The organism is Achromobacter sp., assembly GCF_050285585.1.
GTDB lineage: Bacteria > Pseudomonadota > Gammaproteobacteria > Burkholderiales > Burkholderiaceae_B > Achromobacter.
The window spans coordinates 163,224-217,147 of the sequence record NZ_JBLZXF010000010.1 but is presented as its reverse complement, the minus strand read 5'-3'; the positions used below and the strand labels follow the sequence as shown (position 1 = coordinate 217,147).

General features: G+C 69.2%; 56 protein-coding genes (2 of these 56 cut by a window edge). 31 read left to right on the top strand and 25 right to left on the bottom strand.

The genetic code is table 11. The features are described from left to right. A protein-coding gene (locus ACN6PJ_RS16545) for an acyl-CoA synthetase (protein WP_427996929.1) crosses the window boundary here: on the bottom strand, window positions 1-215 show its 5' portion. Its footprint begins 1,408 nt before the window's first position; the window shows 215 of its 1,623 coding nt (coding positions 1-215); the start codon lies at window positions 213-215; its stop codon lies off the left edge, out of view. Between the two features lie 151 nt (window positions 216-366). Here ACN6PJ_RS16545 and ACN6PJ_RS16540 point away from each other — a divergent pair, with 151 nt between their 5' ends. Next, on the top strand, window positions 367-1,092 hold the full coding sequence (locus ACN6PJ_RS16540; protein WP_427996928.1) for a TetR/AcrR family transcriptional regulator: 726 nt from the start codon (window positions 367-369) through the stop codon (window positions 1,090-1,092). On the opposite strand, the gene ACN6PJ_RS16535 is transcribed toward ACN6PJ_RS16540, so the two are convergent. Continuing rightward, a complete protein-coding gene (locus ACN6PJ_RS16535; protein WP_427996927.1) occupies window positions 1,056-1,967 on the bottom strand; it encodes an SDR family oxidoreductase in 912 nt (303 codons plus the stop codon). The two genes, ACN6PJ_RS16540 and ACN6PJ_RS16535, sit on opposite strands and share 37 nt — an antisense overlap. A 137-nt stretch (window positions 1,968-2,104) precedes the next feature. Here ACN6PJ_RS16535 and ACN6PJ_RS16530 point away from each other — a divergent pair, with 137 nt between their 5' ends. The 4 genes from ACN6PJ_RS16530 (at window position 2,105) to ACN6PJ_RS16515 (ending at window position 5,545) form a co-directional block, all read left to right on the top strand. Continuing rightward, window positions 2,105-2,899, top strand: a complete 795-nt coding sequence (locus tag ACN6PJ_RS16530) for an enoyl-CoA hydratase/isomerase family protein (protein ID WP_427996926.1) — start codon at window positions 2,105-2,107, stop codon at window positions 2,897-2,899. Window positions 2,900-2,977: 78 nt separating this feature from the next. Next, window positions 2,978-4,255 (top strand): Zn-dependent hydrolase, encoded by a 1,278-nt coding sequence (locus ACN6PJ_RS16525; RefSeq protein WP_427996925.1) that lies wholly within the window; start codon window positions 2,978-2,980, stop codon window positions 4,253-4,255. Between the two features lie 13 nt (window positions 4,256-4,268). Then, window positions 4,269-4,604, top strand: coding sequence for a thioredoxin family protein (locus ACN6PJ_RS16520; protein ID WP_043545343.1), 336 nt, complete (start codon window positions 4,269-4,271; stop codon window positions 4,602-4,604). Between the two features lie 56 nt (window positions 4,605-4,660). Further along, on the top strand, window positions 4,661-5,545 hold the full coding sequence (locus tag ACN6PJ_RS16515) for a DMT family transporter (RefSeq protein WP_427996941.1): 885 nt from the start codon (window positions 4,661-4,663) through the stop codon (window positions 5,543-5,545). Here the strand turns inward: ACN6PJ_RS16515 and ACN6PJ_RS16510 are convergent, their stop codons facing one another. Further along, window positions 5,546-6,442: a DMT family transporter gene (locus ACN6PJ_RS16510; protein WP_427996924.1), complete on the bottom strand. Its 897-nt coding sequence runs from the start codon at window positions 6,440-6,442 to the stop codon at window positions 5,546-5,548. Further along, window positions 6,433-7,161 carry a GNAT family N-acetyltransferase gene (locus tag ACN6PJ_RS16505; RefSeq protein WP_427996923.1) on the bottom strand — a complete coding sequence of 243 codons (729 nt, stop codon included), beginning with the start codon at window positions 7,159-7,161 and terminating at the stop codon, window positions 6,433-6,435. The genes ACN6PJ_RS16510 and ACN6PJ_RS16505 overlap by 10 nt, the downstream gene beginning before the upstream one ends. A gap of 123 nt (window positions 7,162-7,284) precedes the next feature. Between ACN6PJ_RS16505 and ACN6PJ_RS16500 the strand changes: the two genes are divergently transcribed. After that, window positions 7,285-8,751 carry a PLP-dependent aminotransferase family protein gene (locus ACN6PJ_RS16500; protein ID WP_427996940.1) on the top strand — a complete coding sequence of 489 codons (1,467 nt, stop codon included), beginning with the start codon at window positions 7,285-7,287 and terminating at the stop codon, window positions 8,749-8,751. Window positions 8,752-8,764: 13 nt separating this feature from the next. Here ACN6PJ_RS16500 and ACN6PJ_RS16495 read toward each other — a convergent pair whose 3' ends face one another. Together ACN6PJ_RS16495 and ACN6PJ_RS16490 are read right to left on the bottom strand one after the other, a co-directional pair. Further along, window positions 8,765-9,061: a hypothetical protein gene (locus ACN6PJ_RS16495; protein WP_427996922.1), complete on the bottom strand. Its 297-nt coding sequence runs from the start codon at window positions 9,059-9,061 to the stop codon at window positions 8,765-8,767. Continuing rightward, window positions 9,061-9,693, bottom strand: a complete 633-nt coding sequence (locus tag ACN6PJ_RS16490) for a LysE family translocator (RefSeq protein WP_427996921.1) — start codon at window positions 9,691-9,693, stop codon at window positions 9,061-9,063. Before ACN6PJ_RS16490 ends, ACN6PJ_RS16495 begins: the two co-directional genes overlap by 1 nt. Window positions 9,694-9,844: 151 nt before the next feature. Here ACN6PJ_RS16490 and ACN6PJ_RS16485 point away from each other — a divergent pair, with 151 nt between their 5' ends. Further along, a complete protein-coding gene (locus tag ACN6PJ_RS16485) occupies window positions 9,845-10,669 on the top strand; it encodes a DUF72 domain-containing protein (RefSeq protein ID WP_427996920.1) in 825 nt (274 codons plus the stop codon). Between the two features lies 1 nt (window position 10,670). Here the strand turns inward: ACN6PJ_RS16485 and gorA are convergent, their stop codons facing one another. Further along, window positions 10,671-12,029: a glutathione-disulfide reductase gene (gene gorA / locus ACN6PJ_RS16480; RefSeq protein WP_427996919.1), complete on the bottom strand. Its 1,359-nt coding sequence runs from the start codon at window positions 12,027-12,029 to the stop codon at window positions 10,671-10,673. A 168-nt stretch (window positions 12,030-12,197) separates the two neighbouring features. Here gorA and ACN6PJ_RS16475 point away from each other — a divergent pair, with 168 nt between their 5' ends. Then, on the top strand, window positions 12,198-12,821 hold the full coding sequence (locus tag ACN6PJ_RS16475) for a LysE family translocator (protein WP_427996918.1): 624 nt from the start codon (window positions 12,198-12,200) through the stop codon (window positions 12,819-12,821). 41 nt (window positions 12,822-12,862) lie between these two features. Here ACN6PJ_RS16475 and aceE read toward each other — a convergent pair whose 3' ends face one another. The 3 genes from aceE to nirK form a co-directional block, all read right to left on the bottom strand. Then, window positions 12,863-15,526 (bottom strand): pyruvate dehydrogenase (acetyl-transferring), homodimeric type, encoded by a 2,664-nt coding sequence (gene aceE / locus ACN6PJ_RS16470; RefSeq protein ID WP_427996917.1) that lies wholly within the window; start codon window positions 15,524-15,526, stop codon window positions 12,863-12,865. Window positions 15,527-15,707: 181 nt separating this feature from the next. After that, window positions 15,708-16,034 (bottom strand): c-type cytochrome, encoded by a 327-nt coding sequence (locus ACN6PJ_RS16465; RefSeq protein WP_427996916.1) that lies wholly within the window; start codon window positions 16,032-16,034, stop codon window positions 15,708-15,710. 75 nt (window positions 16,035-16,109) lie between these two features. Then, a complete protein-coding gene (gene nirK / locus ACN6PJ_RS16460) occupies window positions 16,110-17,192 on the bottom strand; it encodes a copper-containing nitrite reductase (RefSeq protein ID WP_427996915.1) in 1,083 nt (360 codons plus the stop codon). Between the two features lie 187 nt (window positions 17,193-17,379). On the opposite strand from nirK, the gene ACN6PJ_RS16455 reads away from it, so the two are divergent. Then, window positions 17,380-18,201: a Crp/Fnr family transcriptional regulator gene (locus ACN6PJ_RS16455; protein ID WP_427996914.1), complete on the top strand. Its 822-nt coding sequence runs from the start codon at window positions 17,380-17,382 to the stop codon at window positions 18,199-18,201. 7 nt (window positions 18,202-18,208) lie between these two features. Here ACN6PJ_RS16455 and ACN6PJ_RS16450 read toward each other — a convergent pair whose 3' ends face one another. Together ACN6PJ_RS16450 and ACN6PJ_RS16445 are read right to left on the bottom strand one after the other, a co-directional pair. Then, window positions 18,209-18,928, bottom strand: a complete 720-nt coding sequence (locus tag ACN6PJ_RS16450; protein ID WP_427996913.1) for a formylglycine-generating enzyme family protein — start codon at window positions 18,926-18,928, stop codon at window positions 18,209-18,211. A 185-nt stretch (window positions 18,929-19,113) separates the two neighbouring features. Beyond that, entirely contained in the window at window positions 19,114-21,399 is a 2,286-nt protein-coding gene (locus tag ACN6PJ_RS16445; RefSeq protein ID WP_427996912.1) for a nitric-oxide reductase large subunit, read from the bottom strand. Window positions 21,400-21,629: 230 nt separating this feature from the next. On the opposite strand from ACN6PJ_RS16445, the gene ACN6PJ_RS16440 reads away from it, so the two are divergent. Continuing rightward, the gene (locus ACN6PJ_RS16440; protein WP_427996911.1) at window positions 21,630-22,088 is read left to right on the top strand and encodes a MarR family winged helix-turn-helix transcriptional regulator; all 459 of its coding nucleotides are present in this window, start codon (window positions 21,630-21,632) and stop codon (window positions 22,086-22,088) included. Then, window positions 22,085-22,789: an aspartate/glutamate racemase family protein gene (locus tag ACN6PJ_RS16435; protein WP_427996910.1), complete on the top strand. Its 705-nt coding sequence runs from the start codon at window positions 22,085-22,087 to the stop codon at window positions 22,787-22,789. Before ACN6PJ_RS16440 ends, ACN6PJ_RS16435 begins: the two co-directional genes overlap by 4 nt. 10 nt (window positions 22,790-22,799) lie before the next feature. Here ACN6PJ_RS16435 and ACN6PJ_RS16430 read toward each other — a convergent pair whose 3' ends face one another. Further along, complete coding sequence (locus ACN6PJ_RS16430; RefSeq protein ID WP_427996909.1) at window positions 22,800-23,510, bottom strand: Crp/Fnr family transcriptional regulator; 711 nt, start codon at window positions 23,508-23,510, stop codon at window positions 22,800-22,802. Window positions 23,511-23,685: 175 nt separating this feature from the next. Here ACN6PJ_RS16430 and ACN6PJ_RS16425 point away from each other — a divergent pair, with 175 nt between their 5' ends. Together ACN6PJ_RS16425 and ACN6PJ_RS16420 are read left to right on the top strand one after the other, a co-directional pair. After that, window positions 23,686-25,341: an acyl-CoA synthetase gene (locus tag ACN6PJ_RS16425; RefSeq protein WP_427996908.1), complete on the top strand. Its 1,656-nt coding sequence runs from the start codon at window positions 23,686-23,688 to the stop codon at window positions 25,339-25,341. 42 nt (window positions 25,342-25,383) lie between these two features. Next, entirely contained in the window at window positions 25,384-27,153 is a 1,770-nt protein-coding gene (locus tag ACN6PJ_RS16420; protein ID WP_427996907.1) for an acyl-CoA dehydrogenase, read from the top strand. A 24-nt stretch (window positions 27,154-27,177) separates the two neighbouring features. Here the strand turns inward: ACN6PJ_RS16420 and ACN6PJ_RS16415 are convergent, their stop codons facing one another. Next, window positions 27,178-28,410: an MFS transporter gene (locus ACN6PJ_RS16415; RefSeq protein WP_427996906.1), complete on the bottom strand. Its 1,233-nt coding sequence runs from the start codon at window positions 28,408-28,410 to the stop codon at window positions 27,178-27,180. Between the two features lie 123 nt (window positions 28,411-28,533). Here ACN6PJ_RS16415 and ACN6PJ_RS16410 point away from each other — a divergent pair, with 123 nt between their 5' ends. Beyond that, the gene (locus tag ACN6PJ_RS16410; RefSeq protein WP_427996905.1) at window positions 28,534-28,989 is read left to right on the top strand and encodes a winged helix-turn-helix transcriptional regulator; all 456 of its coding nucleotides are present in this window, start codon (window positions 28,534-28,536) and stop codon (window positions 28,987-28,989) included. On the opposite strand, the gene ACN6PJ_RS16405 is transcribed toward ACN6PJ_RS16410, so the two are convergent. From ACN6PJ_RS16405 to ACN6PJ_RS16390, 4 genes are all read right to left on the bottom strand, one after another. Beyond that, window positions 28,986-29,984: a pyridoxamine 5'-phosphate oxidase family protein gene (locus ACN6PJ_RS16405; protein ID WP_427996904.1), complete on the bottom strand. Its 999-nt coding sequence runs from the start codon at window positions 29,982-29,984 to the stop codon at window positions 28,986-28,988. The genes ACN6PJ_RS16410 and ACN6PJ_RS16405 overlap by 4 nt on opposite strands. A 32-nt stretch (window positions 29,985-30,016) precedes the next feature. Beyond that, window positions 30,017-30,655, bottom strand: a complete 639-nt coding sequence (locus ACN6PJ_RS16400) for a glutathione S-transferase family protein (RefSeq protein ID WP_427996903.1) — start codon at window positions 30,653-30,655, stop codon at window positions 30,017-30,019. Between the two features lie 123 nt (window positions 30,656-30,778). After that, window positions 30,779-31,684: a LysR family transcriptional regulator gene (locus ACN6PJ_RS16395; protein ID WP_427996902.1), complete on the bottom strand. Its 906-nt coding sequence runs from the start codon at window positions 31,682-31,684 to the stop codon at window positions 30,779-30,781. Between the two features lie 161 nt (window positions 31,685-31,845). Next, window positions 31,846-32,730 (bottom strand): LysR substrate-binding domain-containing protein, encoded by an 885-nt coding sequence (locus tag ACN6PJ_RS16390; RefSeq protein WP_427996901.1) that lies wholly within the window; start codon window positions 32,728-32,730, stop codon window positions 31,846-31,848. 126 nt (window positions 32,731-32,856) lie between these two features. Here ACN6PJ_RS16390 and ACN6PJ_RS16385 point away from each other — a divergent pair, with 126 nt between their 5' ends. Further along, window positions 32,857-33,531: a flavodoxin family protein gene (locus ACN6PJ_RS16385; protein WP_427996900.1), complete on the top strand. Its 675-nt coding sequence runs from the start codon at window positions 32,857-32,859 to the stop codon at window positions 33,529-33,531. On the opposite strand, the gene ACN6PJ_RS16380 is transcribed toward ACN6PJ_RS16385, so the two are convergent. The 7 genes from ACN6PJ_RS16380 to ACN6PJ_RS16350 form a co-directional block, all read right to left on the bottom strand. After that, complete coding sequence (locus ACN6PJ_RS16380) at window positions 33,447-34,283, bottom strand: AraC family transcriptional regulator (RefSeq protein ID WP_427996899.1); 837 nt, start codon at window positions 34,281-34,283, stop codon at window positions 33,447-33,449. The two genes, ACN6PJ_RS16385 and ACN6PJ_RS16380, sit on opposite strands and share 85 nt — an antisense overlap. Before the next feature lie 21 nt (window positions 34,284-34,304). Further along, window positions 34,305-35,264, bottom strand: coding sequence for a proline dehydrogenase family protein (locus ACN6PJ_RS16375; RefSeq protein ID WP_427996898.1), 960 nt, complete (start codon window positions 35,262-35,264; stop codon window positions 34,305-34,307). Window positions 35,265-35,334: 70 nt separating this feature from the next. After that, window positions 35,335-36,237: a DMT family transporter gene (locus ACN6PJ_RS16370; protein WP_427996897.1), complete on the bottom strand. Its 903-nt coding sequence runs from the start codon at window positions 36,235-36,237 to the stop codon at window positions 35,335-35,337. A gap of 156 nt (window positions 36,238-36,393) precedes the next feature. Next, a complete protein-coding gene (locus ACN6PJ_RS16365; RefSeq protein ID WP_427996896.1) occupies window positions 36,394-37,644 on the bottom strand; it encodes a D-amino acid dehydrogenase in 1,251 nt (416 codons plus the stop codon). Between the two features lie 106 nt (window positions 37,645-37,750). Beyond that, entirely contained in the window at window positions 37,751-38,188 is a 438-nt protein-coding gene (locus ACN6PJ_RS16360) for an Rrf2 family transcriptional regulator (protein WP_427996895.1), read from the bottom strand. A gap of 56 nt (window positions 38,189-38,244) precedes the next feature. Continuing rightward, window positions 38,245-39,462 carry an NO-inducible flavohemoprotein gene (gene hmpA, locus ACN6PJ_RS16355; protein ID WP_427996894.1) on the bottom strand — a complete coding sequence of 406 codons (1,218 nt, stop codon included), beginning with the start codon at window positions 39,460-39,462 and terminating at the stop codon, window positions 38,245-38,247. A 92-nt stretch (window positions 39,463-39,554) separates the two neighbouring features. Next, the gene (locus ACN6PJ_RS16350) at window positions 39,555-40,214 is read right to left on the bottom strand and encodes a 4'-phosphopantetheinyl transferase family protein (RefSeq protein ID WP_427996893.1); all 660 of its coding nucleotides are present in this window, start codon (window positions 40,212-40,214) and stop codon (window positions 39,555-39,557) included. A gap of 221 nt (window positions 40,215-40,435) precedes the next feature. Between ACN6PJ_RS16350 and ACN6PJ_RS16345 the strand changes: the two genes are divergently transcribed. The 16 genes in view from ACN6PJ_RS16345 to fabG are tightly spaced (at most 34 nt apart) and all read left to right on the top strand, a layout consistent with a single transcriptional unit that may run on beyond the window. Continuing rightward, complete coding sequence (locus ACN6PJ_RS16345; protein WP_427996892.1) at window positions 40,436-41,053, top strand: beta-ketoacyl synthase chain length factor; 618 nt, start codon at window positions 40,436-40,438, stop codon at window positions 41,051-41,053. Further along, window positions 41,050-41,859: a lysophospholipid acyltransferase family protein gene (locus tag ACN6PJ_RS16340; protein ID WP_427996891.1), complete on the top strand. Its 810-nt coding sequence runs from the start codon at window positions 41,050-41,052 to the stop codon at window positions 41,857-41,859. The genes ACN6PJ_RS16345 and ACN6PJ_RS16340 overlap by 4 nt, the downstream gene beginning before the upstream one ends. A 34-nt stretch (window positions 41,860-41,893) precedes the next feature. Next, window positions 41,894-42,154 carry a phosphopantetheine-binding protein gene (locus ACN6PJ_RS16335; protein ID WP_043545300.1) on the top strand — a complete coding sequence of 87 codons (261 nt, stop codon included), beginning with the start codon at window positions 41,894-41,896 and terminating at the stop codon, window positions 42,152-42,154. Between the two features lie 17 nt (window positions 42,155-42,171). Next, window positions 42,172-42,426 (top strand): acyl carrier protein, encoded by a 255-nt coding sequence (locus ACN6PJ_RS16330; RefSeq protein WP_043545299.1) that lies wholly within the window; start codon window positions 42,172-42,174, stop codon window positions 42,424-42,426. Next, window positions 42,423-42,971, top strand: a complete 549-nt coding sequence (locus ACN6PJ_RS16325) for a hypothetical protein (protein ID WP_427996890.1) — start codon at window positions 42,423-42,425, stop codon at window positions 42,969-42,971. The genes ACN6PJ_RS16330 and ACN6PJ_RS16325 overlap by 4 nt, the downstream gene beginning before the upstream one ends. 3 nt (window positions 42,972-42,974) lie before the next feature. After that, a complete protein-coding gene (locus ACN6PJ_RS16320) occupies window positions 42,975-44,666 on the top strand; it encodes an AMP-binding protein (RefSeq protein ID WP_427996889.1) in 1,692 nt (563 codons plus the stop codon). Then, window positions 44,663-45,415, top strand: a complete 753-nt coding sequence (locus ACN6PJ_RS16315; RefSeq protein WP_427996888.1) for a glycosyltransferase family 2 protein — start codon at window positions 44,663-44,665, stop codon at window positions 45,413-45,415. Before ACN6PJ_RS16320 ends, ACN6PJ_RS16315 begins: the two co-directional genes overlap by 4 nt. Continuing rightward, window positions 45,412-46,335, top strand: coding sequence for a glycosyl transferase (locus tag ACN6PJ_RS16310; RefSeq protein WP_427996887.1), 924 nt, complete (start codon window positions 45,412-45,414; stop codon window positions 46,333-46,335). Before ACN6PJ_RS16315 ends, ACN6PJ_RS16310 begins: the two co-directional genes overlap by 4 nt. Further along, on the top strand, window positions 46,328-46,771 hold the full coding sequence (locus ACN6PJ_RS16305; protein WP_427996886.1) for an acyl-CoA thioesterase: 444 nt from the start codon (window positions 46,328-46,330) through the stop codon (window positions 46,769-46,771). The genes ACN6PJ_RS16310 and ACN6PJ_RS16305 overlap by 8 nt, the downstream gene beginning before the upstream one ends. Further along, on the top strand, window positions 46,768-47,391 hold the full coding sequence (locus tag ACN6PJ_RS16300; RefSeq protein ID WP_427996885.1) for an outer membrane lipoprotein carrier protein LolA: 624 nt from the start codon (window positions 46,768-46,770) through the stop codon (window positions 47,389-47,391). The genes ACN6PJ_RS16305 and ACN6PJ_RS16300 overlap by 4 nt, the downstream gene beginning before the upstream one ends. Continuing rightward, window positions 47,375-49,726: an MMPL family transporter gene (locus ACN6PJ_RS16295; protein ID WP_427996884.1), complete on the top strand. Its 2,352-nt coding sequence runs from the start codon at window positions 47,375-47,377 to the stop codon at window positions 49,724-49,726. The genes ACN6PJ_RS16300 and ACN6PJ_RS16295 overlap by 17 nt, the downstream gene beginning before the upstream one ends. Window positions 49,727-49,743: 17 nt before the next feature. After that, a complete protein-coding gene (locus ACN6PJ_RS16290; RefSeq protein WP_427996883.1) occupies window positions 49,744-50,991 on the top strand; it encodes an NAD(P)/FAD-dependent oxidoreductase in 1,248 nt (415 codons plus the stop codon). 8 nt (window positions 50,992-50,999) lie between these two features. Beyond that, window positions 51,000-51,557: a DUF3261 domain-containing protein gene (locus ACN6PJ_RS16285; RefSeq protein WP_427996882.1), complete on the top strand. Its 558-nt coding sequence runs from the start codon at window positions 51,000-51,002 to the stop codon at window positions 51,555-51,557. After that, window positions 51,554-52,753 (top strand): beta-ketoacyl-[acyl-carrier-protein] synthase family protein, encoded by a 1,200-nt coding sequence (locus ACN6PJ_RS16280; RefSeq protein WP_427996881.1) that lies wholly within the window; start codon window positions 51,554-51,556, stop codon window positions 52,751-52,753. The genes ACN6PJ_RS16285 and ACN6PJ_RS16280 overlap by 4 nt, the downstream gene beginning before the upstream one ends. Further along, entirely contained in the window at window positions 52,750-53,205 is a 456-nt protein-coding gene (locus tag ACN6PJ_RS16275) for a 3-hydroxylacyl-ACP dehydratase (RefSeq protein WP_427996880.1), read from the top strand. The genes ACN6PJ_RS16280 and ACN6PJ_RS16275 overlap by 4 nt, the downstream gene beginning before the upstream one ends. Then, window positions 53,202-53,924 carry the 5' portion of a 3-oxoacyl-ACP reductase FabG gene (gene fabG / locus ACN6PJ_RS16270; protein WP_427996879.1) on the top strand. The gene runs 9 nt beyond the window's last position, so 723 of the gene's 732 nt are visible here — the first part of the coding sequence; its start codon is at window positions 53,202-53,204; its stop codon lies off the right edge, out of view. The genes ACN6PJ_RS16275 and fabG overlap by 4 nt, the downstream gene beginning before the upstream one ends.

The window sequence follows — 53,924 nt, the reverse complement described above, 5'->3', positions numbered from 1 at the left end:
CGCTCCAGGCTGTGCGCCAGGCGGTTGGACTGCGCGCGGATCTGGTCGAAGGTGTAGCGTGACTGGGCGCCATCGCTTTTCTCGTAGATCAGCGCAAGGCGGCCGCTGCCGTCGGCCCATTTATCGCAGGCGTCGACGCCGATGTTGTAGGCCGCCGGCACCTGCCATTGGAACTGGGACGCAAGCTGCGTGTAGGAATCGGCTCTGGACAGCATGGTTTGTCTCTGATGTTGTTCGAATTCACCGGCGCCCGGCGCCGGCCTTTGGGGGAACGCTACCCCTGGCCTCCTCGGGGAGGCGTGTCTTGCCACAAACTTGACCCTGGCTCAATAATAAACCTCCTCCCCCTTGCCGCCCCTGCCCCGCATGGAAAAAACCGCCACCGTCCCGATGCGCCGCCCGCCGGCCAGCGCCAAATCCGAGCAGCGCATCCGGGACATCCTGCGCGTCGCGCGGCAGGTTTTTTCCGAGGCCGGCTTCCAGGCCGCCACGACCACGGAGATCGCGCAGCGGCTGGGCGTGTCCGAAGCCACGGTGTTCACCTATTTCGGCGGCAAGCGCGAACTCTGCGTGCGGGTCATCAGCGACTGGTACGACGAAATCATCGCCAAAGTGGAGGACGACCTCCCCCGCGTGCAAGGCACGCGGGCCCAGCTGCATTACCTGGTGCACGCGCACCTGCGGCACCTGTTGGCCGAAGGATCCGGCCTGTGCGCGTTCATCCTGTCCGAAGGACGGGCGCGCAACGACGACTTCGGCGAGGTCTACGCGGCGCTGCAGCGCCGCTACACCGCGCCGCTCATGCGCATCCTGGCCCAGGGCCAGGAAGACGGCGACATCCGGCGCGACATGCCGCTGCGGCTGCTGCGCTCGGCGGTCTACGGCCCGATGGAACACGTGCTGTGGGACGCCATCCTGCGGGGCGCGCGGGTGGACGTGGGCGCCACGGCCGACCAGTTGGTCGGCTTTCTGTGGCAGGCGCTGCAGCCGCCGGCGCGGGACGCGCTGGCGCTGGCCCAGTTCCGCGGCGAAGTGCGGGACGCCCTGCATCGCCTTCAGTCGTCGGAGAACAGGGACGGCGGCACGTATTGAGGAAAACCGTTGTAGGCCTCCTCCCGTTCGGCCGGCTGCAAGGTCCATGAATGCCGCGCGTTGGGCACGCCGCCGTCCACGCGGATGACGCTGCCGTTGATGAAGGCCGCCGCGGGCGACAGCAGAAAGACCACCGCCGCGGCCAATTCGGCCTCGGTCCCGAAGCGCTGCAGCGGCACCTTGGTCTTCAGTTCGCGCAATACCGCGCGGTACTCGTCGTCATAGCTGTCCATGCCGCTGGAGGCGATCCAGCCCGGCGCCACGGCGTTGACCCGCACGCCCGCGTGCGCCCATTCGCAGGCGGCCGTCTCGGTCAGGTTCCAGACCCCGGCGCGGGCCGCGCCCGAATGGCCCATGCCGGGCATGCCGCCCCAGATGTCGGCCAGCATGTTCACGATGGCGCCGCCGTGCTGGCGCATGTGCTGGGTGTAGACCTCCCGCGCCATCAGAAAGGTGCCGTGCAGATTGTTCTGGACCACCGCATTCCAGCCATTGAAGCTGATGCGGTCCAGGGGCGCGGGGAACTGCCCGCCGGCGCAGTTGAACAGGCCGTCGATGGCGCCGTGCCGGGCCAGCGCGTCGGCGACCGCGCCGCGCACGCCGGCCTCGTCGCGGATGTCGCAGGAGTGGACGCTGATGCGGCCGGCGGCTCCGGGATAGATACGCGCGATCTCCTGCTCCGCCGCTTGCAGCTTGTCCAGTTTGCGCCCCACCAGCGCCAGGCCGGCGCCCAGCGCCGCCAATTCGTGCGCCGTGCAGCGGCCCAGGCCGCTGCCTCCGCCCGTCACGAGTATCGTCCTGCCCTCGAAAAGGCCCGGCCGGAATACCGACGCGTAGCGCGCATCGGCGGCGCGTCCGCCTGTTTGTGCTTGCATGTCTCGCTCCGTCATTTTTTTTGAGGATAACTCAATATTTGGACATGATGCAGCGCCGGACCCGCGATTTCCTTCTAGAATCGATCCAGCCGTTCGCCGCCCTTATTGAGCGGCGATCAAGAACACAGGAGCCCCCGATGACGATGCAAGCCCCGCTGGATGTCGCCCGTGACGGCGCCATCGCCCGCTTGACGCTGAACCGCCCCGACATGCGCAACGCCTTCGACGACGCGCTGATCGCCGCCCTGACCGCCGCTGTCCGGCAAGCCGCCGAAGACCCGGACGTCCGCGTGCTGCTGCTGACCGGCGCGGGCAAGGCGTTCTGCGCGGGCGGCGACCTGAACTGGATGGGCAAGATGGCCACGCTGACCGACGCCGAAAACCGCGCCGACGCCGCGAAGCTGGCCGGCATGCTGCACGCGATCTGGTCCTGCCCCAAGCCCATCGTGGCCGCCGTCAACGGCGACGCCTATGCCGGCGGCATGGGGTTGCTGTCGGCCTGCGACATCGCCATCGCCGCCGACCACGCGCATTTCTGCCTGTCGGAAACGCGGCTGGGCCTGCTGCCCGCCACCATCAGCCCCTACGTGATCCGGGCCATGGGCGAACGCGCCGCCAACCGCTACTTCCTGACCGCCGAACGCTTCGACGCCAGCACGGCGCTGCGGCTGGGGCTGGTGCATCAAGTCGTCCCGGGGGACGATCTTGCAGCGCAAGCCGGGGCCCTCTGCCGCGGGCTGTGCGCCAACGGCCCCGGCGCCGTGCAGGCCAGCAAGCGGCTGGTCCGGGATTTCGCCGGCCAGCCGATCGACGCGGCACTGATCGCGGACACGGTCGAGCGCATCGCCGAGATACGCAGTTCCGGCGAAGCCCGGGAAGGCGTGGCGGCCTTCCTGGAAAAGCGCGAGCCGGCCTGGAGGCAAGGCGCATAGAGGCGCCGCGGCCGGCGCGCGCGGCGCGGCGCCGGCAAGGCCGCGTGCCATAATTCCAGCCGAATATCAGGAAGCCCCATGCCGCAAGCCACTTCACCCGCATTTCCCCCGCTGAACGCCGAGCGCCTCTGGGCCCGCGTCGAAACCCTGTCCCGATACACCCTGCCCGACGTCCCCTGGACGCGCCGGGCGTTTTCGCCCCTGTTCGACGAGGCCCGCGCCTGGCTGCGCGGCGAATTCGAGGCCGCCGGCCTGGCCACGCGCCTGGACGCGGGCGGCAACCTGATCGGCACGCTGCCCGGACGCGATCCCGCGCGCAAGCCCATCGCCACGGGCTCGCACTGCGACACCGTCATGAGCGGCGGCCGCTTCGACGGGATCATCGGCGTGCTGGCGGGCATCGAAGTGGCCCACAGCATGCGCGAGCACGGCGTCCAGCTGGACCACCCCTTCGAAGTCATCGATTTCCTCTCCGAGGAACCCAGCGATTACGGCATCTCGTGCGTGGGCAGCCGCGCGCTGTCCGGCCAGTTGAGCGCCGAGATGCTGGCCGCCCGGAATCCCGATGGCGAAACGCTGGCCCAGGGCATCGCCCGCATCGGCGGCGATCCGTCCGCGCTGGGCGCGCCGCTGCGCGGCGCCGGCGAAACCGCCGCCTTCGTCGAACTGCACATCGAACAGGGGCCGGTGCTGGAAAGCCGCGGCCTGCCCATCGGCGTGGTCACCAACATCGTCGGCATCCGCCGCGTGCTGATCACGGTGGAAGGCCAGCCCGACCATGCCGGGACCACGCCGATGGACATCCGCCGCGACGCGCTGGTGGGCGCCGCCCGCATCATCGACGCCGCCAGCCGCCAGGCCAGCGCCGCCAGCGGCAATCCGCACTACGTGGTGGCCACGGTGGGCCGCCTGTCCATGACGCCCAACGCGGCCAACGCCGTGCCCGGCCGCGTGGAGCTGACCCTGGAGATGCGCAGCGACAGCGACGCCGTGCTGGACGCCTTCCCCGAAACCCTGATGGCGGGCGTGGCCGAGGACCTGAAGGCGCTGCGCCTGAGCGCTGGCTTCACGCCATTGAGCCGCGCCCGGCCCACCGATTGCTCGCCGCTGGTCATGGACGCCGTGCAGGCCGCCTCCGACCAGCTGGGCTACGCCTCGATGCGCCTGCCCAGCGGCGCGGGACACGACGCCGTCTACATGGCGCCGACCGGGCCCATCGGCATGATCTTCATCCCCTGCCTGAACGGCCGCAGCCACTGTCCCGAAGAATGGATCGAGCCCGCGCAACTGCTGGACGGCACCCGCGTGCTGTACCAGTCGGTGCTCCAACTGGACCGCGTATTGCGCGGCGCCTGACCTCTCTATGCCCATGGAACAGATAGAACTCAACGACAGCACCGCCGACCGCTACCTGCTGGACGCGCCCGGCCTATCGCTGGTGGTTTTCCACAGCCGCACCTGCGGCAACTGCCGCGTCGCGCGCGAGCAGCTGCCGCAGCTGGAACTGCCCGTGGAGCGCCTGTGCTGGGTGGACGCGGGCGACAACCGCGGCCTGGTTGAACGCTACGAGGTCTTCCATCTGCCCGCCATGTTCGTCACCCGCGACGGCGCGTTCTTCGGCCCGGTGCAGGCAACCCTGGCCGAATGGGATCTGCGCCAGCAGATCGGGCTGGCCCTGGACAGCTATCCGGCCGAACTGCCGTGAGCGCCGCCGCCCCCCGGCCCCTGCGCCAGCCGCTGGATACGCTGGCCACGGGAGCCATGCTGCTCCTGTGCGTCTGCTGGGGCTTCCAGCAGATCGCGATCAAGCTGGTCGCCGGCGACGTCGCGCCCATCATGCAGATCGGCCTGCGTTCGGCCTTCGCGGCGCTGGTGCTGGCGGCGGTCGTGTGGCGCCGCGAGGGCGCGCGCGTCTTCAGCGACGGGACCGCCGTTCCCGGCCTGATCGTGGGCCTGCTGTTCGCCGCCGAGTTCCTGTTCGTGGCGCAGGGACTGGTCTACACCACCGCCTCGCACATGTCCGTGTTCCTGTACACGGCGCCCATCTTCGCGGCGCTCGGGCTGCACTGGCTGCTGCCGGAAGAACGCATGAAGCCGCTGCAGTGGATCGGCGTGGCGATTGCGTTCTGCGGCATCGCCGTCGCGTTCCTGGGCAAGGGCCAGCCCGAGGGTCACGCCGGCGCGCCCAACATGCTGCTGGGCGATGCGATGGGCCTGGTCGCGGGCCTGCTGTGGGGCGCCACCACGGTGGCGATCCGCAAGACCTCGCTGTCGGAAGCCGCGCCCGCGAAAACCCTGTTCTACCAGATGGCGCTGGCGGCCGCGATGCTGCTGGGGTTCGCCGCGGCCACCGGCAGCGACGGCTTCCGCTACACGCAGGCGGCGCTGCTCAGCGTCGGGTTCCAGTCCGTGGTGGTGGCGCTGTCGAGCTACCTGGCCTGGTTCTGGCTGCTGCGCCGCTACCTGGCCTCGCGCCTGTCGATCCTGTCGTTCATGACCCCGCTGTTCGGCGTGAGCTTCGGCGTGCTCATCCTGGACGAGCCGCTGGACGCCGCCTTCGTGCTGGGCGCCGCGCTGGTGCTGGCCGGCATCACGCTGGTGAGCGGGGCGGAACTGCTGCGCGAGAAACTGCGGCCCTCCCGCTGATCAGGCCTGGCGCCGCTCCGTCGGCGCGTCCAGGTTCAGCACGATCAGGGCCGCGCCCGCCAGCACCAGGCCGAAACCCCACCAATCCAGCGGCGCGGGCCGGTCTCCCACCAGGGCCATCGCGCCCAGGACCCCGACCACGGGCACCATCAGCGTGGTCAGCGTGGCGACCGTGGCGCTGACCCGTTCGCTCAGGACGAACCAGAGCCAGTACGCGACGGCGGTGCCCAGGACGATGTGGAACGACAACGCCGCCACCACGCGCGCGCTCCAGCCTTCCACCGGAAACGGCTCGCCCGAGACCAGCACGCCCATCAGCGCGCAAGCCGCGCCCACGACCAGCTGCCACGCCGTGACCACGATGCGGTGTCCCGCCACCGGCCAGCCTTTCAGGTAGACCGTGCCCGCGGCCCAGCCGAACGCGGCGACCAGGGGAAAAACCAGGCCCTTGGCCGCCGCCAGGTCATGTTCGCCGAAGACCGCGCGCAGCACCGGCCAGGCCAGGATCGACACGCCGCCCGCGCCCAGCAGCAGCGCCAGCGCCCGGCGCCGGTCCAGGCGTTCGCCGAGGACGATCCACGCCAGCACCGCCGACATCATGGGCATGGTGAAGGTCAGCACGGCGGCGCGCGAGGTGCTGGTGCTGAGCTGCGCCCAGGCCACGGCCAGGTTGAAGACCGCGACCGCCAGAAAGCCGCCCACCACGATGCCCGGCCACGACGCGCGCGGCGGCAGCAGGTCCAGCCGCTTGGCGCGGGCCAGCAGGAACAGCAGCAAGGCGCCGCTGCCCAGGCCCAGCAGGCGCAGGGTGAACGGCGGGACGATGGCCAGGATGATCTTCACCGCCGGCCAGTTCAGCCCCCAGAACAGGGCCAGCGCGACGGGAATCAGGCGCACGCGGCCTTTTCCCTGGCGATCAGCTCGGCGAGGCCCCGGCGCTGCCGGCCCTCCGCGTCGAAGTTCTCCGGGCTCAGCCACTGCTCGTAGGCTGCGCGCAGGGCGGGCCATTCGCCGTCGACGATCGCGAACCACGCCGTATCGCGGCTACGGCCCTTGTAGACGGTGGCCTGCCGGAAAATGCCCTCGAATTCGAACCCCAGGCGCGCGGCGGCCTTGCGCGACGGCGCGTTCAGGCTGTCGCACTTCCATTCATAGCGGCGGTAGCCCAGCTCGTCGAAGACCCGGCGCATCAGCAGGAATTGCGCCTCGGTGGCGATGCGCGTGCGCTTGAGCTGGCGCGAGAACGACACGAAGCCGACCTCGATCGCCCCGTTGGGCGGATCGATGCGCATCAGCGCGAGGGTGCCGAGGGCGCGGCCCGATTGCAGATCGATGATGGCGTGGTGCATGGGGTCGGGGCCCGCCTGGACCTTTTCCGCGAACGCGCGATACGCCGCTTCGTCGGCGAACGGCCCGACCGACATATAGGTCCAGTCGCTATCGTCCGGCGCCTGGCTGAACGCCCGGTACAGGTCCGCCGCATGGCGCTCGGCCGACAGCGGCTCCAGCCGGCAATAGCGGCCCGACATCGGCGTCAGGGGCGGGCGCGGACGCGCGGTCCAGCCCGGCATGTCCGGGCCGATGGGTTGCTGGAAAGCGTTGACGCGGGCTTGCATGCTTCTGGGCCTCTTCCGGGTTGGCGCGCCGCCGGCATGGCGGGCGCGATCTGCATGGCTTCACGATATCGGAATCGTGGCATCATAAAAAGCACCACGATCCAGGAATTTAATAGGGCCATGATGAACACTTCCGCCCTGCTCGCCAGTCCCCTCGCGCGCGGCCCGGGCTCCCTGCCGCGCCAGCGCCAGCTGATCCTGCGCCTCAAGAAGGCCATCCTGGCCGGGCAGTTGCCGGCCGGCGGCAAGCTGCCGTCCTCGCGCGCGCTGGCCGAAGAACTGGATATCTCCCGCAATACGGTGCTGATCGCCTACGAGCAGCTCACGGCCGAAGGCTTCGTCATCGCCGATCGCCAGGGCACGCGGGTCGCGCCCTTGTCGGCCGCGGCCAGCGGCGCCATGCGCGCCGAGCCGCCCCCGGCCAAGGCCCCGGCCACCGCCAGGCGGCTCGCCAGCATCGTCTCCACGCGCAACGCGAACGACGCCTCGCTGCCCATGACGCCCGGCACGCCGGCGCTGACGCAATTCCCCATCAACGCCTGGCGCCGCGCGCAAGACCGCGCGCTCCAGGCCGCGCCCGCCGCCACCCTGGGCTATGGCAACCCCGTCGGCGAACCTGCGCTGCGCGAAGCCATCGCGCAGTACCTGCGCGTGTCGCGGGGCGTGCGTTGCGATGCGTCCCGCATCGTCATCACCGAAGGCGCGCAAGGCGCGCTGGCGCTCTGCGTCCAGCTGCTGACCGACCCCGGCGATACCGCGTGGCTGGAAGAGCCCGGCTACCGCGGCGCGAAATCCGCCTTCCATGGCGGCGACCTGGACGTGCTCGCCCTGCGCGTGGACGCGGACGGCATCGCCATCCCCGAAAGCGCCTGGCGGGAACGCCCGCCCCGGCTCATCCAGACCACGCCCTCGCACCAGTACCCCACGGGCGCCGTCCTGTCGCTGGCGCGACGGCTGAATCTGATAGAACGGGCCCGGCAGGCGGGCGCCTGGATCATCGAAGACGATTACGACAGTGAATTCCGCCACCAGGGCGAACCCATCGCGGCCATGCAGGGCCTGGTGGCCGACGCGCCCGTGCTGTATGTCGGCACCTTCAGCAAGACCATGTTCCCCGCCCTGCGCCTGGGCTTCCTGGTGCTGCCCGAGGCCATCGCGGCGCAGGCCATGCCGTCCATCGTCGAAATGCTGCGCGGCGGCCACAGGCTGGAACAGCTGACCATGGCCGCCTTCATCGAAAACGGCCAATTCTCGCGCCATCTCGGGCGCATGCGCCGCCTTTACCGGGAACGGCAGGCCGCGTTGCGCGACGCCCTCGCCAGCCATCTGGGAATCGAACACGAAGTGCTGGGCGGGCACAGCGGCCTGCACCTCACGGTCCGCCTGCCGCCCCAGTTCCCCGACCAGGACATCGTGCGCCAGGCGCGCCGGATGGGCATGAACCCGGGCGCCCTGTCCGCGTTCGCGGTATCGCCCCTGTCCGAGGACAATGGTCTGGTCATCGGCTACGGCAACACGGCGGCCGACCGCTACCCCGCGCTGCTGCGGCGCCTGAAGGAAGCGGCCCTGGAATGCAGGAAGCGGCGCTAGCCGCCGCGGCGGCTCAATTGATCAGCCCCCCCAGCACCAGCACGGCCAGGAACAGCCAGAAGATGAACGCCAGGATGGCGCGGCGCAACAAGGCCTTGACTGCCGCCCAGAGCAGCATGAGCCCCAGGCCCAGCAGGACCAGGTTGAACACCGAGGGGCTCATGCCCATCGCGCCGGCCAGGCCCGAATAGAAATCGCCCAACGCGCCGCCGATGCCGCCCAGCAGCCACTTCAGGCCCGAGACGATGCTGCGCAGCGCTTCGCCGAGCATGCCGCCCAGCGACGCGAAGAAACCCTCTCCGGCGGGCATCAGCGGCGCGAATCCGTCAGCATGCGCAGCGCAAGCCCAGCCAGCACGGTGCCCATCAGCCAGCGCTGCGCGACCATCCACAAGGGCCGGCCCGCCAGGAAGCCGGCGATGGAGCCGGCCATGATGGCGATCAGGGCATTGATGGAAAGGCTGATCGCGACCTGCGTCATGCCCAGCGCCAGCGACTGCGCGAACACGCTGCCGCGCTCGGGCTGGATGAACTGCGGCAGCAGCGACACGTACATGATGGCGATCTTGGGATTGAGCAGATTGGTCACCAGCCCCATCGTGAACAGCGTGCGCGGACTGCTCTTGGGCAGGTCACGCACCTGGAACGGCGACCGGCCGCCGGGACGCAGCGCCTGCCACGCCATGTAAAGCAGGTACAGGGCGCCGCCTATGCGCAGCGCGTCGTACGCGTATGGCACCGCCATCAGCAGGGCCGTGATGCCGAACGCCGCGCAACATACGTAGAAGACGAAGCCCACCGCCACGCCCGCCAGGGAGATCAGGCCGGCCTGGGCTCCCTGCGAGATGGAACGGGAGACCAGATAGATCATGTTGGGCCCGGGAGTGAGCACCATGCCCAGGGCGACCAGGGCGAACGCGAGAAAATGTGTGAGGTCGGGCATGATGGGCCGGCGCGGCTGCGGGCAAGTGGAATCGTGTATTCACACCTTAGCCGAAAACTGTATCGGAACAGGGAATTTTTCCGGCGGGAGTTTACGGGCCAGTGGCGCCGGCGATACAGTTATTCCGTTCGTTTGCATGGAGAGTCCTGACATGCAGCATCCCCAACCGTCCCCGGAAAACGGCGCCCCCGCCATCCGGGTGGGCATCGGCGGGTGGACCTACGCGCCCTGGCGCGGCGCCTTCTACCCCAAAACCCTGCCCCACGCGCGCGAACTGGAATACGCCAGCCGCCAGCTCACCGCGATCGAAATCAACGGCACCTACTACAGTACCCAGAAGCCGGCCACGTTCGCCAAATGGCGCGACGAGACGCCCGAAGGGTTCGTTTTTTCACTGAAGGCGTCGCGCTACGCGACCAACCGCCGCGAACTGGCGGGCGCCAAGGATTCGGTGGACCGTTTCGTGCATGGCGGCATCGCCGAACTGGGCCCCAAGCTGGGCCCCATCGTCTGGCAATTCGCCCCCACCAAGGTCTTCCACCCGGAGGATTTCGGGGCATTCCTGGAACTTCTGCCGGACGAGGTCGACGGGCTGGCGCTGCGCCACGTGCTGGACGTGCGCCATGCCAGCTTCGCTTGCGAGGAATACCTGCAACTGGCCCGCCGCCACCGCGCCGCCACCGTGTTCACGGACAGCGAGGATTACCCGTCGATGGCCGACCGCACGGCCGGCTTCGTGTACGCGCGGCTGATGCGCGCCAGCGCGGCCTTCAAGGCGGGGTACGCGCCCAAGGCGTTGGACGCCTGGGCGGACCGCCTGCGCACCTGGGCGCGCGGCGCCGATCCGGCGGACCTGCCGCTGGCCGGCGCGCCCGCCCCCGCCGCGGCGAAGCCGCAGGATGTCTATGCCTTCTTCATCAATGGCGCGAAGGAACGCGCGCCGGCGGCGGCGCGCGCCCTGATCCAGCGGCTGTAGCCTACTGCGCCACCGGCGTGCGCAGGGTCACGAACTCCTCGGCCGCCGTGGGATGGATGCCGATGGTCTCGTCGAACACCTGCTTGGTGGCGCCCGCCTTCAGGGCGATCGCGATGCCCTGCACGATCTCGCCGGCGTCCGGGCCCACCATGTGCACGCCCAGCACGCGATCGGTCCGGGCGTCGACGATCAGCTTCATCAACGTCTTTTCCTGCGACGCGGTCAGGGTCAGCTTCATGGGGCGGAAGCGGCTTTCGAAGAGCTTGACCTCGTGGCCGGCCTCGCGCGCCTCTTCCGTCGTCATGCCGACCGTGCCGATATTCGGCAGGCTGAACACGGCGGTGGGAATCAGCTGGTAGTCCACCTTCCGGTATTCCTCGGGGCGGAACAGGCGCCGCGCAACCGCCATGCCTTCGGCCAACGCCACCGGCGTCAGCGGCACCCTGCCGATCACGTCGCCGATGGCCAGGATGGAAGGCTCGGCCGTGCGGTATTCGTCGTCCACCTCGATGAAGCCATCCTGCTTCAGCTTGACCGCGGTGTTCTCCAGCCCCAGGTTGTCCAGCATCGGGCGGCGGCCCGTCGCATAGAAGACGCAATCGGTCTCGATGACCGAACCATCCTTCAGGGTGGCGGCCAGCGTGCCGTCCGCCTGCTTGTCGATGCGGGCCACGTCCGTGTTGAAGCGCAGGTCGATGCCCTTTTTCACCAGTTCGTCGCGCAGGTGTTCCCGCACCCCCTGATCGAAGCCGCGCAGGAACAGCGGGCCGCGGTAGGCCTGGGTGGTCTGCGCGCCCATGCCGTTGAAGATCGAGGCGAATTCCACGGCGATGTAGCCGCCGCCCACGACCAGCACGCGGCGCGGAAGCTCCCTGAGGAAGAAGGCCTCGTTCGAGGTGATGGCATGTTCCTTGCCGGGGATATCGGGCACCTGCGGCCAACCGCCAGTGGCCACCAGGATATTGGCGGCGCGATAGGTCTTGCCGTTGATTTCGACCGTATGCGGATCCTGGATGCGGGCGTGCCCTTCCAGCAGCGTCACTCCGCTATTGACGAGCAGGTTGCGGTAGATGCCGTTGAGACGCTCGATTTCGCGGTTCTTGTTGGCGATCAGCGTGGGCCAGTCGAAGGTGGGCTGCCCGGCGGTCCAGCCGAAACCGTGCGCCTGTTCGAAATCCTCGCTGTAATGGGCGCCGTAGACCAGCAGCTTCTTCGGCACGCACCCCACGTTGACGCAGGTGCCGCCCAGGTAGCGGCTTTCCGCCACGGCCACGCGCGCGCCGAAGCCCGCCGCGAAGCGCGCCGCGCGCACGCCGCCGGAGCCTGCGCCGATCACAAACAAATCGAAATCAAATGCCATGATGTTTCCTTCGCGCGGCCGCCGGGGCCCGCGTTCACTGTCCGGGAAAGCTGTATTTAACACTACCTGGCGCGCGAGTCCGGCCCGGCGCCGTATCCCGGCGCCCGCGATTGCGCTACAGTGGCCCCCAGGCTGGCGCCGCGCCGCCACCTTCCTGGAGCCGAACCCATGTCGCTTGAAACCTGGCTGGCCTTCCTGGGCGCGTCCGCCCTGCTCGTGATGCTGCCCGGCCCCACGATACTCACGGTCATCAGCTATTCCCTCACCCACGGCAAGCGCGCCCGGCTGCCGCTGGTCCTTGCCGTGGCCCTGGGCGATTCCACCGCGCTGCTGCTTTCGCTGCTGGGACTGGGCGCCCTGCTGGCGGCGTCGGCGTTCTGGTTCACCGTCGTCAAGACCGTGGGCGGCCTGTACCTGCTGTACCTGGGCTTCAAGCTGCTGCGCGCCGGCGTCTCCCCGGCGCCGCTGCCCATGGCCGGCGCCTCCGGGTCGCGCTGGAAGCTGTTCGCCAACACCTATCTGGTGACCGCGCTCAATCCCAAGGGCATTATCTTTTTCGTGGCCTTCCTGCCGCAATTCATCGACCCGGCGGGCGACGTGACGCGCCAGCTCTGGATGCTGTCCGCCACCTTCGTCGCCTGCGCCGGCGTGAACGCCACCGTCTACGCGGTCTTCGCCGGATCCGCCCGCCGCCTGCTGGCCTCGCCGCGGGCGCAGCGCGGCTTCAACCTGGGCGGCGGCGCCCTGCTGTCCGCGGCCGGGGTATGGGCGCTGCTGGCGCGCCGCGCCTAGCCGGGCATGCGATTGCCGGCCCGAGCAAGGGGCAACAGGCCTTAGGGCAAGGCGGCCGACGCCGCCTCCGGGTCGATGCCATAGCGGGCAATGGCCTCGGCCGCCCGCTCGCGCGGCACCAGCCCATCGTCGGCCAGCGCCTTCAAGGCCGCCAGCGCGATGTGGTGGCGGTCCACCTCGAAAAAGGCGCGCAGGGCCCGCCGCGTGTCCGAACGGCCGAAGCCGTCGGTGCCCAGCGTCACGTAGCGGCGCCCTCCCACGAACGGGCGGATCTGCTCGGCCACCGTCTTCATGTAGTCGCTGGCCGCCACCACCGGCCCCGCGCTGCCGGCCAGCACCGTTTCCGCATAGCCGGGCCGGCGCTCCTCCAGCGGGTGCAGCCGGCTCCAGCGCTCCGCCTCCTGGCCGTAGCGGCGCAACTCTGAATAGCTGGTCACGCTCCAGACATCGGCCGGCACGCCGAAATCCTGTTGCAGCAGCTCGGCCGCCGCCAGCGTTTCGCCCAGGATGGCGCCGCTGCCCAGCAGTTGCACCCGCGCCGCGCCCGCCGCTCCCTCGCGCAGGCGATACATGCCCCGCACGATTCCGCTTTCCGCGCCTTCTGGCATGGGCGGATGCGCCGTTTTTTCGTTGATCAGCGTCAGGTAGTAAAAAACATCCTCTTCCTCCTGGTACATGCGGCGCATGCCATCCTGCAGGATCACCGCGATCTCGTAGGCATAGGCCGGGTCGTAGGCCACGCAGGACGGGATGACCGAGGCCAACACGTGGCTGTGGCCGTCGTCGTGCTGCAGGCCCTCGCCCTCCAGCGTGGTGCGCCCCGAAGTCGCGCCCAGCAGGAAGCCGCGGGCCCGGATGTCGCCGGCCGCCCACGCCAGGTCGCCCACGCGCTGGAAGCCGAACATGGAATAGAAGATGTAGAACGGAATCGTGGCCACGCCATGCGTGCTGTGCGCGGTCGCGGCGGCGATCCAGGAGGACATCGCGCCCGACTCGTTGATCCCTTCCTGCAGGATCTGCCCCTGGCGGTCTTCGCGGTATACGCTGAGCTGATCGGCGTCCTGCGGCGTGTAAAGCTGCCCCACGTGCGAATAAATGCCCACCTGGCGGAACATGCCGTCCATGCCGAACGTGCGCGACTCGTCCGGCACGATGGGCACGACGCGCGAGCCGATGGCCGGATCCTTGAGCAGTTGGGCCAGCACGCGCACGAACGCCATGGTGGTGGAGAACTCACGGCCGCCGCTGCCCTTCAAATGCGCGGCAAACGCTTCCAGCGGCGGCGTGGCCAGCGGGCCCGGGCCGGGCAGCCGCCGGGGCAGGTGCCCGCCGGCGCGCCCGATCGCGGCATCGAAATACGCCTGCTCGGCGCTGCTAGGCGCCGGCTTGATATAGGGAATGCGCTCCAGGTCCTCGTCGGCCACCGGGATGGCGAAGCGGTCGCGGAACGCGCGCACCGCAGGGTCCGCCATTTTCTTCTGCTGGTGGTTGGTATTGGCCGCCTCGCCCGCCGCGCCCATGCCATAGCCCTTGACCGTCTTGGCCAGGACCACCGTGGGACGGCCCTGGTGCGCCACGGCCTGGGCATAGGCCGCGTAGACCTTGGCATGGTCGTGCCCGCCGCGGTTCAGCGCGCCGATCTGCTCGTCGCTCAGGTGCGCCACGCGCGCCAGCAACTCGGGATCCGCCCCGAAGAAATGCTCGCGCACGTAGGCGCCGCCGCGGGCCTTGAAGACCTGGTATTCGCCGTCCACGCATTGCATCATGCGGCGGCGCAGGCGGCCGTCGTGGTCCCGGGCCAGCAGTTCGTCCCATCCGCCGCCCCAGATCACCTTGATGACATTCCAGCCGGCGCCCCGGTACACGCTCTCCAGTTCCTGGATGATCTTGGCGTTGCCGCGCACCGGACCGTCGAGGCGCTGCAGATTGCAGTTCACGACGAAGATCAGGTTGTCCAGTCTTTCCCGGCCGGCCATCGCCACGGCCGCCAGCGTTTCGGGCTGGTCCTGTTCGCCATCGCCAAGAAAGCCCCATACCTTGCGGCCCTGCGCAGGGATCAGCTGGCGGTCCTCCAGGTAGCGCATGTAGCGCGCCTGGTAGGCCGCCATCAGCGGTCCCAGCCCCATCGACACCGTGGGGAACTGCCAGAACGAGGGCATCGTGCGCGGATGCGGGTAGGACGCGAGCCCGCCCCCGCCGGTCTCGCGCCGGAAGCGGTCCAGTTCCTCTTCCGAGACGCGCCCTTCCAGATAGGCGCGGGCATAAATGCCCGGCGCGGAATGGCCCTGGATGTACAGCATGTCTCCCAGGAAGCCGGGGGTCGCGGCCCGGAAGAAATGCCGGTACCCGGTTTCGTACAGCGTCGTGGCCGAGGCATAGGTGGCGATGTGGCCGCCCACGCCGGAGGTCTTGCCCGCCCGCAGCACCATGGCCATGGCGTTCCAGCGCAAATAGGCGTCCAGCCGCAGCTCGATGCCCGCATCGCCCGGAAAGCCGGCCTGCTCCGGCAAGCCGATGGTGTTGACGTAGGGAGTGGCCAGCGGCGCCGCATAGCCACCGTGGCCGGCGCGGTCCTGATCGATCAGCCGGTCGAGCAGGTAGTGCGAACGCGGCCGGCCTTCATGGACCAGCACGGCCTGCATGGCTTCCAGCCATTCCTGGGTTTCCTGCGGGTCGGCGTCGGTGGGATCGATCGGGGTTTGCATGGCGTCCTCCTGGTGGGCGCGATGGCGGCGCCCGTCGCAACGGCCGCCGTCATTTCGCATTGTGAATTGCAATTGCACTATGTGTAATTGCAATCGTATGGAGGATTCTTGATAATTGCAAGTGCAACTATCTAATAGCCCGCCCGACGCCCGGACCGAGGCGGAGAGAAAGCGGACGCGCCTATCTCGCCGCGCTCATCATGAATTCCACCGCGGCGCGCAGCGTGGCCTCGTCGGCCGAGGAGCCGCCGCGCGGCGGCATGGCGCCCTTGCCCTTGAGCACGGTGACGAGCAGCGCGTCCGCGCCCTGCGCGATGAACGGCGACCAGGCCTGTTTGTCGCCCAGCTTGGGCGCGTTGGCCACGCCGCTGGCGTGGCACACGACGCAGGCGGACTTGTAGAGCTTTTCGCCGGCGGGATTGGCGGCGGCCAGCGTGTCCGCTTGCGCCCAGGAGACGGGCAGGCCGGCCAGGGCCGCGGCAAGCGCGATTCGATGAAAGTAGTGCATGGCGGTACTCCGTCGGAAAGTGTCGCGGCAAGAACGCCGGGCGGATGCGGCAACGCATCCGCCCGGTCTCGCCGGTCAGCGCGGGATCGGGGCGGGCGCCTTGATCTGCTTCATCAGGTCGTCGTTCCACTTGCCCTCGACCTTGATGTGTCCCGCCGCGCCCAGTTCGAACGCTTCGATCAGGTTGTGGTTCAGGTACGCGTACACGCCGGGCTGCTTGAAGGTGTAGAGCGCCGCGCCCGCCGAGCCGCCGCGGATGAACCAGGTCTCCAGGTTTTTCTGCGGGGGATTGGCGAACTTTCCGGTTTCCCATACCCAGTCGCCGTGGCCGCCGATCAGGTGCGGCCGCGTGTCGCGGTTGGCCTGCGAATGGATCAGCAGCACGGTCTCGCCGACCTTGGCCGTCAGGGCGTTGGCGCCCGTGAGCGCGCCGACCTTGCCGTTGAACACGATGTGCGTGGGCGTGAGCGTGCGCATTACCTCCACCGTATCGCCATAGCTTTCCGCAAGCGTCGCGTAGTCCTTGTATTTGCCGTTCTCGTCCTTGGGGATGTAGAGATCGAATTCGCCGATCGTGTAGGCGCGGTCATAGTGCAAGGGCTTGCCCTGCGGATCCTTGAGGCCGTCGCGCGGCAGCACCATCAGCGTGCCGCTCATGCCCGACACCACGTGCCAGGGCACCATGCCCTCCGGCGCGCAGTGGTAGACGAAGGTGCCGCTGCGGTCCGCCTTGAAGCGCAGCGTGGCCTGCTCGCCCGGATTCACGTTGGTCAGCTTGGCGCCGCCCAGCGCGCCGGTGGCCGCGTGGAAATCGACGTTGTGCGGCATGGCGTTGGTGGCGGGATTGACCAGGGTCAGCTCGACGTAATCGCCTTCATGCACCACCAGCGTGGGGCCGGGCATGGAGCCGTTGAACGTCATGGCCTGCAGCGTCGTGCCCTTGTCGTCGATGACCATCTTCTTTTCCTCGATGCTCATCGTGAACTCGACCACCTTCGGGCCCGATTTCGCGACCTGCTCGTGCGGATGGACCATGGGCGGGGCGACCAGCGTGACCTTGGCGCGCGGCAGCTTGTCCGCGTCCTGCGCGAACGCGGCCGTCGCGGCCATCGTGAAAGCCAGCGCCGCGGCAAGCAAGGTAGGCCGTAATGCGTTCATATCCAGCTCCTTATCGGGGTTCTTCAATCGCCGTGAAAGTCGGCAGCCCTATTGAAGAACCGCCCGCGTCCCCGCTCTTTGCTGTAGCGCAAACTCCGGCGCAAGCCCGCGCCTCGCGCGCATTGTCATCGCATCGCGGCGGTGTCACCATGGGCGCGTGGAGATCCCTCCGTCTCATAGGACCGCCATGCCGTCGCCTCTCTGCCACGCGCTGCTGCGCAACCTGGAACTCTTCAGTCCCTTGTCCGACGCGCAACTGAAGTCCGCGCTGCGTGGCGCGCAGCCCTGCCGGCTGCTCGCCGGCGCCATCGCCTACCGCCAGGGCGCGGCGGCCTCCCACTTCTTCGTGCTGCTCAGCGGGCGCCTGAAAGTCGCGCAACTGACCGCCGACGGCGAGCAGGTCGTCGTGCGCTACGTCAATCCCGGCGACATGTTCGGCCTGGCCCGCGCCATGCGCCAGTCGCGCTATCCCGCCACGGTGCAGGCCGTGCTGGAAAGCGTGTGCCTGGCCTGGCCGGACGCGCTCTGGGAGCGCTTCGTCGGCAATCATCCCCAGCTCAGTTCGATGGCGCTTCAGACCATGGGCCAGCGCCTGCAGGACGCGCATCTGCGCATCCAGGAGCTGTCGACGGACGAGGTGGAACAGCGCGTGGCGCGCACGATCCTGCGCCTGGTCGAAAGCTCGGGGCAACCCACGGCCGGCGGCATCGGCATCGGCTTTCCGATCACGCGCCAGGACATCGCCGAAATGACGGGAACCACGCTGCACACCGTCAGCCGCCTGCTCAGCGACTGGCGGCAGCGCGGCATCGTCGACAGCAGCCGCAAGCGCATCGTGCTGCGGTCGCCCGCCGCCCTGGCCCGCTTGTCGCGCCAGGACCAGCCGGCCATGGATTGCTCCGGTTGCGCGTCCTGTATCGATGGCGCTCCGGCGAAGACGGCCCAGCCGGTCCATGCGCAGGGCCGTCTGCGCGCGCCCGACGGCGGGCCCGCGCAAGGCGCGCTCTAGCAGCGCCCTACCCCTCCTCGAGCACCAGCCGCAGTCCCAGGTTGGCGGGCGGCACGCCGACCGAGCAAGCGCCGCCCTTGGGATCGCGGATGAAGTCCGGCAGGTAGGCCACGTGCCTGCCCGCGGCGACCCGGATGCCGCAATTCCGGCCGTCGTCCGCGTCCGTGGCGGGCGCGTCGAGAACCCGCCGCGCATGGCAGTCGCTGGTCCAGTCCCAGACGCTGCCCGCCATGTCCATCAGGCCCCGCGCGTTGACGCCGAACGCGCCGAACGGACGCACTTCCACGTCTTCCTGCTGGCGCCGGCTCTGCGCGTCGTACTCGGCCAACCAGCGCTGGGCGGGATCGTCGCCATCGGGCAGCCGGAGTTCTTCGCGATAGGCCTCGGCGGCGGCGTATATCCATTCGGGATAGCTGGGCAGGCGCCAGCGCTGCCCGGTGCGCGCGGAGAGCCAGGCCGCGTACGCGGAGGCATCGGTCCAGCTGATGCCCACCGCGGGCAGGTCGCGCGCCGCCGCCTGGCGTTGCGCCGCATCCAGCGGCCGGCAGCCGCCCGCCTGCACGCAGGCCGCGTACTCCGCCTGGCTGACCTGTCGCTTCATGATGGACAGCCCGCGGGGATAGCGGGCCGTGAGCGGCGCGGGCGTTACGGGCAGGCCGCCGCGCAGCGCCTCGCCAGGCGGCTGGTAAGCGACCTCGCCAGGCGGCAGCCGCGACAGTTCGGGCAAAGACGAAGGGGCCCGTTCAGCGGGCCCGCATGCGGTCAACAGTGAGAGAAACGCGGCGATCGGGAGGCGGCGCACGGATCGGACTCCGGTTGCGCCCGGGGCGGAACGCCCCGGGACCTGCCTCCATTGGACCGGCCGCCGGCCCTGCCCTCTTTGCGCTGGCGCAATGAGGGAGGAACCGGGGCTCAGCCTCGGGCGGGCCGCGCCTGCAGGCGCGGCCCGCTGGCGGCCGGCTTGCCGCTGAGCAGGCCCAGGATGACCTGCAGCACCATGGCCAGCGCGCCCAGCAGGAAGACCACGTCGCCGAAGGTGCGCCCCCAGCGCAGGGTCTTCAGGATGTCCTGCTGCATGAAGGCTTCGCTGCGGGCGTACCACATGCCCTCGCTCACGCTGGCGTGGAACTGGATCAGGCCGATGGGCAGCAGGCTGGTGAAGATCATCAGCGCCAGGCCCAGGTTCAGCCCCCAGAACGCCAGCTTCATCAGGCCGGGGCTCAGCGCGTACTGCGGACGGATGTAGCGCAGCACCAGCAGGGTGAAGCCCAGCGCCAGGAAACCGTACACGCCGAACAGGGCCGCGTGCGCGTGGACCGGCGTCGTGTTCAGGCCCTGGATGTAGTACAGCGAAATGGGCGGATTGATCATGAAGCCGAAAACGCCCGCGCCCAGCATGTTCCAGAACGCCACGGCCACGAAGCACATCAGCGGCCACTTGAGATCGTTCATCCACGCGGCGCGCGACTTCAGGCGCCAGTTTTCCCAGGCCTCGTAGCCCAGCACGATCAGCGGCACCACTTCCAGCGCCGAGAAGCTTGCGCCCACCGCCATCACCGGCGTGGTCGTGCCCGCGAAGTACAGGTGGTGGAACGTGCCCGGGATACCGCCCAGCATGAATAGCGAGGCCGAGGCCAGGCTGGCAGTCGTGGCCATGCGGCGCGACACCAGGCCCAGCGTCGAGAAGATGAACGCCAGCGCCGTGGTCGCAAAGACTTCGAAGAAGCCCTCCACCCACAGGTGCACGATCCACCAGCGCCAGTATTCCATCACCGTGAGGTGCGTGCGCTCGCCGTAGAAGAAGCCGGCGCCGTAGAACAGCCCGATCGCGCCGACCGATGCCGTGAGGAGCGCCAGCAGGTTCTTGTCGCCGCCCGGCTTGCGCAGCGCGGGCACGATGCCGCGCAGCATCAGGACGAGCCAGAAGCAGATGCCCGCGAACTTGCCGATCTGCCACAGGCGGCCCAGGTCCACGTACTCATAACCCTGGTGGCCCAGCCAGAAGTTCAGGTCCGGCGGCATGATCTGCGCGATCGCCAGGTAGTTGCCGGCGAACGAGCCGACCACCACCAGCACCAGCGCCCAGAACAGGATGTCCACGCCTGCCTTCTGGAACTTCGGGTCGCGCCCGCCGTTGATCAGCGGCGCCAGGAACAGGCCCGCCGCCAGGAAGCCGGTGGCGATCCAGAACAGCGCGCTCTGGATGTGCCAGGTGCGCACCAGCGAATACGGGAACCATTGCGACAGGTCGATGCCGTAGAACTTCTGGCCTTCGACCGTGTAGTGCGCGGTAAAGCCGCCCAGCAGCACCTGGAATCCGAACAGCGCGACGACCAGGAACAGGTACTTGCCCAGCGCCCGCTGCGACGGCGTCAGCGCGAACGCGGTCAGCGGGTCCTTGGCGGGCGCCTCGGGTTCCTCTTCCTCCTTGCCGCGCATGAAGGCCCAGGCCCACACGAGCAGGCCGATGCCGGCCAGCAGCACCACTACGCTGATGATGGACCACATGACGTTTTCGGCGCTGGGGACATTGCCGATCAGCGGTTCATGCGGCCAGTTGTTGGTATAGGTGGCCGTCATGCCCTCGCGCTCGGTCGCCGCGGCCCAGGCCGTCCAGAAGAAGAAGTGCGTGAGCTGCGCGCGGCGCGCGGCGTCCGGCAGGGTGTTCTCTTTCATGGCGAAGCTCTCGCGGCTGCCATGCAGCGCGGGCGCGTCGGAGAACAGCTGGTCGTAATAGGCCGCGGTCTGCGCCATCGCGCGGGCGCGGCGCGCGCTGACCGTCAGCGTGTCGGTCGCGGCGTCGCTGCGGTTGGCGCGGTACTCGGCTTTCAAGGCCTCGCGCAGCGCGGCCTGCTCGGGCGCGGCCAATTGCGCGTAGTCCTTGCCGTGCGCGTCGCGCGCGGCAAGGTCCAGCCAGGCCGTCAGCTCACGATGCAGCCAGTCGGCCGTCCAGTCGGGCGCCTGGTAGGCGCCGTGGCCCCAGATCGATCCCAACTGCATGCCGCCGACCGATTGCCAGGCGGTCTGGCCGTCCAGGATGTCGTCGCGGCCGAACAGGCGGGTGCCGTCGGCCGTCACGACCTGGCCGGGAATCGGCGGGGCCTGCCGGTAGACTTCGCCGCCGTAAAAGCCCAGCAATGCGAATGTGATCGCCACCACGGCGATCAGCGTGAACCATAACTTCCGATACGGACCCATGATGGGAACGCCCTCCAGTGTTGCTTGCGGTTAGTGGGGTACGTTCCCTAATGCGAATTTCGTGCCAGAAAAAAAACCTTTTAAATCAATGCATTGCTTAATTAAGGGTCTTTTTGACCACTGCACGCCAGGGTATAAATCACTCTCAAAGGGTTTTTTTGACCGTAACCATCAGGCACCGTCCACTTACAATCCCGCAACGTTTTCCCCTCTTTCAAGGAGCCGACCGCATGGCAACGGGCAAGCCGGATGCGTGGAGCCTCTTCCTCACCGCGCACGCGCTGGTGGCGGAGGAAATCGAAAGGCGGCTGTCCGCCGCCGACCTGCCCCCGCTGGCGTGGTATGACGCGCTATGGGCGCTGGAACGGGCACCCCAGGGCGCCGCGCGCATGTTCGAGATCGCCGAGCGCATGGTGATCGCGCGCTACAACCTGACGCGGCTGATGGACCGCCTAGAGGCCGACGGCCTGGTCGAACGCTACCGTTCGGACGAGGACCGGCGCGCCACCTACGCCCGGCTCACGCCCAAGGGACGGGCGTTGCGGCGCGAGATGTGGAAGGTATACGAACCCGCGATCGACGAGCTTTTCCTCTCGCAGCTGCCGCCAGCGCAACAGGCCTCGATGGCGGAGAGCTTTCGCCTCATCGCCCGCCACGTGCGCGCGGCGAACAAGGAATCCGCGCAATGACGGCGGCCGCTTTGCACATCGGCATCGTGGCCTGCTCGGCCGAAGGCGCCGCGCTCTGCTATCGCACGCTGTGCGCGGAAGGCGCCGAGCGCCTGGGGCCGCACGCCCATCCGGAAATTTCGCTGCACACGCATTCGCTGGCGGATTACGTGGCCTGCCTGGACCGAGGCGATCTGCCCGGCGTCGGCGGGCTGATGCTGTCTTCCGCGGGCAAGCTGGCCCGCGCGGGCGCGGACTTCCTGATCTGCCCGGACAACACCATCCACCAGGCGCTCGGCCACGTGCTGCCGCGCTCGCCCCTGCCCTGGCTGCACATCGCCGAGGAAGTCGCCGCGGAGGCGGCGGCGCGCGGCTACCGCCGCATCGGCATCCTGGGCACGCGCTGGCTGGTGGATAGCGCCGTCTATCCCGACAAGCTGGGCCAACGGGGCCTGCAATGGCTCCGGCCGCCGGAAGACGACCGGGCCGCGCTGGCCCGCATCATCATGGACGAACTGGTGTACGGCGTGTTCAAGCCGGACTCGGTGGCGCGGCTGCAGGCGGTCATCGAGCGCCTGCGGGACGCGGGCTGTGACGCCGTGGTGCTGGGCTGCACCGAGCTGCCGCTGGTGCTGGACGACGGCAATTCCGCGCTGCCCACCCTGGATTCCACCCGCATCCTGGCGCGGGCGGCCCTGGCGCGCGCGCTGCGCGCCGGCTGATCCGGCGCCTTCAGATCTGGTCGAGCCCGTACTGCCGCAGCCGGTCCAGGTCCAGCACCTTGATCTGGTTGTACGCCAGGGCCAGGACGCCCAGGTCGGCCAGGGCCTGCAGCGCCTGGTTGACCCGCTGCCGCGACAGGCCCGTCAGGTAGCCCAGCTCTTCCTGCGAAATCGCCAGCGTCAGGTCGGTGGACGGGTACAGCCGCGGATTGAAGAGCTGCGCCAGCGATTGCGCCACGCGCGCATCCGCGTCCAGCAGGCGGTGGTTCTGGATGGAGGCGATGAACTCGCCCATGCGGTCGTTCAGTTGCCCGATGACGAAATGCGAAAACGGCAGGCTCGCCGACAGCAGCGCATGGAACGTGGCCGCGGGGACCAGCATCACCACGGACGGCTGGATGGCCACCACGTCATACTTGCGCAATTCGCGCTTGATCACGCTGCCTTCGCCGAACCAGCCGCCCGGCGGCACGCCCGAGAACGTGCAACTGCGGCCCGACTCGTTGTAGATGGCCAGTTTCAGCAGCCCCGTGTGCACGCCCAGCCAGTAGTCCGACGGCGCATTGCGCCGCGCGATCCATGCCCCGTTTTCCACGCGCTCGGCGCGCGACGTGGCCAGTACCAGATCCTGGTGCGAGGCCTCCAGGGCGCCGAACCAGGCGCGCGCGCGGAACAGGTCCGCCAGTTCGTCGGCGGAAACGATGTTTGAAACGTCGGACATGGAAAGAACCGTGTAAAACAGGGGATATGCTGGCTTGCCGGCAGTCTGTCATGCAGGCGACAGACTGCATTTTCCGGCCGGCGATACGCTAGGGCAAGCACCGGGGCCGGCTATGCGAAGGCCGTCCCCGCACAAAGCAACGAGGGACGCGCATGCGCCCCGCCAGGAGACAGCAATGAGCGGCATGTTCGACCAAGGCCTTGCGCGCCGCGAGGCCAATTACACTCCCCTGACGCCCGTGGACTTCATCGCCCGCGCCGCCGAAGTCTACGGCCAGCGGCTGGCCATCGTCCACGGCAAGGTGCGCCGCAACTGGGCCCAGACCTACGAACGCGCACAACGGCTGGCCGGCGCCCTGGCGCAGGCGGGCATCCGGCGCGGCGATACCGTCGCCGTCATGCTGCCCAATATCCCCGCCATGGTCGAAGCCCACTTCGGCGTGCCGATGCTGGGCGCGGTGCTCAACACCCTGAACACGCGGCTGGATACGTCCGGCGTGCTGTTCATGCTGGGCCACGGCGAGGCGCGCGCGCTGATCGTGGACACGGAATACGCCGAGGTCGCCCAGCGCGCCCGCGCCGAGTTCCCGCATCTGAAAGTCATTTCGGTGCACGACCTGGAAACGGCGCCCGCCACGCTGCCCGGCGCCGTCGACTACGAAGCCTTCCTGGCCGCGGCCCCCGCCCGCTACGACTGGCAGCCCCCCGCCGACGAATGGGACGCCATCGCGCTGAACTACACCTCCGGCACCACCGGCGATCCCAAGGGCGTGGTCTATCACTATCGCGGCGCCTATCTGAATGCGATCAGCAACATCCTCGAATGGGACATGCCCAAGCATCCGGTCTATCTCTGGACCCTGCCGCTGTTCCACTGCAACGGCTGGTGCTTCGCCTGGACCGTCGCCGCCCGCGCGGGCGTGAACGTGTGCCTGCGCAAGTTCGATCCCAAGACGGTCTTCGACCTGATCCGGGAGGAAGGCGTCACCCACTACTGCGGCGCGCCCATCGTGCAGAGCGCCCTGGCCAATGCGCCGGCCGAGATGCGCGAAGGCATCCGGCACACCGTGCGCACCATGGTCGCGGGCGCCGCGCCCGCGCCGGCCGTGATCGCCAAGATGCGCGACATCGGCTTCGAACTGACCCATGTCTACGGCCTGACGGAAGTCTACGGGCCCGCCGCGGTCTGCGCGCGCCAGGACGCCTGGGACGCGCTCGAAGACGAACAACGCGCGCTGCTCACCGCGCGACAGGGCGTGCGCTACCACCTGCAGGCCGGCGTGTCGGTGCGCGACCCGGAGACCATGCGGCAGGTGCCGCCCGACGAGCAGACGGTGGGCGAAGTCATGTTCCGCGGCAACATCTGCATGAAGGGATACCTGAAGAACGAACGCGCCACCGAAGCGGCCTTCGCGGGCGGCTGGTTCCACACCGGCGACCTCGGCGTCATGACCGCGGACGGCTACGTCCGCATCAAGGACCGCAGCAAGGACATCATCATCTCCGGCGGCGAGAACATCTCCAGCATCGAAGTGGAGGACGCGCTTTACCGCCACCCGGCCGTGGCGGCGGTGGCCGTCGTGGCCATGCCCGACCCCAAGTGGGGTGAAACGCCCTGCGCCTTCGTCGAACTGAAACCGGGGTGCAGCGCCACCGCCGAAGAGATCATCGCGCACTGCAAGCTGCTGCTGCCGGGCTTCAAGGTGCCCCGCGCGGTGCGTTTCGGCGAACTGCCCAAGACCTCCACGGGCAAGATCCAGAAGTTCGAACTGCGCGCCGCCGTCGGCGCGACCGCGGCCATCGACGTGGCCGATCCCGGCAAGACCGCCTGATTCCCGGCCCGCGCCCCAACCTCATCCAGGAGCTCCGACGCAATGACGTACCAAGCCCCCGTGAAAGACATGCTGTTCGTGTTGAACCATCTGGCCGGCCTGCCGGAAGTGGCCGCCCTGCCCGGCTTCGAGGAGGCCACGCCCGACACCGCCCGGGCCGTGCTGGAGGAATCCGCGCGCTTCGCCGGCGACGTGCTGGCGCCGCTGAACCATCCCGCCGACGTCGAACCCAGCGCCTGGCGCGATGGCTCGGTGACCACCTCGCCCGGCTTCAGGCAGGCCTTCCTCCAATACGCCGAAGCCGGCTGGCAAGGCATGACGCATCCCGTCGAGTACGGGGGCCAGGGCCTGCCCGGCCTGATCGGCTCGCCTTGCTCTGAAATGCTGAACGCCGCGAACCTGTCGTTCGCGCTGTGCCCGCTGCTGACCAACGGCGCGATCGAGGCCCTGATGACCGCGGGCTCGCCGGAACTGCGCGAACGCTATATCGGCCCCATGATCGCCGGCCGCTGGACCGGCACCATGAACCTGACCGAGCCCCAGGCTGGATCCGACCTGGCCATGATCCGGTCGCGCGCCCGGCCCGTGGGCGACGGCACGTACCGGATCTCGGGCACCAAGATTTTCATCACCTATGGCGAGCACGATCTGGCCGAGAACATCCTGCACCTGGTGCTGGCCCGCCTGCCGGATGCGCCCGAAGGCGTCAAGGGCATCTCGCTCTTCCTGGTACCCAAGTTCCTGGTCAACGAGGACGGCACGCTGGGCGCCCGCAACGATGTCCGCTGCGTGTCGATCGAACACAAGCTGGGTATCAAGGCCAGCCCAACCGCCACCCTGCAGTTCGGCGATGACGGCGGCGCCCTGGGATACCTGGTCGGCCAGGAGAACCGAGGCCTGGACGCCATGTTCATCATGATGAACGCCGCCCGCTACGCCGTGGGCGTGCAAGGCATCGCCGTGGCCGACCGCGCCTACCAGCATGCGCTGGCCTACGCCGCAGAACGCGTGCAGAGCCGCCCGGTGGACGGCGCTTCGCGCGACGCGGTGGCCATCATCCAGCACCCCGACGTGCGCCGCATGCTGGGCACCATGCGCGCGCTGACCGAGGCCGGCCGCGCGCTGGCCTACGTCACCGCCGGCCACGCGGACCTGGCCCACGCCAGCCCCGACGCCGAGGCCCGCAAGCGCCACCTGGCCGTCCAGGAATTCCTGGTGCCCATCGTCAAGGGCTGGTGCACCGAGATGTCGATCGACGTCGCCAGCCTGGGCGTGCAGGTGCACGGCGGCATGGGCTTCATCGAAGAGACGGGCGCGGCGCAGTACTATCGCGACGCCCGCATCCTCACGATCTACGAAGGCACCACCGCGATCCAGGCCAACGATCTCGTCGGCCGCAAGACCCTGCGCGACGGCGGCGCGGTCGCCCGCGCGCTGCTGGCGGAGGTCCGCCAGACCGAGCAGGCGCTGGAAGCCAGCGCCCATCCCGCCGCGGGCCGCGTGCTCGCGCCGCTGCGCCGGGCCAGCGCGGCCCTGTCCGACGCCGTCGACTTCGTCCTGGCCAACGCCGCCAGCCATCCCAACGCCGTATTCGGCGCCGCCGTGCCCTACCTGCTGCTGGCGGGCACCGCGCTGGCCGGCTGGCAAATGGCCCGCGCCTTGCTGGCCAGCCTGGAACATCGCGAAGAAGACCCCGAATTCCATGACGCCAAGATCGCCACGGCGCAATGCTACGCGCTGCACAAGCTGAGCCAGGCACCCGGCCTGGCGACGGTCGTGCTGGGCTCGAAGGACTACGAGGTGCAGCCGTAGGAGGGGTCTCGCGCTCCGCCCATCCTATGGCTGGACGAGCGGGGCGCTCGCGCCGCGCGGCAGCGTCGCCGCCCAGAACAACAGGGCCGCCAGGCTGATGCCGCCGCCAAGCGCGCACACGCCCAGCCAGCCGGCCTGCGCGTATACCGAAGTCGCCGCGATCGAACCCAGGCCGCTGCCTGCGGCATAGAACATCATGTAGCCGCCCACCAGGCGGCTATGCGCCTGCGCGCTGATGCTGAAGATCATCGTCTGGTTGGTGACGTGCAGGGCCTGCATGGCGACGTCCAGGATCAGCACGCCCAGCGCCAGCGCCCAAAGGCTCTGGTCCAGGAAGGCGATCGGCACCCACGACAGGCACAGCAGCGCCAGGCCGGCCGCGGTCGTGCGCTCGCCGAGCCCCCGGTCGGCCAGCCGGCCGGCGCGCGCGGCCATCAGCACGCCCACCACGCCTACCAGTCCGAACGCTCCCACGGCCGTGTGCGTCAAGGAATGGGGCGGCGCGCTCAGGGGCAGGACCAGCGCGGTCCAGAACGCGCTGAACGCGGCGAACATCAGCAAGGCGATCATGCCGCGCACGCGCAGCACGCGTTCGGCCGCGAGCAAGCCGTACAGCGAACGCAAGAGCGCCCAGTAGCCCAGGTCCACCGCCGGCAGGCGGCGCCGTGGCAGGCGGCGGGCCAGCACCGCGGCGAGCACGGCGGCCAACACCGCCGACACCACGTACACCGCGCGCCAGCCCCACGCGTCGGCCACCACGCCCGCCAGGACGCGGGCCAGCAGCAGCCCTATCACCACCCCTCCCTGCGCCGCGCCGACCACGCGGCCGCGCTCGCCGGGCGCCGCCAAGGCGGCCGACAGGGCGAGCAGGCCCTGTGTCATGGCCGTTCCCAGCAGGCCCAGCGCCATCATGCCGATCAAGAGCCAGGGCGTGTTCGTCGCCAGCGCGACGGCGGCAAGCGCCAGCACCAGGAGTCCCAGCTGCCCGATCATCAGCCGGCGGCGGTCCAGCAGATCGCCCAGGGGCACCACGAGCAGCAGCGCGAGCGCGCAGCCCAGCTGCGTGGCGGTCACGACCACGCCCACCGCGCCCTCGGCCATGCCGAATTCCCGGCCGATCGCGTCCAGCAAAGGCTGCGCGTAATACACGTTGGCCACGCTCAAGGCGCAGGCGACAGCCAGCAGCAGGACCAACGAACGGGGCGTCCCCGCCGGAGGCTCGGGCTCGGGCACGGGTGCTGCGGAGGGGGTGGGCATGGCGATCTCCTTTTGGTTTCATTACAAAACTAGAATACTAGGTTTTATGGTTTTATAATGCAACCGAAAAATGCAGTCAGCCGTTGCCACCGCTCATCGACCTCCCTACCGCAAGGACCCGACATGGTTAAACGCACAAGTCTCGAAGGCGCCGCCTGCCCCGTGGCGCGCTCGCTGGATGCGATCGGCGACTGGTGGTCGCTGCTGATCGTGCGCGACGCCTTCGACGGATTGCGGCGCTTCGGGGAATTCCAGAAAAGCCTGGGGGTGGCCAAGAACATCCTCAGCGACCGCCTGCGCACGCTGGCGGCGCACGGCATCCTGGCCGCGGCCCCTGCCTCCGATGGCAGCGCCTACCAGGAATATGTCTTGACGGACAAGGGCCGCGCGCTTTTCCCGGTGATCGTCGGCCTGCGCCAATGGGGCGAAGACCACTACTACGCGCCCGCCGAAACCCATTCCACGCTGATCGACCGCAAGCGCGGCCAGCCCGTGCGCCGGCTGGAAGTCCGCGCACAGGATGGCCGCCTGATCGGGCCGGAAGACGCGGTCGTGCAGAAGGTCGCGTCGGCGGGCTAGGGGCTGCCCGCGCCGGAATCCGGCTCGCGCCAAGCGGCGTCGGGCCATTGCCCGGTCGCCAGCGAGGCCGGCGAGTAAGCATCGAAGCGCCAGCGCAAGGCCAGCGCGCCCGGCCGGAATGCCATGCGGCGCGCATGCACCCGCCACAATCTCTCCGCGCCTTCGAACGACGCGATCTCGGGGCTGTCCAGGATCACTTCCGCGCGCCCCGACAGCTGCAATACGTCGCCGCGCTCGAAATCGATGAAGAGCAGCCCCGCGCGCGGATTCAACACCATGTTGCCCAGCGTGTTGAAGTAGCGGTTGCCCGAGAAATCGGGAATGGTCAGCACGTTGCCCTCCACCCGGACGAAGCCGGGCTTGCCCCCGCGGTGCGACACGTCGACGGCGCGCTCGCCGGCGTCCGCATAGCTAGCCACGAACAAGGTGTCGGACCGCGCGATCAGCGCGCGGGCGGCATCGTCCAGCCCTTCGCGCTCGCACGGCGCTCCCGCGAAGCGCAAGGCGGGGGAGCGGGAGAAATGGAAATCCCGCGTCTGGATGTACTTCGGGCAATTGCCGAAGGACTGCGTCACGGCGATATCGAAGCGCTTGCCGTCCCAGGCGGAAATGCGGCCGTTCGCGCGATTGCGCCGGCGCGTGTGCAACTCGATTCCCAGCACCGCCACCGGCTGGCCCGCGCCCAGGCCGGCCAGCAGCGGGTCGTCGGCGTCGGGCACGGCGGCCACGCGCAGGACACGCGGATCGGGGGACGCCGCGAACCCCGGCAACCCTTCCAGCACCCCGGCCCAGGGATCGCCCTGCGCATCCACCGCCCCCGCCACCAGGAACGGCAGCTGCGCGAAGAACTCGCGATGCGGGTCCGGCATGTAATCGCGGATGACCTTGCGCCCGGCCTGTTCCATGCGCTCCGCCACGCCCGCGTGCCGCTGCAGCAGCGTTTCGCCGGCGTGCCAGGGCGACGGCGTGTCGATGATTGTTTCGGCTATCGGCATGATCGCATTCCTTGCGGCCCAGGCGGCCGCGGTCAGGCGGCCAGCAGGCCGACGGGCGAGGAGGCCATAGGCACGAAGCGCGGCAGGCTCTCGATGCGTTTGAGCCATGCCCGCACGTGCGCGTAGGTCTCCAGCGACACATTGCCTTCCGGCGCGTGGGCCACGTAGGCGTAACAGGCGACGTCCGCGATGGTGGGCGCGGCGCCCGCCAGGAAATCGCGGCCGGCCAGTTCGCCGTCCATGACCGCCAGCAAGGCGTGCGCGCGCGCCAGCGTGCTTTCCACGTCGAAAGACGCGCCGAACAGCGTCACCATGCGCGCCGCGGCCGGTCCGCCCGCGAGCGGGCCCGAGGCGGCCGACAGCCAGCGCTGCACCGCGGCCGCGCCGACGGGATCCTCGGGCAGCCAGACCTGGCCGCCGTAGCGCTTGGCGAGGTACACGAGGATTGCGGTCGAATCGGCAACCACCACCCCGCCGTCGTCGATCACCGGCACCTGGCCGAACGCATTCAGGGCAAGAAACGCGGGACGCTTCTGTTCCCCGCCGCGCAAGTCTACATCGATCGTCCTGTGCGGCACGTCCAGCAGGGACAGCATGAGGGCCACGCGATGCGTATGGCCGGACAGCGGGAAACTGTAGAAGGTCAGGAGAGCAGGCTGGGCGGTTTGCATGACGGGTTTTCCAGGTTGGAGACAGCCTCCATCTTGGACCCGCGCCGGCCGCCGGAGAATGCCCAGCCTACACAAGACACTCTTGCGCCGCGTGAAAGAAAGCCGCCCGGCCCCGGGCGGGCCCTAGGCCGGCAGCGCGGCCAGGTCGCGCCGCAAGGCTTCGACGCAGAACTCGACGAAGCTGCGCACCTTGGCCGAGCTCTTGCGGCCCTCCGGATACACCACGTGCACCGGCAGCGGCGCAAGCTCGAAGTCGCGCAGCACCACCTGCAAGGCCCCGCTGGCCAGGTGCCGCGCCACCTGATAGGACACGACCTGCGTCAGGCCCCAGCCTTCGCAGGCCGCCAGCACCGCGGCCTGGAATGTCGTGACCGTCAGCTGGGAATCCACCCGCACCCGCCGGGGCTGCCCGTCCTGCATGAAACGCCATTGCGGCCCCCGTCCTTCGAGCGTCGCCGTGATCGTGCAATAGCGCTGCAACGCGTCCGGATCCTCGGGCACGCCATGCTCCCGCAGGAAGGCGGGCGCGGCGCACACCACGCGGCGCACCTGCCCCACCGGCACGGCCGTCAAGGACGAATCGGGCAAGGCGCCGATACGCACGGCCACGTCGATCCCTTCGTCCAGCAGGTTCACCACGCGATCCACCAGCAGGGTGCGCACCGAAACCTCGCGGTGCGCCCGCAGGTATCCCAGCACGGCCGGCATCACGTGCAGTTCCCCGAAGAACGCGGGCGCGGTGATGCTGAGCGCGCCGCGCGGCGCGGCCATCGCGCCGGCCGCGGCGTCGTCCGCCTGCTCCACGTCCTCCAGGATGCGGCGGCAATCGGCGGCATAGCGCTGGCCGGCCTCGGTGAGGCGCAGGCTGCGCGTGGTGCGCACGAGCAGCAACGCCCCCAGCCGCCGTTCCAGCGCCGCCACGCTGCGCGTGACAGTGGGCGCCGACATTTCCAGGCGCCGGGCGGCGCCCGCAAAGCTTTGCGCATCGGCCACCGCCAGGAATACGCTCATTTCATGGAAGCGGTTCATGGTTCGAGGCGCTCAAGGCGGGACGGCCCAAAGGAGGCTGGCCTCATGCAATTGTCCTGTTTTCCAAAGCCGTCGGCGCGGAAAACGCCGATTTGCGCAACGATATTAGAAGCGGCTCTCAAGCCGCGTCAATCCAGGCGCTCGGGTTCCGGCGCGCCGAACTAGGCCTCGAATTCCCGACGCAGCCACGCCAGGAAAGCCTTGACCGGCGGATGCCGTTCGCGGCCCGGCGCGCACAGGGCGGTGTAGGCAGCGCCCGCCACCCGGATTTCCGGACGGTACGGCACGAGGGTGCCCGCGCCCACGCTGTCCGACACCATCACGGAACTGGCCAGCACCAGGCCCTGCCCCGCGATGGCGGCCTGCAAGGCGTAATGTTCCTCCGTATAGGCATGCTCCGCGGCCGGCCGCAACCAGGCCGGCAGCCCGGCCGCCTGGCACCAATCCTGCCAGCCCTGGTCATACAAGGGGGAATCGCGCCAGCGCACGGTCACCAGCGCGGGCGGGCGTTTCCCCTGCCGCGCCGCCAGGGCCGGCGCGCCATAGACGCCGAACCATTCCTGCAGCGTGCAGGCGGCGTGCAGTTCGGGAAAGCGCCGGCGGCTGTAGCGCACGGCCACGTCCACGCTGGCGTCCTGCAGCAGGTCCACCGGCTCGGCGCTGGCGTTCAGGCGCAACTGGTACTGCGGATAGGCCTCGTAGAATCGCCCCAGCCGCGGCACCAGCCATAGCGCCGCGAACGAATGCGTGGTGGATACCGTCAGCGCGCCCGAGGCCGGCGCGGGACGCAAGGCGTCCAGGGTCTGGGCCACGTCGAGCAGCGCCCCGTGCAGGCGCGCGAAAAGGCGTTCGCCCGCGCCGGTAAGCCGGACGCCGCGCGGCACGCGCTCGAACAGCGCGACCCCCACGTGCCGCTCCAGCGCCTTGACCTGATGGGACACGGCCGTGGCGGTGACCGAGAGCTCGGCCGCGGCCAGCTTGAAACTGCGCAACCTAGCCGCCGCCTCGAACGTGCGCAGCGCCGTGACGGGAAGCGTCGCGAACATGGATGCCTGCCATTCGGATGAAATTGATTCATCTTAGTGTAGTAATCCTCATTTGTCGCCCCTTACCGTTGTACCTAAATTTTCCTTGTCGCATCGAAAACCGCATGCGCAAACAAGGAATCCCACATGAATTCACATCATCTTCGAAAGCATCTGCTCATTCTGGTGGGCAGCCCGCGGCGCGACGGCAACAGCGCGGCGCTGGGCGCGGCCGCCCTGCGCGGGGCCGAAGCCGCCGGCACCTCCGCCACCCTCCTGTTCCTGGACGACTACATCCACGAGTTCCTGCCCGACTTGCGGCGCCAACCCGCGCCGTCAGACCGCTACGCGGAGCTGTTCCTGGAACATTTCCTGCCGGCCGACGGCGCGCTGATCTGCACGCCCATCTATTGGTACGGCATGTCGGCGCAGACCAAGGCGTTCTTCGACAGGTCATTCAGCCACTATGCCGGCGCGGGCCCCGAACCGGCGCAGGTCAAGGCCCGCATGAGCGGCAAGCGCCTGGGCCTGGCCGTGGCATCGGAGGAAACGTATCCCGGCGCGGCGCTGGGCATCGTCCACCAGGTCCAGGAATACGCGCGCTACACCCACTCGGATTTCGTTGGCTACGTGCACGGCGTGGGCAATCTGCGCGGCGAGGTCGCGGCGGATCCCTGGCGGCCGCTGGAGGCGGCGGCCGCGCTGGGCGCGGATTTCTTTACGCGGAAGTATTCGGACTACCGCATCGAGACGCCCCGCGCCCGCAATGTATGGGAATCGGCCGAGTCCGCCTTGCGCAGCACGCCGGGCGTGCTGCCGTAGACCTGCTTGAACACCCGCGTCAAGTGGGCCTGGTCCGCGAAGCCCACCGCGTGCGCAGCGTCCGCCAGCGGCAGGCCTTCGCGCAGCAGCACGCGGGCGCGCGCCACCCGCCAATTGCGCAGCCAGGCCAGCGGCGGCAGGCCGTAGCGCCTGGCGAACTGCTTCACCAGGGTGGTGCGATGGCGGTCCTGCGCCCGGGCAAGCGCCTCCAGATCGGGAGCGCATGCGGGATCGGCGGCCATGCGCGCGCGCAACAACTCGCACACGTCGGGCTCCCCGGGCGCGGCCGCCGGCCTGTGCCGGGCATGGGCCGCCAACAGGCCGAACAGCGCGGCCGAAATGCGCGCGCGGCGCATGGCGTCCGGTATGGAGTCCGGCGTCAGCGCATCCAGCCACTGCCCGCACAGCGCCGCGTCCGCAATGACCGGGCCGGCCAGCGACACCTCGCCGCCGAACAGCGCCCGCGCATGGTCCGCGAACCAGGCCGGCTCTATGTAGGCCATGCGATAGGCCAGCGGCGCATCCGAGGTGCCGCCGGTGTGAACCTGTCCGGGCGCGATCAGCACGAGTTCGCCCTCTCCCGCCGCCTGCCCCTGGCCGTGCACGGTAAAGGCGCAACGGCCGCGCGCGATGGCGCCGATGGACCAGGCATCGTGGAAATGGGGCGCGTAGCGGTACGCCCGCAGGTCCGCGATGAGCACGTCGCCGGGAAGCCCCGCGCCGCAATGCCAGATATGTTGGGAAACCGCCATGTATGCGCCTGCCGCTGGCGGCTACCCGAAATAGCGCCCGTCCGATGTCAGCGAACGGGCCAGCAGCCACGCGTTGCGAGGATTCTCTCCCACCCGGCGGATGGCATAGGGCCACCAGTCGCCGCCGAACGGCAGATAGACCCTTACGTTATAGCCCAGTCCGCGCAGCGCGAGCTGCCAATCCGGGCGCACGCCATAGAGCATCTCGAACTCGAAGGCGTCCGGCGGCCAGCCGCGTTCGCGCGCCAGGGCCATGATGGCGCCGGCCAGACGGTCGTCGTGCGTGCCGAAGACGGGAAAGAAGCCGGACTCCCGCGCCTCGCGCGACAGCATGATGGACGCGGCGTCCAGATACGCCTGGTCGCCGCGGGCCCGGCCGGCATGGTCCAGCGCCCGTTCCGGAAAAGCGCCCTTCACCAGCCTCAGCGAGGTCCGCCGCCGGATGGCCCAGGCCAGGTCTTCCGGCGTGCGGCGGCGCCTGGCCTGCAGGGTGAGCCCCGCGGGAATGCCTGCTTCCAGCAATTCGCGATGCAAGGCGCAGGTGCGGTCGCAGATGCCGGCGTCCTCCATGTCCAGCACCAGCCAGTCGCGGCCCTGGCCGCCGGCCCGGCGCGCCGCCATGCCGATACGCCGCGCGTTGTCCCGGCCCAGCGCATCGCTGCGCATGTAGCCGATTGCGGTGGGATCGACCGACACGTGCACGTCCAGCCCCGCGGCCTCCAGCGCCCGGCAGGCGCCGATCGCCTGCGCGACGTTGTGCTCGATGGCCTCGGGTTCGGCCACGTACTCGCCCAGATAGAACAGGGACGCCCGGATGCCGTGCGCCTCGCGCAGCCGCAGGGCGGTCCGCACCGCCGCGTCCGCATCGGCGCCGCCGACGAAACGGCGGGCCAGCGAGCTGCGGGCGGCCAGGCTCCGCATCGCGCGCCCCGCCATGGGATTGCGCGCCAGCGCGATCGCGGTTCTCTGGAACATGCTCATGGACTCTCCCTTCAAAGAGAGCCACTATGGCGGCCGCGCGCGCGCCCGTCTTGAACGTCCGTGAACGGCCCTAGTCCAGCGCCAGGCCGCGGGAACGGCCGAACAGGGGCCGCTGCACGGTCTGCGCCAGCAGCACGCCGGCCAGCGTCACAGCGCCGCCCAGCAGGTGGTACATGTGCAACGCTTCGCGCAGCATCGCGAAGGCCGCCAGCGCGGTAAACAGCGGCAGCAGGTTGATGAAGATGCTGCAGCGGTTCGGCCCCAGGCGATGCACGCCCTCGATCCACAGGAACGACAGCAGCACGGATGAAAAAATGCCGGCATAGAGGATCAGGGGAATGGTGTTCACGTCCAGCGCGGCCTGGGCGGCCGGCACGCGCAGATACAGGGGCAGCATGTAGAGCAGCGCGAAAAACGATTGCACGAAGGTCGATTGCCACGCCGGCACCGGCACCTTCCAGTGCCGCAGCAGCACACCGTAGAGCGCATAGGACAGGGCCGCCAGCAGCATCAGCCCATCGCCCGCGTGGATGCCGTGCTGGAACACGCTCAGCATGTCCCCCTGCCCGACCAGGTACAGCAGCCCCAGGAACGAGAGCGCGCCGCCCGCGGCCATGCCCAGGGTCAGAGGATCACGCAGGATCACCACGCTGAGCAGCATGCTCAGCAGGGGAATCAGCGCGGTCAGGATCGCCATGTTGGTGGCCGTGGTGGTCTCGGCCGCCCGGTACGACAGCGCCTGGAACACGGCCGACGACAAGGCGCCGTACAAGGCCAGCTTGGGCCAGTGGCGCAGCAGGGTCTTGCGGTTGCGCCAGGCGGGGCGCGCCGTGAACAGGCCCATGAGGAACAGCGCCAGCACCAGCCGGTAGAAGGTGATGGCCGTGGGAGAGATGGCGCTGGCGGCCATCTTGGAGACGATGACGTTGCCCGCCCAGAACAGAATGGCGAACAGCGGGAACAGGTAGGACATGATGGTTTGCGCTCGGGAAATGAGGGATCGGCTGCCGCCATGCGTGGCGCCCGAAGGCGCCGCGCATGGCGGCAGGATCGCTATCCTATTGAGCGCGGACCAGTCCGTCTGCCGATGGAAAGACAGCTGCTATCGCGAAATGGGCATCCCCATGCGTCAGGGGCGGAATGGCGCGGGGTCCAGCGGCAACGGCATGTCCGCCATCTGGGCGGTCAAGAGCGCGGCGCTGCCGCAAGCCAGCGTGAAACCCAGCGCCCCTTGCCCGACGTTGAGCCACAGATTGTCCGCCGCGCGGCTGCGCCCGATCAGGGGCTTGCCGGTCGGCGTGGCCGGCCGCAGCCCCGCCCAGGGAATGGCCTGGCGCAGGTCCAGCGCCGGAAACGCCTCGTGCACCTGGCGCTTGAGCAGCGCAATGCGCGCCGGATCGATGTCGGCATTGGCGCTGCCGATGTCGACCATGGCCGCGATGCGCAACACGCCCCCCACCCGGGCGTAGACGATGCGCCGCTCGTAGTCCGTCACGCTGATGCGGGGCGCCACGGACTCGTCGTCCTCTGCCAGCGGCACGCTCAGGCTGTAGCCCTTCAGCGGGTACAGCGGCACATCGTGGCCCAGCGGATTGAGCAGCGTCCGCGTGCCGACGCCGGTCGCCAGGACGACGGCGTCGGCGCCGATGTCGCCGTCGCGGGTATTCACGGCCACGATGCGGCGCCCTTCGCGCTGCAGGCTGGATACCGGATTGGACATGGCGCACTGCACATTGCCCAGGGACTGCAGGCGATCGAACAGCGCTTCGGTGAACTGGCGGCAGTCGCCCGCCTCTTCGCTGGGCGTGAAGATGGCGCCCGCCAGGCTGCCGCCCATTCCGGCCAGCGCGGGTTCCAGCGCCAGGGTCTGGGCCGCGTCCAGCACCTGCTGCTCGGCCCCGTGCGCCGCCTGGTACTCCACCAGCGCGCGCGCCTTCTCCAGCAAGGCCGGGCTGCGGTAGGCGATGAGCTTGCCGTTCTTGAGATGGCCGAAGTCCAGGTCTTCCTGCTCGAGCAGGGTATGCATCACGTCGCGGCTGAGGTAGGACAGACCGGACAATTGCGCGGTGGACTCCCGGGCCACGGACTCCCGGCACGCCAGCGCAAACTGCAGGCACCAGCGCCATTGGTGGGGATCCAGCCGGGGCCGGAAACGCAAGGGAGAATCCTGGCGCAGCAGCCAGCCGGGCACGCTGGGCAACACGCCGGGGCCGGCCAGCGGCGCCACGTAGCTGTAGCTGAGTTGTCCGCCGTTGGCGTAGCTGGACACCTCGGCCGGACGCGGCTGGCTGTCCACCAGCACCACATCGTGACCCTGGCGCGCCAGGAAATAAGCCGACGTGACACCCACGACGCCGGCACCGATAACGCAAACGCGCATATGCCTAGATCCAGAAGACAGGGAATTCACCCTATTCTGGGTGCCCCGCGCCCGTCCGGCAAATGCCAAACTCCGCAGGATCCATAACAAAACATCATGCCCCGCGTCACGCGGCGCGGTGCAGGCGGATGATGGCCGCGGCGGTCGGATCGCGCACCAGGTCGGCCAGCGTATAGCCGTTGAGCGCCTCGTAGAAGGCCTGCAGTGTCTGCGCCAGCACGCCCGACAGCCGGCACGAACCGTCCAGCGCGCAGGGCGGCTCGCGGCAATCGATCAGCGGCCCCTGCTGCTCCAGCTCGCGGATCAGGTCGCCCAGCCGGTAGTCCGCGGCGGGCCGCGCCAGGCGCAGGCCGCCGCCCTTGCCGCGCGACGTATCGATCCATTCGCGCTGCGCCATGAAGTGCGCCACCTTCACCAGGTGATTGCGCGACACGCCGAAGCGTTCCGCGACCTCCGGGATGGTGACGGCGGAAGGCCGGTCGCGGCACTGCGTCAGGTACATCAGGATGCGCAGGCCGAAGTCGGTGAATCGGGTCAGTTGCATGGCATGGATGGGAGATGCCCGGCGGCCCCGGGCAGGCAGGCCGCCAGGATACACGCTCAGGCGGGCGCGCCGCCGCTGCCGAAGGCCTCGGCATGGATGCGGTCTTCGGCCACGCCCAGGCTGGTCAAGGCCTGGCGCTGCGCGCGCATGAAGCCCGCCGGGCCGCAGAGGTAGTAGTCGGCGCCCGGAACGATGGCCTCCTCGCGGATGGCATGCAGGTCCACGCGGCCGGTATGGTCGTAGTCGCGGCCGCGCTGGTCGCCGTGGCCGACCTCCTCGTAGAACACCGCCTTGCGCACGTTGTCGCGCTCGGCGGCGATGCTGTTGATGTGCTCCTTCATGGCATGCACCGAGCTGTTGCGGCAGCCGTGCACGAAACGGATCTGCCGGTCGTCGTTCAGGCGCACCAGATGGTTCAGGATGGAGACCATGGGCGTCAGGCCCACGCCGCCGCTCAGCAGCACGACCGGAGCCTTGCTCGCTTCGCGCAGGTGGAAATCGCCCTGGGGCGGCGCCACGTCCAGCACGCCGCCCTCTTCCAGGCGGTCATGCAGGGCGTTGGAGACGCGGCCGGCGGGCGTCTGGTCGTTGCCCGCTTCGCGCTTGACCGAAATGCGCAGGCGGTCTTGCCCCGGCGCATCCGACAAGCTGTACTGGCGCGGCTGCATCAGGCCCAGCTCGGGCACGTACAGGCGCACGGAAACGTACTGGCCCGGCTGATAGGCCGGCACCGCGCCGCCGTCGGCCGGCGCCAGGTAGAACGAGGTGATCTCGGCGCTTTCACGCTGCTTGCCCACTACGCGGAACGCGCGCCAGCCCGTCCAGCCGCCCGGCTTGGCGGCCGATTCCCCATACAGGCGCGCTTCTTCGCCGATCAGCAGATCGGCCAGCTGGCCGTAGGCCGCGGCCCAGGCGTCCACCAGTTCGTCGGTCGCCGCTTCGCCCAGCACTTCGCGGATGGACGCCAGCAGGTGCTTGCCGACGATCGGATAGTGTTCCGGGCGGATGCCCAGGCTGACGTGCTTATGCACGATGCGGGTCACGACCGGCATGAGCACCGAAGGATCGTCGATGTGTTCGGCATAGGCCGCGACCGCCCCCGCCAGCGCCTGCTGCTGTTCGCCGCCTGCCTGGTGACCCTGGTTGAAGACGTGCTTGAGCTCGGGATTGTGCTGGAACATGCGGGCATAGAAATGCCGGGTCAGCGCGACGCCGTGCGTCTTGAGGACGGGGGCCGTGCCCTTGACCAGGGCGCGGATTTGGGGACTCAACATCTACTGCTCCTTGTGGTGCGATCGTGCTCGCCATTAAACATATATTTATAATACATCTTTTAAAAGTCTAATGGAAAACCCTGAACCGGGACTCAAACCAGGCCGGATTCCCACTCGCCCAAAACGGTAACCGCCGGCAACTCGCAACCGGTTACGGTTCGCCACGAGGGACGGATGGCCTCGCCGTCGCTCGCGCGCCATACGACCGAAGCAATCCAATCGTCGCCCAGCCGCCAGGAGCGGGCGCTCCACTGCCCGGGCGGGGCACGCAGGCGCCATGCGCCGCCTGGCCCGGCCGCCAGGCCGGTCAAAGCCATATCCGCGGGAAAATCCAGCGCCGCCGCCTTGATGAAGGCTTCCTTCAGCGTCCAGATCAGGTAGAAGTGCTGCAGCTGGCGGGCGCTGTCCAGGCCGGCAAGCGCGTCCCGCTCCTCGGGCGAGCAGACCCAATCCGCCAGCCGGAGCACCTCGCGCGGCCGGATTCTCTCCAGATCGGCGCCCAGCGGCCGCGCCGCCGAGATCGACGCGCAAACCGCGGAGCCGCCACTGTGGCTGAGCGACGTGGCCCCTGCCGGAGGCAATTCGGCCCGGACATCGCGCAACAGGGCCCGGCTGACCCGCCAATCCTCCCGCGCCTTCGCGCTGCGCACGGCCTGCGCCCGCCGGAAATCGTCGGCGGACAGGTCTTCCGTTCTGTAACGGCGGGCGGCCCGCGCATCCGCCCACCATACAAAAAGTTCCTGAATTTTCACGAATAAACGTAAATTTAGGTAAAAATAAATACAGAAAAGCCGTTAAAATGCGTCTTCTGTAACTGTATAAGTCAAAAGTGCGGCAATTTGCCGTAGTAGAATCGCGCGCTATGTTGACGTTTTCAATCGCGCAATGGCAAGGTTGGACGCCAGGAATCGATAGCCCCGAAGCTTGGTTGGACTGGGCGGAACATCCGTACTGTCCCCTCGGGAATCAGAGCGTGCCCAGCCTGGATTTCTTGCCCCCCCTGCAACGCCGCCGCCTGAGCCCCTTGGCTCGCGGCGTGTTTGCGTGCGCGTGGCCCATGGCCGAAGGGCGGCCGGGCATGCCGCTGGTCTATGCATCCCGGCACGGCGAAACCACCCGGAACTTCGGGCTCCTGCAGTCGTTGGCGGCGGACGAGCCGCTTTCCCCGACCGCCTTCGGCCTGTCCGTGCACAACGCGATCGCCGCGCAGTGGTCGATCATACGCCGTGAAACGGCCGAATCCGTTGCGCTGTCGGTCGAAGACGACGGCCTCGAGCACGCCATCGCCGAAGCCGCCATGCTATTGGCCCATGGCCACGAGGACGTGCTGGTGGTGCTGGCCGAAGAATTGCCGCCCGCCCCGTATGCCCCCTGGACGCGGGATGTGCCGTGCACCTACGCGGTCGCCCTCCACCTGCGCCCCGGCGCCGACTGGACGCTGAACCTGGATCCGCAACAGGCGGCCCCCGCCGCCGATGCGCCGCAGGTCTGGCCCAACCCCCTGAACCTGTTGCGCCACCTGTTGTTGCGCACGCACGCCTGGCGGCACGCGAACCACGCCCGCCAATGGACCTGGACGCGCACGGCATGACCCGCAGCACCCACCCACGGCAGGATTTCTGGCTCTGGCGGCTCGTGGCCACCGGCATGGCGTTCACTCTGTTCGGACTGGGCGGCGTGCTGCTGCGCGCGTTCGTCTTCCCGTCTCAGCGCCTGCTGCCCGGCGACAAGCTGGACCGCCAGCGCCGGGCGCGCTGGACCCTGAACCGGACCTTCCGCCTTTTCATCCGCTTCATGGTCCGCGTCGGCATCCTGACCGTGGAGTTCCGGGGCGCCGAACGCCTTGGCCAGCCCGGGCAGATGATATTGGCCAACCACCCCTCGCTGCTGGACGTGGTCTTCCTGGTGGGCCACGTCAAGAACGCCAACTGCATCGTGAAGCACAGCCTGGCGACCAATCCCTTTACCCGCGGCCCGATCGCCAACGCGCGCTACATTACCAACGACGAGAGCTTCGACATGTTCGACCGCGCCGCCGACGTGCTGCGCAGCGGCGAAACCCTGATCGTCTTTCCCGAAGGCACCCGCACGCCGCGCGACACCATGCCGCGCTTCCATCGGGGCGCCTGCGCCATCGCGCTGCGCGGCGCGCGCGTGGTGACGCCCGTCGTGATCAGCATGAATCCGCGCAGCCTGACCAAGGGCGAGCCCTGGTACCGGATTCCGCCCTGCCGGATGCGCTACGTCATCCATGTCGGCGAGGACATCGATCCCGCCACCTGGAGCGAAGCGCATCCGCTGCCGATCGCGGGACGCAGGATGAACGATCACCTGCACACCTATTTCGAGACCGAACTGGCGCGCACCGCGTCCTCGGGCGCCCCACTGAACCAATAATCGCCCATGGCGGCGAATGCGGAGTCCACGCTGGATGAATCAACTGGAACTTGAACTGAAGACCCTCGTCATCGAATCCCTGGGGCTGGAAGACATCACCCCCGAGGACATCGACCGCGACGCCCATTTGTTCGGCGACGGACTCGGACTGGATTCCGTGGACGCGCTGGAGCTGGGCCTCGCGCTGCAAAAGCGCTACGGCATCACCATAGATCCGGAAACGAGGAACATGCGCGAGCATTTCGCCAGCATCGCCAAGCTGGCGGCCTTTGTCACCGCGCAACGCCACGATTAACGCATACGGAGTTCACGATGCATACCCGCGAGGAAATCTTCAATACGCTGCGCGGCGCGCTGGTCGAACTGTTCGAGATCGAACCGGAACGCATCACGCCCGAGGCGAACCTGTACACCGATCTTGAAATCGACAGCATCGACGCCATCGACCTGATCGACCACGTGCGCCGGCAGACCGGCCGCAAACTCGACGCCAACGACTTCCGGACGGTGCGTACCGTCGAGGACGTCGTGCAGGCCATGTGGCAAAAGCAGGATCCCGCCGCATGAGACATGGCGCGGCAGCCGCCCTGGCCCTGGCCGGCATCGCCTACCCCTTCGCCGTCCACGCGGCGCTGGGGCGCCTGAGCGTGGCCTGGGTGGTTCTGCCCCTGGCGCTGCTGTGGCTGGCGCGCGGCCTGACGGCAGGCGCCGGGCAGCCCGGTTCGCGCCTGCTGCCCGCCGTGGCGATCGTCTTCTGCCTGATCCTGGCGGCCTGGGATTCGGAAGCCGGCCTGCGCTGGTATCCGGTATTGGTCAACGCCATGATGCTGGCCGTCTTCGGCGCCAGCCTGAAGGCCGGCCGGCCGGTGATCGAGCGCCTGGCGCGGCTGCGCCACCCCGACCTGCCGCCCGAAGGCGTGCGCTACACGCGCAACGTCACGCGGGTCTGGTGCGCCTTTTTCGCCTTGAACGGCGCAACGGCCGCCGTGCTCGCGGCCTGGGCGCCCTGGAGCTGGTGGGTCGCGTACAACGGCGCCATCAGCTACGGATTGATGGGCCTGCTGTTCGCCGGCGAATGGATTCTGCGCCCCGCCGCCGCCAGAGTGGCTTGAACCATGGCCTGGATTCCCCTGACGCATCTGCTGTTGCCCGCTGCGCCCGACGAGGCCGGCATCCCGGTCGCCGACGAGCCGCTCCTGTCGCGCGGCGCGCTCGCGCAGGCCAGCCTGGCGACGGCCGGCGCATTGCGGGCCAAGTCGCCGCGCCGCGTCGCGCTCTGGTTCGAAGACGCCGCGCAGATGGCGGCCGCGCTGCTGGCCTGCTGGCGCGCGGGCGTTGTCGCGGTGCTTCCGGGCGATGCCCAGGCGCACACCTGCTCCGCGCTCGACGCCACCGTTGACGCCTGGCTGACCGATGCCGCCCTTCCGGTGCCGGCGGACCGGCAATGGCGGCTGGAAGACCTTCAAGACCATCCTCCGCTGGCGCCCGCCGAGCTGGATCCCGCGCTGGAGCTGGTGCTGTGCACATCCGGATCCAGCGGCCAACCCAAGCACATCGCCAAGACCTGGCGGCAGCTGATGGACGAGGTCCGCGCGCTGCAGGACCAATGGCCCGATGCCCACACGCCGGTGCTGGGCAGCGTATCGGCCCAGCACATGTACGGCCTGCCCTTCCGGGTGCTGTGGCCGCTGTGCGCGGGACGGCTGCTCGACCGCCCCCAGCGCATCTACCCCGAGGACCTGCAGCGGGCCAGCCTGCGCCATCCTTTCTTCGTCTGGATCGCCAGCCCCGCGCTGCTGCGGCGGCTGGGAGACCGGCTGGATTGGCCGGCCTTGCGCGGCAGGCTGCTCCGCATCCACTCCTCGGGCGGGGAGCTGCCCGCCGACGTATCCGACCACATCGAACGCCATCTGGGGCTGCGCCCCACCGAAATCTACGGCAGCTCCGAGACAGGGGCCGTTGCCTGGCGCCAGGGCTCGGAGGATTGGCAGCCGCTGCCGGGCGTCGCGGTCAGCCTGAACGCCGAGGGCGCGCTACGTGTGCAATCCCCCTGGGTCAACGCCGCCGAAGCGCAAACGGCCGACGGCGCGGAGCTCGTCTCGGGCAGGTTCCGGCTGCTGGGCCGCCTGGACCGCATCGTCAAGATCGAAGAGAAGCGCATCTCCCTGCCCATGCTGGAGCGGGCGCTGTCGGGGCATCCCTACGTCACGGAGGCGCGCCTGGGCGCGATCGCCGGCGCTCCGCGGCTTGCCGCCCTGGTCGCCTTGTCCGCCACGGGCCTGCACATCCTGCGCAACCAGGGCCGGAAAGCGGTGACCGCCGCATTGCGCGCGCATCTGGCCGCGGGCTTCGAATCGCTGGCCATTCCCCGCACCTGGCGCTTCTTTGCGCAACTGCCCAGCAACGCGCAAGGCAAATTGCCGCGCCATGAATTCGAGGCCGCCGCGGGTCCGCGGCCCCTGGCCCCGGAAGCGCGGGAACTGCCCGGCCAGGCGGAAAACGAGCGCCGGTACACGCTGGAAATTCCCTACGATCTCGCCTATTTCAGCGGCCACTTCCCGTCCGCGCCCGTGGTGCCGGGCGTGGCGCAGATCGGCTGGGCCATGTCGTTGGCGTTGCGCGACCTCCACCCCGGCCTTCGCTTTGCCGGCATGGAAGTCCTGAAGTTCCAGCGGCTGCTCCGCCCCGGCGACGTCGCCTCCCTGGCGCTCAAATGGGACGCCGCGAAACGAAAGCTGCACTTCGCCTTCACGGTCGACGGCGCGCCATGCTCGTCGGGCCGCATCCTCGAAGGCGGGCAGCCATGACGGCGCACCGGCTCTGCGCGGTCATCCCCGTGTACAACCACGGCGCCACGGTGGCGGCCGTGCACGCGCAGCTGGCGGCGCAAGGCCTGCCTTGCGTGCTGGTGGACGATGGCTCGGAGCTCGCTTGCGCCGCCGAACTGGATGCCTTGGCGGCCAGGCCCCGCACGCACCTGCTGCGCCGCGCCGCGAACGGCGGCAAGGGCGCCGCGGTGCAGGACGGGCTGCGGGCCGCGGCCTCTCTCGGCTATACCCACGCACTGCAGGTGGATGCCGATGGGCAGCATGCATTGCCCGATGCGGCGGCGTTCGCGGATGCCTCGCGCGCCAGTCCGCAGGCCGTCATCTGCGGCCTTCCGGTATACGGCGAAGACGTGCCGCGCAGCCGCCTCTACGGCCGTTGGCTGACCCGCGTCTGGGTCTGGATCAATACGCTCTCGGCCGATATCCCCGACGCCATGTGCGGTTTCCGCGTCTACCCGCTGCGCCAGACGCTATCCGTGATCGACAACTGCCACGTGGGCCGGCGCATGGATTTCGACATCGCCGTCCTGGTGCGCCTGCATTGGCGCGGCGTCGCCATGGTCTGGCTGCCGACGCGCGTGGTCTACCCGGAAGGCGGCGTCTCGCATTTCAAGGGCGTGCGGGACAACATGCTGATCAGCCGCATGCACGCGCGCCTGTTCTTCGGCATGCTGGCGCGCTCGCCCGCGCTCCTGTGGCGCCGGCTGGCGCGAGGCCAGCGGCCATGAACACCATGGATCGGCACTGGGCAGGCCAGCCCGAGCGCGGCAACCTGGCACTCATGCGCCTGACGGCCTGGGCGGCGCGCAACCTGGGGCGACGGCTCGTCGCGCCCGTGGTCTGGGCGGTCGTCCTGTATTTCTATCTTTCCGGCGCCCAAGCGCGGCGCGCGATTGCCGACTATCAGCGCCGCCTGACGCAATCCGGCGACATGCCCGTCCCGCTGCCGCGCCGCATGCCGGTGTATCGCCAGTACCTCGCCTTTGCCCACGCAATACTGGACAAGCTGGACGTCTGGCAGGGCAAGATCACGCTGGCCAGCCTGGACATCGCCGACCCCGACGGCCTGCACGGGCAGATGGGCCAGGGCCGCGGCCAGATCCTGGTCGGCTCGCATCTGGGCAACATCGAGGTGTGCCGCGCGCTGGCGGAACGGACCGGCGCGTTGAAGCTCAATGTGCTGGTCCACGACAAGCACGCGGCCCGTTTCAGCCGCCTGCTCAACGAAGCGGGCGGCGGCTTGCGCATGATCCAGGTCAGCGAGCTGGACGCTCCCGCCATGCTGGACCTGGCGCAACGCCTGGACCGCGGCGAATGGCTGGCCATCGCCGGCGACCGCGTTCCCCTGCGGGGCGACCGCTGCGCGCCCGTGGACTTTCTCGGCGCCACCGCGCTGCTGCCCCAAGGCCCCTGGCTGCTGGCCGGCCTGCTGCGCTGTCCAGTCAACCTGCTGTTCTGCACCCGCCACGGCCCGCGCTACCGCGTCGCCATGGAACGCTTTTCCGACGGCATCGAATGGACGCGCGCCACCCGCCAGGCGCGGATCGCCGATTCGGCCCAACGCTATGCCGACCGCCTCGCCGCGCACTGCCGCCAGGCGCCTCTGCAATGGTTCAACTTTTACCCCTTCTGGAAAGACGATGCGTAAACGAGGCGTCATCGGCGCTGAAGTCGAAATCCGGGTGCCCTTCTTCGATGTCGATTCGATCAACGTCGTATGGCACGGCCACTATGTGAAGTACCTGGAACAGGCCCGGTGCGAACTGCTGGACATGCTGGGCTACAACTACGACGCCATGCGGGCCAGCGGTTACGCCTGGCCGGTGATCGACCTGCACCTGCGCTACGCGCAGCCCGCACAGTTCGGCCAACGCCTGACCGTGCGCGCCGAGCTCGTGGAGTGGGAGCATCGCCTGAAGATCAATTACCTGATCCTGGACGCCGAGAGCGGCCGCCGCCTCACGCGCGCCACCTCCGAGCAGGTCGCGGTCTGCATGCGGACCCGTGAAATGCAGCTGGCGTCGCCTTCCGAGCTCGGGGATGCCGTGCGGCGCCAGCTTCAATCGATGGGTGCGCCGGCATGAAACGCGCATTCGCTCCCTTGCTCGCCCGCCGCCTGGCCGCCCTGCTGGTCCTGGCCTTCCTGTCCTGGAACGCCAATGCCTTCGACCTGGCCGACTTGCAGGAGCAGCTGCGCGCCGCTCCCGTCGTGCGGGGCCACTTCGTGCAGCAGAAGTTCCTGCGCTCGCTCCCGCAGCCGCTGACCAGCCGGGGCGATTTCACGCTGGCGACCGGCAAGGGGCTGCTGTGGCTGCTGCGCACCCCTATCGCGCAGGACCTGCGCATCGACGCCGCCGGCATCTCGCGCCGCGACGAAACCGGTAAATGGCAGGCCTTGCCGCAGCGCTCGGGCGCGAGCCGCGAGAACCAGCTTTTCCTGTCCGTGCTGGCCGGCGACACCGCCGGGCTGCGCGAGAACTTCGACCTGACGCTCACCGGCGAATCAACTGCCTGGCAACTGGTGCTGACACCCCGGTCGGCGCTCCTGCGCCAGATCTTCGACAGCATCCGGATCGACGGAGCGGCGCTGGTGGACCGCATCGAACTGCGCGAGACCCAGGGCGATCGCAGCGTGTTGCAGATGACGGACGCGGTAGCCGCCCAGACCCTGACGGCCGAGGAACAACGTGCGTTTGCCGATTGAACGCTGGCTGCCCCGGCTGTTCAAGCTGGGCTTCCTGCTGATCCTCTGCATCGGCGCGTGGCAATGCCGCAATGGCTGGCCCGTCTCGGCCAACCTGATGGATCTGGTGCCGCAGGCCGGCAACGATGCCGTGCGCCAATTGGCCGAGGCCCGCATCCAGGAGCCGCTTTCCCGCCAGGTCATCGCCCTGGTCGCGGCCCGCCCGGGCGCGGACTCCGCCGCCCCCGCGCGCCGGCTGGCGCAGCGCTGGACGGACAGCGGCCTGTTCTCCTCCGTGCAGATGGAGCTGGCCGTCGACCTGGCCGCCCTGCGCGCCCAACTTGCGGCCGGCCGCCTCGCTATGCTGCCCGCGGCGGACCGGCGCCAGCTCGAAACAGACCCCGCCTCCTATGCCGCGCGCCGCGCGCGCGAGTTGTCGGATCCGTTTTCATCGTCGGGGCTGGTGTCCGTGGACCAGGACTGGCTCGGCCTCACCCGCCGCGCCGAACAGGCGCTGCATCCCGGCGGCGCGGTGCAGTACGACATCCGCACGGGTACCCTGCAGGCGGAACAGGCGGGCAGACGCTGGGTGCTGGTCCGCGCCGAAACCCGGGGCAATGCGTTCGACTCGAACGCGCCCCAGCGCATCGCAACGCAGCTGGAGCAGGACCGCCAGGCGCTGGACGCGGACGGCGCCGAACTGCTGGTGGCCGGGGGACCCTTGTATGCGGCCGCCGGCCGGGCGCAGGCCGTGGCCGAAAGCGGCTGGATAGGCACGGGCGCCACGATCGGGATCGTCCTGCTCCTGCTGCTGGCGCTGCGGCGCGCCCGCGCGCTGTTGGCGTTCGCGCCCGTGGCGGTCGGCCTGCTGACGGGCGCGGTGGCCTGCGTGGCGGTATTCGGATCGATCCATCTGCTGACCCTCGTGATCGGCGCCAGCCTGATCGGCGTGGCGGTGGATTTTCCGCTGCACTGGCTGGGCAAAAGCTATGGCATGGCGGACTGGCAGGCCTGGCCGGCGCTGCGGCGCGTTCTGCCGGGCCTCACCATCAGCCTGGCCGCGAGCCTGGTGGGGTACATCGCCCTGGCATTCACCCCGTTCCCGGCTCTCACGCAGACAGCGGTGTTCTCGGCTGCCGGCCTGCTGGGCGCCTATGCCTGCACGGTATGCCAGCTTCCGGCCTGGATGAGGAACTGGCGCCCCCGTCCCTGGCAGCCGCTGCTGCGCTTCGCCCAGGCCGCGCTGAGCGCGCGCGAACGCCTGGCTTCCCGCCGCCTCGTGCTGTGGCTGGGCGCCCTGGCATTGGCGGCGGCCACCGTGGGCGGCATTTCCCGGCTGGGCATCCAGGACGACCTGCGCCAATGGCTGAGCCTGCCCGCGCCGTTGGTGCAGCAAGCCCGGCAGATCGGGGAAATCACCGGCTTCGTGCCGACCAGCCAGTTCTTTTTGGTGCGCGCGCCCGACACGGACGAATTGCTGCGCCGGCAGGCCCGGATATCGCAAGCGCTGGACGGACTGGTCGAACGCGGCGATCTCGCCGCCTACAGCTCGCTGAGCCAATTGGTATCGCCCGCGGCCGACCAGCAGGCGCTGGGGCGGAGCCTGGCCGCGAGCGCCGCCCGTCCCGAGGTCTGGAAACCCCTGACCGACCTGGGAATCCCCTACGAGGCCTTGCGGCACGAGCTGCTGGCCATGGCCAAGCTGCCGCCGCTCTCGATCGACGAGGCCCTGCAAGGCCAGCAGGCGGAACGCTGGCGCGCGCTATGGCTGGGAACGCATGACGGGCAGGCCGCGGGCATGGTGACCTTGCTGGGCCTGCGCGATGCGTCCGCCCTGGATGCCGTTGCCCAGGTGGCGCCGGACGTGACGCTGGTGGACCGCAGCGGCGAACTGAACCGCATGTTCGCGGCGACCCGCATCGAGGCCGCCGAACTCAAGCTGCTGTCGTATGTCGTAGCCGCCGTCCTGCTGCTGCTGACCCTCGGGCGCGCCGCCACCTGGCGCATCCTGGCCGTGCCCCTGGCGGCCACCGCCTGCAGCCTGGCCGCGCTCGGCTATCTCGGCCAGCCGCTCACCCTCTTCAGCCTGTTCGGCCTGCTGCTCGTATCGGCCATAGGCGTGGACTACGCGATCTTCATGTACGAACGGGTCGCGGGCGCTCCCGCCAGCCTCGTGGGCATTCTGCTGAGCGCCGCCACCACGCTGCTGTCCTTCGGCCTGCTCGCCCTCAGCCATACTCCGGCCCTCGCAAATTTCGGGCTGGCGGTAGCGCTGGGCGTGGCGTTCTCGCTGCTCTGGGCGCCCTGGATCCGGGCGCCCCGGACCGCTACACAGCATCCTTCCTTCAATAACTAAATATGGATACTCAGGAAATGGAACATCGGGAAGTCGTGGTAATCGGGGCGGGCCCCGCCGGCGCGGTCGCCGCCGCCCTGCTAAAGCGGCAGGGGCATGACGTGCTGATGCTGGAGCGCCAGCAGTTCCCCCGCTTTTCCATCGGCGAGAGCCTGCTCGCCCACTGCCTGGAATTCGTGGAAGAAGCGGGCATGCTGCCCGCCGTCCAGGCCGCGGGCTTCCAGGTCAAGAACGGCGCCGCCTTCGCCTGCGGAAGCCGCTACACCTACTTCGACTTCCGCGACAAGTTCACCCCCGGCCCGGGCACCACGTTCCAGGTGCAGCGCGCGCACTTCGACAAGGTGCTGGCCGACGACGCCGCGCGCCAGGGCGTGGAAGTCCGCTACCGGCAGGAAGTGACCGCGGCCGATTTCGACGGCGACGGTCCCCTGCTCGACGTGCGCGGCGCGGATGGCCAGTCGTACCAGGTCAAGAGCCGCTTCGTCCTGGACGCCAGCGGCTATGGGCGCGTGCTGGCGCGACTGCTCGATCTCGAGCGCCCGTCCTCGATGCCTCCCCGCAAGGCCATCTTCACCCATATCGAGGATCGCATCGACGACCCCGGCTTCGACCGCGAGAAGATCCTGATCAGCGTGCACCCAGAGGAACGCGGCATCTGGTATTGGCTGATCCCGTTCTCCAATGGCCGCTGCTCCTTCGGCGTGGTGGGCGGGGAGAATCTCTTCGGCGGCCCGGAAGAGGACCTGATGACCACGCTGCGCGCCATGGCGGACGCGGCGCCGAACCTGAAACGCATCCTGAGGAACGCAGTCTGGGATACGCCCGCGAACACCATCGGCGGCTACTCGGCCAGCGTGGAGCGCTTGCACGGCCCCGGCTACGCCCTGCTGGGCAACGCGGCGGAATTCCTGGACCCCGTGTTTTCCTCGGGCGTCACGATCGCCCTGCGCTCGTCCAAGCTCGCGGCCGACGCGCTGCATCGCCAGCTGACCGGCGCCCAGGTCGACTGGCAGTCCGAGTTCGCGGACCCGCTCATGGTCGGCGTTGAGACATTCCGCGCGTACGTGCAGGGCTGGTACACGGGGGAATTCCAAGACGTGGTGTTCTACGAGCGCGCGCAACCGGAGATCCGCCGCATGATCAGCTCCATCCTGGCAGGCTATGCCTGGGACAAGACCAATCCCTTCGTCGCCAGCCCGCAGCGCCGCCTGCGCATGCTGAGCGAGCTCTGCCGCGGCCGGGAAGCGCCGCCGGTGCCCGCATGAGGCGTACGATGACAGCGTCCCGCCACCGCGCTTCGGCCTTGCGCCGCGCCGTCGGCGCGGCCGTGCTGCTGGCCGCGCTGGCGGGCTGCGCGGGCGCGCCGCCGGTGCCCGCGCGCGACGCGGCATTTGCGCTGCCGCGGCAGCTTCACGTCGTGCAGGCGGCGCCCGGCCAGCCGTCCCTGGACACGCTGCTTGTCGTGCAGCGCGAAGGCCCGGCCCTGCGCTGGTCGCTGTTCGATCCCATGGGCGTGCCACAGGCCAGGCAGATGCTCGAGCGCGGCAAATGGCGCAATGACGGGTTCCTGCGGCCCAACGGCCAGGCGCGCAACCTGTTCGCCGCCCTGATGTTCGCCTGGACGCCGGAGACGGAGCTGGATGCCGCCTATGGCGCGGGCAACTGGCAGGCGCGCAGCGAAAGCGGCGGCGCGGCGGAGCGCGAACTGCTGGAACATGGCCGTCCGCGCTGGACGGTGCGCTGGCCGCGGGCCGCGCAGGCCGACACGTTCACGGTCGTCGACTCGGACGGCATCACCTGGCGGATTTCGCCATTGAAGGAACAGCCATGAATACCTGGTTGGGCACGCCTGGCGTGGTATGCGCGCTGGGCTCGGGCATGGACGCCGTGGCGCAAGCCGCATTCGCGGGCGACACTTCCGGCATGCGCGCCCGCGCGGGCTGGGTCCATGGCCGCACCCTGACGCTGGGCGGCTATGCCGGGGCCCTGCCCTCCATCGACGAATCGCTGCCCGCGCATCACCATAGCCGCAACAATCAGCTGCTGCTGGCCGCCGCGCTGCAGATCGAACCGCAGTTGCGCGGCGCCGTGGCGCGGTACGGCCCCGCCCGCGTCGCCGTGGTGCTGGGCACCAGCACCTCCGGCATCAACGACAACGCCCCCGCCTTCCGCCAGCTGGCGGCGCAAGGCGGCTGGCCCGACAGCTACGACTATCGCCGCCAGGCCCTGTCCTCCCCTTCCGCATTCTTCGCGCAGTGGCTGGGCGCGCGCGGCCCGGCCTACACCCTTTCCACGGCCTGCACTTCCAGCGCGCGCGCGCTGCTGTCGGCGCGCCGCCTGCTCGAACTGGATCTATGCGATGCCGTGGTCTGCGGCGGCGCGGACACGCTCTGCCGGCTCACCATCAACGGCTTCGCCACGCTGGAAGCCATCGACGACACGCTCTGCCTGCCGTTCTCGGCCAACCGCCGCGGCATCAACATCGGGGAGGCCGGCGCGCTGTTCCTGATGGAGCGCGAACCGGCGGACGCGCGCTGCGTGGCGTTTCTCGGCGGCGGCGCCAGCTCGGATGCCTGGCACATGTCGGCGCCGGAGCCGACCGGCGCCGGCGCGCGCCAGGCCATGCTCGCCGCCCTGGCGTCGGCCGGCGTCGATGCCAGCCAGATCGGCTGGGTCAACCTGCACGGCACCGGCACGCCGCATAACGACGCCATGGAAAGCCACGCGATGCATGCCGTCTTCCCGCAGGGCGTGCCCTGCGCGTCGACCAAGCCGCTCACCGGCCACGCGCTCGGCGCCGCCGGCGCGCTGGAAGCGGCGCTGGCATGGGCGACGCTGTCTTCCGGCAACGCCAGCGGACGGCTTGTGCCCCATGTCTGGGATGGCGAACCCGACCCGGCGCTGCCGGCGCTGGAGTTCGGCACGACGGCCCATCGCTACGCCCAGGGCCGCCCGCGCCTAGCCATGAGCAATTCCTTCGCGTTCGGCGGCAACAACGTCAGCCTGATCCTCGGAGCGCAGCCATGAGCCCGTGGCCCATCGCCAGCCTGCTGCCGCACGCGGGCGACATGATTCTGCTCGACGAGGTCCGCAGCTATGATGCGGACAGCCTCTGCGCGTTCGCCGTCGTCAAGCCCGGCCCCTACTCGCTGCCCGACGGCTCGCTGCCGCCCTGGCTCGGCATGGAACTCATGGCGCAGGCCGTGGGGGCCTGGGCCGGTTGCCAGGCCCGCCTGGCGGGCGAACCCGTCAAGCTGGGCTTCCTGCTCGGCACGCGCCGATACGAAATCCATGCCGACACGCTGCCGGCCGGCGCCCGCCTTACCATCCATGTGCGCCGCGGACTGGTCGACGCCAGCGGCATGAGCGTCTTCGAATGCGAGCTGCACGATGAAGCCCGCCTGCTGGCCGAAGCCCGGCTGAATGTCTACCAGCCCAAGGATCCCACCGCCTTTATCCAGGAAGAGTCACCCGAATGAGCGCTGCCCCCATCCTAGTAACCGGCTCGAGCCGCGGCATCGGCCGCGCGATCGCGCTGGCGCTGGCCGACGCTGGCCATGATCTGGTGCTGCACTGCCGCCAGCAACGCGGCCAGGCCGAGGCCGTGCAAGCCGACATCCAGGCGCGGGGCCGGCAGGCGCGCGTCCTGCAGTTCGACGTCGCCGACCGCAAGCAATGCGCGCAAGCGCTGCAGGCCGACATAGACCGGCACGGCGCCTATTACGGCGTCGTCCTCAATGCCGGCCTGACGCGAGACGGCGCGTTCCCCGCCTTGAGCGGCGACGATTGGGACGAAGTCCTGCGCACCAACCTGGACGGTTTCTACAACGTGCTCAGCCCGCTGGCGATGCCCATGATCCGCCGCCGCGCCCCCGGCCGCGTCGTCTGCATGGCGTCCGTCTCCGGCATGGTGGGCAATCGCGGCCAGGTGAACTACAGCGCGTCCAAGGCCGGCCTCATCGGCGCGGCCAAGGCGCTGGCCGTGGAGCTGGCCAAGCGCCAGATCACCGTGAACTGCGTGGCGCCCGGGCTGATCGATACCGACATGCTCGACGAACACGTGCCGGTCGAGGAAATCCTGAAGGCAGTGCCGGCCCAGCGCATGGGACGTCCGGAGGAGGTGGCCGCAACCGTCGCCTTCCTGATGTCCCCGGGCGCCGCCTACATTACGCGCCAGGTCATAGGCGTCAACGGAGGG

Bases quoted from the DNA above. Each gene is read 5' to 3' on its own strand.
- ACN6PJ_RS16485 (WP_427996920.1), top strand. From the start codon at position 9,845: ATGCAGCATCCCCAACCGTCCCCGGAAAACGGCGCCCCCGCCATCCGG.
- ACN6PJ_RS16415 (WP_427996906.1), bottom strand. From the start codon at position 28,410: ATGCCCACCCCCTCCGCAGCACCCGTGCCCGAGCCCGAGCCTCCGGCG.
- ACN6PJ_RS16395 (WP_427996902.1), bottom strand. From the start codon at position 31,684: ATGAACCGCTTCCATGAAATGAGCGTATTCCTGGCGGTGGCCGATGCG.
- ACN6PJ_RS16365 (WP_427996896.1), bottom strand. From the start codon at position 37,644: ATGCGCGTTTGCGTTATCGGTGCCGGCGTCGTGGGTGTCACGTCGGCT.
- ACN6PJ_RS16340 (WP_427996891.1), top strand. From the start codon at position 41,050: ATGACCCGCAGCACCCACCCACGGCAGGATTTCTGGCTCTGGCGGCTC.
- ACN6PJ_RS16430 (WP_427996909.1), bottom strand. From the start codon at position 23,510: ATGTCCGACGTTTCAAACATCGTTTCCGCCGACGAACTGGCGGACCTG.
- ACN6PJ_RS16315 (WP_427996888.1), top strand. From the start codon at position 44,663: ATGACGGCGCACCGGCTCTGCGCGGTCATCCCCGTGTACAACCACGGC.
- ACN6PJ_RS16390 (WP_427996901.1), bottom strand. From the start codon at position 32,730: ATGTTCGCGACGCTTCCCGTCACGGCGCTGCGCACGTTCGAGGCGGCG.
- ACN6PJ_RS16305 (WP_427996886.1), top strand. From the start codon at position 46,328: ATGCGTAAACGAGGCGTCATCGGCGCTGAAGTCGAAATCCGGGTGCCC.
- ACN6PJ_RS16495 (WP_427996922.1), bottom strand. From the start codon at position 9,061: ATGCCCGCCGGAGAGGGTTTCTTCGCGTCGCTGGGCGGCATGCTCGGC.
- gorA (WP_427996919.1), bottom strand. From the start codon at position 12,029: ATGGCATTTGATTTCGATTTGTTTGTGATCGGCGCAGGCTCCGGCGGC.
- ACN6PJ_RS16515 (WP_427996941.1), top strand. From the start codon at position 4,661: ATGCTGCTCCTGTGCGTCTGCTGGGGCTTCCAGCAGATCGCGATCAAG.
- ACN6PJ_RS16465 (WP_427996916.1), bottom strand. From the start codon at position 16,034: ATGCACTACTTTCATCGAATCGCGCTTGCCGCGGCCCTGGCCGGCCTG.
- ACN6PJ_RS16445 (WP_427996912.1), bottom strand. From the start codon at position 21,399: ATGGGTCCGTATCGGAAGTTATGGTTCACGCTGATCGCCGTGGTGGCG.
- ACN6PJ_RS16455 (WP_427996914.1), top strand. From the start codon at position 17,380: ATGCCGTCGCCTCTCTGCCACGCGCTGCTGCGCAACCTGGAACTCTTC.
- ACN6PJ_RS16335 (WP_043545300.1), top strand. From the start codon at position 41,894: ATGAATCAACTGGAACTTGAACTGAAGACCCTCGTCATCGAATCCCTG.
- ACN6PJ_RS16325 (WP_427996890.1), top strand. From the start codon at position 42,423: ATGAGACATGGCGCGGCAGCCGCCCTGGCCCTGGCCGGCATCGCCTAC.
- ACN6PJ_RS16535 (WP_427996927.1), bottom strand. From the start codon at position 1,967: ATGCAAGCACAAACAGGCGGACGCGCCGCCGATGCGCGCTACGCGTCG.
- ACN6PJ_RS16330 (WP_043545299.1), top strand. From the start codon at position 42,172: ATGCATACCCGCGAGGAAATCTTCAATACGCTGCGCGGCGCGCTGGTC.
- ACN6PJ_RS16435 (WP_427996910.1), top strand. From the start codon at position 22,085: ATGACGGCGGCCGCTTTGCACATCGGCATCGTGGCCTGCTCGGCCGAA.
- ACN6PJ_RS16360 (WP_427996895.1), bottom strand. From the start codon at position 38,188: ATGCAACTGACCCGATTCACCGACTTCGGCCTGCGCATCCTGATGTAC.
- ACN6PJ_RS16400 (WP_427996903.1), bottom strand. From the start codon at position 30,655: ATGCAAACCGCCCAGCCTGCTCTCCTGACCTTCTACAGTTTCCCGCTG.
- ACN6PJ_RS16405 (WP_427996904.1), bottom strand. From the start codon at position 29,984: ATGCCGATAGCCGAAACAATCATCGACACGCCGTCGCCCTGGCACGCC.
- ACN6PJ_RS16290 (WP_427996883.1), top strand. From the start codon at position 49,744: ATGGAACATCGGGAAGTCGTGGTAATCGGGGCGGGCCCCGCCGGCGCG.
- ACN6PJ_RS16370 (WP_427996897.1), bottom strand. From the start codon at position 36,237: ATGTCCTACCTGTTCCCGCTGTTCGCCATTCTGTTCTGGGCGGGCAAC.
- ACN6PJ_RS16310 (WP_427996887.1), top strand. From the start codon at position 45,412: ATGAACACCATGGATCGGCACTGGGCAGGCCAGCCCGAGCGCGGCAAC.
- ACN6PJ_RS16505 (WP_427996923.1), bottom strand. From the start codon at position 7,161: ATGCAAGCCCGCGTCAACGCTTTCCAGCAACCCATCGGCCCGGACATG.
- ACN6PJ_RS16385 (WP_427996900.1), top strand. From the start codon at position 32,857: ATGAATTCACATCATCTTCGAAAGCATCTGCTCATTCTGGTGGGCAGC.
- ACN6PJ_RS16280 (WP_427996881.1), top strand. From the start codon at position 51,554: ATGAATACCTGGTTGGGCACGCCTGGCGTGGTATGCGCGCTGGGCTCG.
- ACN6PJ_RS16320 (WP_427996889.1), top strand. From the start codon at position 42,975: ATGGCCTGGATTCCCCTGACGCATCTGCTGTTGCCCGCTGCGCCCGAC.
- ACN6PJ_RS16525 (WP_427996925.1), top strand. From the start codon at position 2,978: ATGCCGCAAGCCACTTCACCCGCATTTCCCCCGCTGAACGCCGAGCGC.
- ACN6PJ_RS16540 (WP_427996928.1), top strand. From the start codon at position 367: ATGGAAAAAACCGCCACCGTCCCGATGCGCCGCCCGCCGGCCAGCGCC.
- ACN6PJ_RS16410 (WP_427996905.1), top strand. From the start codon at position 28,534: ATGGTTAAACGCACAAGTCTCGAAGGCGCCGCCTGCCCCGTGGCGCGC.
- ACN6PJ_RS16475 (WP_427996918.1), top strand. From the start codon at position 12,198: ATGTCGCTTGAAACCTGGCTGGCCTTCCTGGGCGCGTCCGCCCTGCTC.
- ACN6PJ_RS16520 (WP_043545343.1), top strand. From the start codon at position 4,269: ATGGAACAGATAGAACTCAACGACAGCACCGCCGACCGCTACCTGCTG.
- ACN6PJ_RS16530 (WP_427996926.1), top strand. From the start codon at position 2,105: ATGACGATGCAAGCCCCGCTGGATGTCGCCCGTGACGGCGCCATCGCC.
- ACN6PJ_RS16375 (WP_427996898.1), bottom strand. From the start codon at position 35,264: ATGAGCATGTTCCAGAGAACCGCGATCGCGCTGGCGCGCAATCCCATG.
- ACN6PJ_RS16425 (WP_427996908.1), top strand. From the start codon at position 23,686: ATGAGCGGCATGTTCGACCAAGGCCTTGCGCGCCGCGAGGCCAATTAC.
- nirK (WP_427996915.1), bottom strand. From the start codon at position 17,192: ATGAACGCATTACGGCCTACCTTGCTTGCCGCGGCGCTGGCTTTCACG.
- ACN6PJ_RS16285 (WP_427996882.1), top strand. From the start codon at position 51,000: ATGACAGCGTCCCGCCACCGCGCTTCGGCCTTGCGCCGCGCCGTCGGC.
- ACN6PJ_RS16440 (WP_427996911.1), top strand. From the start codon at position 21,630: ATGGCAACGGGCAAGCCGGATGCGTGGAGCCTCTTCCTCACCGCGCAC.
- ACN6PJ_RS16490 (WP_427996921.1), bottom strand. From the start codon at position 9,693: ATGCCCGACCTCACACATTTTCTCGCGTTCGCCCTGGTCGCCCTGGGC.
- ACN6PJ_RS16300 (WP_427996885.1), top strand. From the start codon at position 46,768: ATGAAACGCGCATTCGCTCCCTTGCTCGCCCGCCGCCTGGCCGCCCTG.
- aceE (WP_427996917.1), bottom strand. From the start codon at position 15,526: ATGCAAACCCCGATCGATCCCACCGACGCCGACCCGCAGGAAACCCAG.
- ACN6PJ_RS16420 (WP_427996907.1), top strand. From the start codon at position 25,384: ATGACGTACCAAGCCCCCGTGAAAGACATGCTGTTCGTGTTGAACCAT.
- hmpA (WP_427996894.1), bottom strand. From the start codon at position 39,462: ATGTTGAGTCCCCAAATCCGCGCCCTGGTCAAGGGCACGGCCCCCGTC.
- ACN6PJ_RS16380 (WP_427996899.1), bottom strand. From the start codon at position 34,283: ATGGCGGTTTCCCAACATATCTGGCATTGCGGCGCGGGGCTTCCCGGC.
- ACN6PJ_RS16500 (WP_427996940.1), top strand. From the start codon at position 7,285: ATGAACACTTCCGCCCTGCTCGCCAGTCCCCTCGCGCGCGGCCCGGGC.
- ACN6PJ_RS16275 (WP_427996880.1), top strand. From the start codon at position 52,750: ATGAGCCCGTGGCCCATCGCCAGCCTGCTGCCGCACGCGGGCGACATG.